General features: G+C 58.2%; 49 protein-coding genes. 8 read left to right on the forward strand and 41 right to left on the reverse strand.

The window, feature by feature from the left end; translation table 11 throughout:
• The 5 genes from RWM61_RS09980 to RWM61_RS10000 all read right to left on the reverse strand — a co-directional run.
• On the reverse strand, window positions 1-592 hold a 592-nt coding region (locus tag RWM61_RS09980), incomplete at its 3' end, for a thiamine-phosphate kinase (RefSeq protein ID WP_314000181.1).
• 181 nt (window positions 593-773) lie between these two features.
• A complete protein-coding gene (locus RWM61_RS09985; RefSeq protein ID WP_314000183.1) occupies window positions 774-1,643 on the reverse strand; it encodes a YitT family protein in 870 nt (289 codons plus the stop codon).
• A gap of 197 nt (window positions 1,644-1,840) precedes the next feature.
• Complete coding sequence (locus RWM61_RS09990; RefSeq protein WP_314000186.1) at window positions 1,841-2,407, reverse strand: FAD-dependent oxidoreductase; 567 nt, start codon at window positions 2,405-2,407, stop codon at window positions 1,841-1,843.
• 188 nt (window positions 2,408-2,595) lie between these two features.
• On the reverse strand, window positions 2,596-2,796 hold the full coding sequence (locus tag RWM61_RS09995) for an H-type small acid-soluble spore protein (RefSeq protein ID WP_314000188.1): 201 nt from the start codon (window positions 2,794-2,796) through the stop codon (window positions 2,596-2,598).
• Window positions 2,797-2,837: 41 nt separating this feature from the next.
• On the reverse strand, window positions 2,838-3,026 hold the full coding sequence (locus tag RWM61_RS10000) for a hypothetical protein (RefSeq protein WP_314000192.1): 189 nt from the start codon (window positions 3,024-3,026) through the stop codon (window positions 2,838-2,840).
• A 131-nt stretch (window positions 3,027-3,157) separates the two neighbouring features.
• On the opposite strand from RWM61_RS10000, the gene RWM61_RS10005 reads away from it, so the two are divergent.
• Genes RWM61_RS10005 through ligD form a run of 3 tightly spaced genes read left to right on the forward strand, consistent with a single transcriptional unit; the run spans window position 3,158 to window position 6,047 of the window.
• Window positions 3,158-4,030 (forward strand): Ku protein, encoded by an 873-nt coding sequence (locus tag RWM61_RS10005; RefSeq protein ID WP_314000194.1) that lies wholly within the window; start codon window positions 3,158-3,160, stop codon window positions 4,028-4,030.
• Between the two features lie 30 nt (window positions 4,031-4,060).
• A complete protein-coding gene (locus RWM61_RS10010; RefSeq protein ID WP_314000196.1) occupies window positions 4,061-5,164 on the forward strand; it encodes a DNA ligase in 1,104 nt (367 codons plus the stop codon).
• Complete coding sequence (ligD, locus tag RWM61_RS10015) at window positions 5,154-6,047, forward strand: non-homologous end-joining DNA ligase (protein ID WP_314000199.1); 894 nt, start codon at window positions 5,154-5,156, stop codon at window positions 6,045-6,047. Before RWM61_RS10010 ends, ligD begins: the two co-directional genes overlap by 11 nt.
• 521 nt (window positions 6,048-6,568) lie before the next feature.
• Here ligD and cls read toward each other — a convergent pair.
• Window positions 6,569-7,996 (reverse strand): cardiolipin synthase, encoded by a 1,428-nt coding sequence (gene cls / locus RWM61_RS10020; RefSeq protein WP_314000202.1) that lies wholly within the window; start codon window positions 7,994-7,996, stop codon window positions 6,569-6,571.
• Between the two features lie 201 nt (window positions 7,997-8,197).
• On the opposite strand from cls, the gene RWM61_RS10025 reads away from it, so the two are divergent.
• Window positions 8,198-9,208, forward strand: coding sequence for a M23 family metallopeptidase (locus RWM61_RS10025; protein WP_314000204.1), 1,011 nt, complete (start codon window positions 8,198-8,200; stop codon window positions 9,206-9,208).
• A 5-nt stretch (window positions 9,209-9,213) separates the two neighbouring features.
• Window positions 9,214-9,669, forward strand: a complete 456-nt coding sequence (locus RWM61_RS10030; RefSeq protein ID WP_314000207.1) for a polymer-forming cytoskeletal protein — start codon at window positions 9,214-9,216, stop codon at window positions 9,667-9,669.
• 57 nt (window positions 9,670-9,726) lie between these two features.
• Here the strand turns inward: RWM61_RS10030 and ptsP are convergent, their stop codons facing one another.
• The 13 genes from ptsP to RWM61_RS10095 form a co-directional block, all read right to left on the reverse strand.
• Window positions 9,727-11,469 carry a phosphoenolpyruvate--protein phosphotransferase gene (ptsP, locus tag RWM61_RS10035; protein WP_314000209.1) on the reverse strand — a complete coding sequence of 581 codons (1,743 nt, stop codon included), beginning with the start codon at window positions 11,467-11,469 and terminating at the stop codon, window positions 9,727-9,729.
• A 20-nt stretch (window positions 11,470-11,489) separates the two neighbouring features.
• Window positions 11,490-11,762 (reverse strand): HPr family phosphocarrier protein, encoded by a 273-nt coding sequence (locus tag RWM61_RS10040; protein ID WP_314000211.1) that lies wholly within the window; start codon window positions 11,760-11,762, stop codon window positions 11,490-11,492.
• A 30-nt stretch (window positions 11,763-11,792) separates the two neighbouring features.
• On the reverse strand, window positions 11,793-12,245 hold the full coding sequence (locus RWM61_RS10045; RefSeq protein ID WP_314000213.1) for a fructose PTS transporter subunit IIA: 453 nt from the start codon (window positions 12,243-12,245) through the stop codon (window positions 11,793-11,795).
• Between the two features lie 38 nt (window positions 12,246-12,283).
• A complete protein-coding gene (locus RWM61_RS10050) occupies window positions 12,284-13,663 on the reverse strand; it encodes a fructose-specific PTS transporter subunit EIIC (RefSeq protein ID WP_314000215.1) in 1,380 nt (459 codons plus the stop codon).
• Between the two features lie 14 nt (window positions 13,664-13,677).
• The gene (gene pfkB, locus RWM61_RS10055) at window positions 13,678-14,640 is read right to left on the reverse strand and encodes a 1-phosphofructokinase (protein WP_314000217.1); all 963 of its coding nucleotides are present in this window, start codon (window positions 14,638-14,640) and stop codon (window positions 13,678-13,680) included.
• Window positions 14,637-15,422, reverse strand: coding sequence for a DeoR/GlpR family DNA-binding transcription regulator (locus tag RWM61_RS10060; RefSeq protein ID WP_314000220.1), 786 nt, complete (start codon window positions 15,420-15,422; stop codon window positions 14,637-14,639). Before RWM61_RS10060 ends, pfkB begins: the two co-directional genes overlap by 4 nt.
• A gap of 509 nt (window positions 15,423-15,931) precedes the next feature.
• Window positions 15,932-16,279 (reverse strand): hypothetical protein, encoded by a 348-nt coding sequence (locus RWM61_RS10065; protein WP_314000223.1) that lies wholly within the window; start codon window positions 16,277-16,279, stop codon window positions 15,932-15,934.
• Window positions 16,280-16,356: 77 nt separating this feature from the next.
• Window positions 16,357-17,250, reverse strand: coding sequence for an inositol monophosphatase family protein (locus RWM61_RS10070; RefSeq protein WP_314000225.1), 894 nt, complete (start codon window positions 17,248-17,250; stop codon window positions 16,357-16,359).
• Between the two features lie 102 nt (window positions 17,251-17,352).
• Window positions 17,353-18,174 carry a sulfite exporter TauE/SafE family protein gene (locus RWM61_RS10075; RefSeq protein ID WP_314000227.1) on the reverse strand — a complete coding sequence of 274 codons (822 nt, stop codon included), beginning with the start codon at window positions 18,172-18,174 and terminating at the stop codon, window positions 17,353-17,355.
• A 100-nt stretch (window positions 18,175-18,274) separates the two neighbouring features.
• Complete coding sequence (gene fabI, locus RWM61_RS10080; RefSeq protein ID WP_314000229.1) at window positions 18,275-19,045, reverse strand: enoyl-ACP reductase FabI; 771 nt, start codon at window positions 19,043-19,045, stop codon at window positions 18,275-18,277.
• Between the two features lie 163 nt (window positions 19,046-19,208).
• Window positions 19,209-19,526, reverse strand: coding sequence for a hypothetical protein (locus RWM61_RS10085; RefSeq protein ID WP_314000231.1), 318 nt, complete (start codon window positions 19,524-19,526; stop codon window positions 19,209-19,211).
• Window positions 19,527-19,680: 154 nt separating this feature from the next.
• Entirely contained in the window at window positions 19,681-20,796 is a 1,116-nt protein-coding gene (locus RWM61_RS10090; protein WP_314000233.1) for a D-alanine--D-alanine ligase, read from the reverse strand.
• Between the two features lie 86 nt (window positions 20,797-20,882).
• Window positions 20,883-21,956 carry an amidase domain-containing protein gene (locus RWM61_RS10095; protein ID WP_314000235.1) on the reverse strand — a complete coding sequence of 358 codons (1,074 nt, stop codon included), beginning with the start codon at window positions 21,954-21,956 and terminating at the stop codon, window positions 20,883-20,885.
• Window positions 21,957-22,228: 272 nt separating this feature from the next.
• Between RWM61_RS10095 and acnA the strand changes: the two genes are divergently transcribed.
• Window positions 22,229-24,940, forward strand: coding sequence for an aconitate hydratase AcnA (gene acnA / locus RWM61_RS10100; RefSeq protein ID WP_314000237.1), 2,712 nt, complete (start codon window positions 22,229-22,231; stop codon window positions 24,938-24,940).
• A gap of 125 nt (window positions 24,941-25,065) precedes the next feature.
• Here the strand turns inward: acnA and RWM61_RS10105 are convergent, their stop codons facing one another.
• The gene (locus RWM61_RS10105) at window positions 25,066-25,812 is read right to left on the reverse strand and encodes an IclR family transcriptional regulator (protein ID WP_314000283.1); all 747 of its coding nucleotides are present in this window, start codon (window positions 25,810-25,812) and stop codon (window positions 25,066-25,068) included.
• Between the two features lie 219 nt (window positions 25,813-26,031).
• Between RWM61_RS10105 and RWM61_RS10110 the strand changes: the two genes are divergently transcribed.
• Together RWM61_RS10110 and RWM61_RS10115 are read left to right on the forward strand one after the other, a co-directional pair.
• Complete coding sequence (locus RWM61_RS10110; RefSeq protein WP_314000239.1) at window positions 26,032-27,075, forward strand: alpha/beta fold hydrolase; 1,044 nt, start codon at window positions 26,032-26,034, stop codon at window positions 27,073-27,075.
• 124 nt (window positions 27,076-27,199) lie between these two features.
• The gene (locus tag RWM61_RS10115) at window positions 27,200-28,294 is read left to right on the forward strand and encodes a Fe-Mn family superoxide dismutase (RefSeq protein WP_314000241.1); all 1,095 of its coding nucleotides are present in this window, start codon (window positions 27,200-27,202) and stop codon (window positions 28,292-28,294) included.
• On the opposite strand, the gene RWM61_RS10120 is transcribed toward RWM61_RS10115, so the two are convergent.
• The 21 genes from RWM61_RS10120 to RWM61_RS10220 form a co-directional block, all read right to left on the reverse strand.
• The gene (locus RWM61_RS10120) at window positions 28,240-29,499 is read right to left on the reverse strand and encodes a type III PLP-dependent enzyme (RefSeq protein WP_314000244.1); all 1,260 of its coding nucleotides are present in this window, start codon (window positions 29,497-29,499) and stop codon (window positions 28,240-28,242) included. The genes RWM61_RS10115 and RWM61_RS10120 overlap by 55 nt on opposite strands.
• Window positions 29,496-30,314 (reverse strand): aldolase/citrate lyase family protein, encoded by an 819-nt coding sequence (locus RWM61_RS10125; RefSeq protein ID WP_314000246.1) that lies wholly within the window; start codon window positions 30,312-30,314, stop codon window positions 29,496-29,498. The genes RWM61_RS10120 and RWM61_RS10125 overlap by 4 nt, the downstream gene beginning before the upstream one ends.
• A gap of 1 nt (window position 30,315) precedes the next feature.
• Window positions 30,316-32,157, reverse strand: a complete 1,842-nt coding sequence (locus RWM61_RS10130) for an IucA/IucC family protein (RefSeq protein WP_314000248.1) — start codon at window positions 32,155-32,157, stop codon at window positions 30,316-30,318.
• Window positions 32,154-33,821: an IucA/IucC family protein gene (locus tag RWM61_RS10135; RefSeq protein ID WP_314000250.1), complete on the reverse strand. Its 1,668-nt coding sequence runs from the start codon at window positions 33,819-33,821 to the stop codon at window positions 32,154-32,156. Before RWM61_RS10135 ends, RWM61_RS10130 begins: the two co-directional genes overlap by 4 nt.
• 219 nt (window positions 33,822-34,040) lie before the next feature.
• Complete coding sequence (locus tag RWM61_RS10140) at window positions 34,041-34,751, reverse strand: SDR family NAD(P)-dependent oxidoreductase (protein ID WP_314000252.1); 711 nt, start codon at window positions 34,749-34,751, stop codon at window positions 34,041-34,043.
• A 26-nt stretch (window positions 34,752-34,777) separates the two neighbouring features.
• On the reverse strand, window positions 34,778-35,986 hold the full coding sequence (locus RWM61_RS10145) for an aspartate aminotransferase family protein (protein WP_314000254.1): 1,209 nt from the start codon (window positions 35,984-35,986) through the stop codon (window positions 34,778-34,780).
• 21 nt (window positions 35,987-36,007) lie between these two features.
• Window positions 36,008-37,909, reverse strand: coding sequence for an IucA/IucC family protein (locus RWM61_RS10150; protein ID WP_314000256.1), 1,902 nt, complete (start codon window positions 37,907-37,909; stop codon window positions 36,008-36,010).
• Window positions 37,910-37,965: 56 nt separating this feature from the next.
• Complete coding sequence (gene sbnB, locus RWM61_RS10155) at window positions 37,966-38,982, reverse strand: 2,3-diaminopropionate biosynthesis protein SbnB (RefSeq protein WP_314000258.1); 1,017 nt, start codon at window positions 38,980-38,982, stop codon at window positions 37,966-37,968.
• 2 nt (window positions 38,983-38,984) lie between these two features.
• Window positions 38,985-39,968 carry a 2,3-diaminopropionate biosynthesis protein SbnA gene (sbnA, locus tag RWM61_RS10160; protein WP_314000285.1) on the reverse strand — a complete coding sequence of 328 codons (984 nt, stop codon included), beginning with the start codon at window positions 39,966-39,968 and terminating at the stop codon, window positions 38,985-38,987.
• A 202-nt stretch (window positions 39,969-40,170) separates the two neighbouring features.
• Entirely contained in the window at window positions 40,171-40,746 is a 576-nt protein-coding gene (locus RWM61_RS10165) for a DUF4352 domain-containing protein (protein WP_314000260.1), read from the reverse strand.
• A 39-nt stretch (window positions 40,747-40,785) separates the two neighbouring features.
• Window positions 40,786-41,802, reverse strand: a complete 1,017-nt coding sequence (locus RWM61_RS10170; protein ID WP_314000261.1) for an iron ABC transporter permease — start codon at window positions 41,800-41,802, stop codon at window positions 40,786-40,788.
• Window positions 41,799-42,848, reverse strand: coding sequence for an iron ABC transporter permease (locus RWM61_RS10175; protein ID WP_314000263.1), 1,050 nt, complete (start codon window positions 42,846-42,848; stop codon window positions 41,799-41,801). The genes RWM61_RS10170 and RWM61_RS10175 overlap by 4 nt, the downstream gene beginning before the upstream one ends.
• A gap of 82 nt (window positions 42,849-42,930) precedes the next feature.
• Window positions 42,931-44,301 carry a stalk domain-containing protein gene (locus RWM61_RS10180; protein WP_314000287.1) on the reverse strand — a complete coding sequence of 457 codons (1,371 nt, stop codon included), beginning with the start codon at window positions 44,299-44,301 and terminating at the stop codon, window positions 42,931-42,933.
• A 183-nt stretch (window positions 44,302-44,484) separates the two neighbouring features.
• Window positions 44,485-45,078: a GTP cyclohydrolase I FolE gene (gene folE, locus RWM61_RS10185; protein ID WP_314000267.1), complete on the reverse strand. Its 594-nt coding sequence runs from the start codon at window positions 45,076-45,078 to the stop codon at window positions 44,485-44,487.
• 33 nt (window positions 45,079-45,111) lie between these two features.
• The gene (locus tag RWM61_RS10190; protein ID WP_314000269.1) at window positions 45,112-45,333 is read right to left on the reverse strand and encodes a YneF family protein; all 222 of its coding nucleotides are present in this window, start codon (window positions 45,331-45,333) and stop codon (window positions 45,112-45,114) included.
• A 120-nt stretch (window positions 45,334-45,453) separates the two neighbouring features.
• Complete coding sequence (locus RWM61_RS10195) at window positions 45,454-46,011, reverse strand: methylated-DNA--[protein]-cysteine S-methyltransferase (RefSeq protein WP_314000271.1); 558 nt, start codon at window positions 46,009-46,011, stop codon at window positions 45,454-45,456.
• On the reverse strand, window positions 46,008-47,207 hold the full coding sequence (gene queG / locus RWM61_RS10200; RefSeq protein WP_314000273.1) for a tRNA epoxyqueuosine(34) reductase QueG: 1,200 nt from the start codon (window positions 47,205-47,207) through the stop codon (window positions 46,008-46,010). The genes RWM61_RS10195 and queG overlap by 4 nt, the downstream gene beginning before the upstream one ends.
• A gap of 23 nt (window positions 47,208-47,230) precedes the next feature.
• Window positions 47,231-47,668 carry a ribonuclease HI gene (gene rnhA, locus RWM61_RS10205; protein ID WP_314000275.1) on the reverse strand — a complete coding sequence of 146 codons (438 nt, stop codon included), beginning with the start codon at window positions 47,666-47,668 and terminating at the stop codon, window positions 47,231-47,233.
• Between the two features lie 13 nt (window positions 47,669-47,681).
• The gene (lepB, locus tag RWM61_RS10210) at window positions 47,682-48,299 is read right to left on the reverse strand and encodes a signal peptidase I (RefSeq protein WP_314000277.1); all 618 of its coding nucleotides are present in this window, start codon (window positions 48,297-48,299) and stop codon (window positions 47,682-47,684) included.
• Window positions 48,300-48,306: 7 nt separating this feature from the next.
• The gene (locus RWM61_RS10215; protein WP_314000279.1) at window positions 48,307-48,861 is read right to left on the reverse strand and encodes a DUF402 domain-containing protein; all 555 of its coding nucleotides are present in this window, start codon (window positions 48,859-48,861) and stop codon (window positions 48,307-48,309) included.
• Between the two features lie 119 nt (window positions 48,862-48,980).
• On the reverse strand, window positions 48,981-49,191 hold a 211-nt coding region (locus tag RWM61_RS10220; protein ID WP_314000281.1), incomplete at its 5' end, for a GNAT family N-acetyltransferase.

The raw sequence follows: 49,191 nt of genomic DNA on the forward strand, positions 1-49,191 counted from the left end.
CCTCCGCGCTGAGCGGCGCCGCGGTCCGGCCGGCGCCGTCGACGCGAGCCTCAGCCTCCGCATCGTCACGACGGCCCCCGCCCGCCTCGGCGTCGCCTCGCGCCAGGCCGCCTGCGGCGCTCAGCCAATGCAGACCGGCCGCGGACAAGCCGACCGGGCCGGTCACAAACACGGCGTCGCCCGGCCGCGCGCCCGAGCGGCGCAAGTCCCGGCCGGCTTCGACGGTGCCGGCAACCGTCACCGCCACGACCAGATGCGCCGGCGACGACGTCGTATCGCCGCCGATCACCGCGACGCCGTACCGTTCCGCGCACGCGTACAGCCCGTCGTAGAGCCGGCGCATCCGCTCCGGCCCGAACGACGCCGGCACGCTCACCGACACGAGCGCGTGCCGGGGCACGCCGCCCATCGCGGCGATGTCGCTGACGTTCGCCGCCAGCGCCTTGTAGCCGATGTCCTCGTCGTCCATCGTCACGGCGTTGAAATGGACGGTCTCCACCATCGTGTCGACCGCCATCACCCACCGCAGAGCCTCGCCGTCTTCCGCGGCCGGCGTCTCCACCACCGCCGCATCGTCGCCGATGCCGAGCACGACGCCGCGCGAGCGCAGCCATTCGGCGCTTTGCCGGCCCGCCGTCCAGTGGCGGATTCTCGCGAATTCGTCCAGCTTCCGTCGCCTCCCGCACCTGCCGTTGTTCGTCCTTTATTATATCGGTACGGCCCCACGCAAGCAACAAAGCAAAGGCCGGTCCACCCGGGACCGGCCAGCCTGCCTAGTGAATATCCCTTTTCTTGAACCGTCCGCCCTTGACGTCGTGAATGTTGCCGACCGCGAGGAAAGCGGCAGGATCGATCTCCTGCACGATCGATTTCATCTTGGCTTCCTCCAGCCGCGTGATCACGCAGAAAATAACCCGTTTGCTGTCCCCGGTGAACGCCCCTTCGCCGTTCAGGTACGTCACGCCCCGGCCGAGACGGTCCATAATCGCCGCGCCGACCTCCTGCCATTCGTCGCTGATGATCCACACCGACTTCGACTCGTCCAGGCCTTCGATCGTCACGTCGATCGCCTTGAAGGCGATGAAATAGGCGATGATCGAATACATCGCATTGTCCCACCCGAACACGAACCCCGCGGCAAGCAAAATAAAGAAGTTGAAAAACATCACGATCTCGCCGACCGAGAACGGCGTGTTCTTGTTGATCAGAATCGCCACGATTTCCGTACCGTCGAGCGATCCGCCGAACCGAATGACCATCCCCACGCCGACTCCGAGAACGCCGCCGCCGAAAACCGCCGCCAGTATCGGAGACACGGTCAGCGGGTCGACCGGATGCAGCAGAAACGTGCCGACCGACATGACGGCAACGCCGTACAGCGTCGAGATCGCGAACGTTTTGCCGATTTGCTTGTAGCCGAGAATCAGAAACGGAAGATTCAGAATAAAGAGAAAGATACCGAGCCTTACCCCCGTCAGTTCGGACAGCATAATCGAAATGCCGGTAATGCCTCCGTCCACAATCCGGTTCGGAACAAGGAAGATTTCAAGTCCCACGGCCATGAGCACCGCGCCGACCGTTAAGAACACGATCCTCCGCGCGATTTCAAACGCCGATATTTTCTGGTGATGCTGACGCGCCATCGGCCTCTCCCCCCAGGCAAAGCATTTTCTTCTATACTGTAATTTTACCTTAAATTTAACGAAAAATAAATAAAACAGTCCGAATTTTGCCTAAAATCAAGCGCTATCATCGAATATCTCCCGATAGCTTTCCTAAACAAAAAACCGCGGAGCCGCCCCCGGGCAATCCGGAAGCCTCCGCGGTTCGTCAACCGACATTACGACTTCAGCACATCGTGGTCGACATACCGCTCGCCGTTCAGTTCGCTGATCACATTAATCGCAACCTTCGCGCCGTCGCCGGCCGTCACGATCGTGTGGACGCTTACGCCGGCCGCCGTCCCAGCCGCCCAAACGCGGTCAAGGCTCGTCCGTCCCTCGGCGTCGACATCGACGACCGTCTTGATTCTCGGCTCGGCGCCCGCCTTGACGTCGATTCCGCTTGCCTGGGCCAAGTCCGCGAACACACCGGTCGCCACGATGACATGCTGCGCTTCATAGCTGCCGCCGTCCTCCGTCTCGATCCGCACGCCGCCGCCCGTCGATTCCAGCTTCACGGCCTTGCCCTGCTTGAGCTCGGCGCCGAACTTGGCCGCCTGCTTCTTGCCGGTTTCGACCAGCTCGGGTCCGGCGATTTCCGCCACGCCGTAATGGTTCTCGATCCATGCCCGCTTCGTCATGCTCTGATCGCTGTCCAGCAGCAGCGTCTTTTTCCCCGCCTTCGCCGTGAACAGCGCCGCGCTCGCGCCCGCAGGGCCCGCTCCGATTATCGCCACCTCATACATCGTCCGTCACTCCTCGTTCTGGGATGGGATCGTTGCCGATCCTCCCCATTTTAACACGAAAACATAGCGGCTTTCAAAAAGTAAGAATAAAGTCCCGCCGGGAGGCACCCGCCTGAACGAGGCAACCCTACACAAACCCATTGCGCGTGCGGCGCCTCCCGCTGTCCCCTGTAGTCCTTTCAACCCGTTTATCCCCGACGCTCCCGGTGTTCCGGCTCGCTGAGCCGCTCCACCGACACCGTGTGCGTGTTCAGCGGGTCCGATCCGATTTGCACCGTCGCCATTCCGTTGTCCTCGTCGACATTCTCGATCCATACCGACCGTCCCTCCAGATGAACCGGATAGGTGTCTTTCGAGCTGTAAATTTGCATGGCGCGTTCCACGTTCATTTATGTGCGCTCCTTTCTTTTTCCGGCTGACCGGGCGTCCTCTACTGCCGTTCCTTCCGCATCGTTTCCGTCGTCGTATCGTCGATCAATCCGTTCTGCAGCATGACCTGCCCGCCGCCAAGCCCTTCGTTGACCATCCGGTCGATATCCATGTCGAAATCGTCGCGTCCCTCGTGCCGCGCATCCTGCGCCGACGCGCCGGACGACGGGGAATTGCTCGCTTCCGCCATTTCCTAACGCCCCCTTTCATTGTCCGCTCGCTGAAAAATATGCCCTGCCCGGTTGGATTTCATGCATTCGGGGAACGCTGGAGAACAGCACGCATTTATCCGTTAACCCGATCAAAGGAGGCTTCATTCGCATGCATACGGTATGGAAAGGCGCCATCAGCTTCGGCCTCGTCCACGTGCCCGTGAAAATGTTCACCGCCACGGAGGACAAGGACATTTCGATGCGGCTTATCCACAAAACGTGCGGCGGTCCGATCTCGTATGTCCGCCGATGCGCGAACTGCGCGGTCGACGTCTCGTCGGAGGAGATCGCCAAAGGCTACGAATACGACAAAGGCCGGTTCGTGCTGTTTGAGAAAGACGAACTCGAGGCGCTCTCCACCGACGCCACGAAAACGATCTCGATCCTCGATTTCGTGGACCTGCATGAAATCGACCCGATCTACTTCCAAAAGACCTACTATCTGTCACCGGACCAGGCCGGCGGCAACGCCTACAGCCTGCTGCTGGAAGCGATGCGTCAATCCGGCAGGATCGGCATCGCGAAGATTTCCATACGGTCGAAAAGCAGCCTTGCCGCCATCCGCGTCATCGACAACTGCCTGGCGATGGAAACGATTTTCTATCCCGACGAGGTGCGGCCGATCTCGAAAGTGCCGGGGCTGCCCGAGGCCGTCGAGGTCAACGAGCGGGAGCTGGCCATGGCCACGATGCTGATCCGGCAGCTGTCGGCGCCGTTCGATCCTGCCAAATACGAGGACGATTACCGCAAGCGGCTGATGGAGCTGATCCAGGCGAAAATCGCGGGCGAGGACGTGCGGATCGCGCCGGAGCAGCCGCGCACGAACGTCGTCGACCTGATGGCCGCGCTGCAAGCCAGCCTGGAAGCCGTCGGAACGCCGGCCGCGGCCCCGGCGGCGATGACCGAAGGCGACAAGCCGGCCGCGGCGGCCAAGCCGCGCAAAACCGGCGGCAAAAAGAAGGCAAAGGAAACCGTTTCCTGATGCGAATGCTGCGTTTAGGAGGCCGGCACAGTGGCAGGGCTTAAGCGTACGGATGAGGACGGCACAGCGTCGCAGGCATTCCGGACAAACGCGAATGCCGGGTTCGGCAACGAATTGCCCGCCGCCGGCGGCAGCCTTCCGGGGCGGCTCCCGCTGCCTGCCGAGCCGATGTCCCCGATGTTCGACGAACGGCTGCCGGAGGGCGAGGATTGGGTGTACCAGCTGAAATGGGACGGCATCCGGATGCTCGCAAGGCTGGACGGTGCCGGCCGTGCCGAGCTTTATTCCAGACGTATGCTTGACAAGAACGGCACTTACCCCGAGCTTGCCGCCGTGCTGGCGGCGCGATCGGCCGAGCTGGGGCCGTGCGTGCTGGACGGCGAGCTTGTGTACTGGGACGGGGTTCGTCCGAGCTTTCATAAGGTGCTGCGGCGGGAGCGGATGCGCGGTTCCGGAAGGAGCGGCGGGAGCGGTGGGGACGGTACGGGCGGCGAGGGCTTGTTGTACGTGCTTTTCGATCTGCTCCATGACGAGGGCGAGGACCTTCGCGCGATGCCCTACAGCGAGCGGTATGCCCGGCTGCGGCGCAAACTGCCGGAGCCCGGTTTCATGCTGCTCGTGACCGACACGTTCGGAGACGGCGCCGCATTATGGACCTGGGTGAAGGCGAACGGATGGGAAGGCATCGTCAGCAAGCGCAGCGGCTCGCCCTACCGTGAGGGCAAGAAGCACCGGGATTGGCTGAAAAAGAAAACGAAGCTGCTGCTCGATGTGGACATCGTCGGCATCAAGCTGAGGGAAGGCCGGGTGGCAAGCCTTGTGATGGCGATCGAAGGCGAGTACGCCGGAAGCGTCTCGCTCGGCCTGGACGAAGCGATGAGAGAGCTTCTGATGGAGCGGATCGTATCCGAGCGGAGCGATGCCGCCGCGGAGGGAGAAGACGATGCGCCGGGCGGCACGCGAGCCGGCATGCCGTTCCGCTCTCTTCCCGCCGAGCTGAAGAGCGAGAACGTGTATTGGCTCGAGAAACCGTTCGATTGCCGCGTAACCGGCCTCGAAATGACGCCGGCCGGCTTGCTGCGGCATCCGAAGCTGGCCGGATTCGGAAAGGAGTCGGAGACGAATGGCGGTTAAAACGCAAGGTGCGATCACGGTCGCCGGTTCGGAAGTGACGATCAGCAATCCCGACAAGCTGCTGTGGCCGGAAATGGGCATTACCAAGCTGATGTTTCTCGAGCGGTTGATCGAGCTGTCGCCCTATCTGATCAAATATTGCGCCGGCCGCTACCTGACGGTCATCCGTTATCCGAACGGCATCCACGGCAAGTCGTTTTACCAGAAAAATTGTCCGGAGCCGATCCCCGAATTCGTCCGTACCGCCGAGCAGAACGGCATCCGTTATGTCGTGCTCGACTCGCTGCCGACCCTGCTGTGGCTCGGCAATTTGGCGTGCCTGGAATACCATGCCTCCTTCGACCGGATCGGCGAACCGGACAAGCCGACGGAATGGGTGATCGACATCGACCCGTCGCTCGAGGAAGAACCGCGCATTATGGAAGCCGCCTGGCTCGCCGGCGAGCTGCTCCGCTCGCTCGGCATCTCGTCCGTGCCGAAGACGTCGGGCGCGACGGGCGTGCAGATCATCGTGCCGGTACGGCCCGACCTGACGTTCGACGAGCTGCGCGCGATCGGCCGGTTCGTCGGCGAATACCTGTCCCGCACCCATCCGAAGCTGTTCACCGTCGAACGGATGAAGCGGAACCGCGGCGACCTTATCTATTTCGATTACCTGCAGCACTATCAGGGCAAAACGCTGTCCGCGCCCTACACGCCCCGCGCCCGCGCCGCCGCGTCCGTATCGGCGCCGCTCACGTGGGACGAGGTTCGCGCCGACGTCCGCGCGGCCGATTACCACCTGCTCAACATCGGCGAACGGCTGCTGCGTCGCGGCGACCTGCTCGAGCGGGCGCCGGTGCAGAACCTGCGCCCGATCCTGGAGTTTATCCGGAAGAAATAGGTTGCCCCACCGTTCGTTCGACTCGCCGCCGACGCCGACAGCCCCTCAATGATCCGGGCACCGCTGTCTTTCGTGCGGCTTCCATCCTACCTGCCTTCCGTCACCTATCCACCCTCCGCCCGCCGTCCCCCTGCCTGCATGCCGTCGCTTATTCCCCCGCCATCCTCCGGTCGTCGTCCCCCAGCCTGCATGCCGTCGCTTATTCACCGTCACCCTCCGCCCGCCGTCCCCCAGCCTGCGTTCTGCCACTTATCCTCCGGCAACCCGGCGATGAGGTGCATTTTATACACCTTGTTGCTTCGATATCGTGTTATCGCCAACCACGACGTGCAAAATGTGCACCTTAAATCGGCATCTTCAACCGAAAACGCCCGTTTCGTTGAAACGAAGTGCAGGTTTTGCACCTCATATCACGGAAACGGGCTTTTTACACGATCAAGGTGCAGGTTTTGCACTTCGCGGCCAAAGATAGCCTCGCAATAGCATCGCGGCGGCGGCAGCCGCGCACTACAGAGCGGGTACTACAGCAACGGCGCCAGCATCCTCGCCAGCACCTGCCCCGCTTTGCGCCGGAACGGCCGCTTCCGGAACTCCGACAGCGTGATCTCGCGGGAGTTGTCCAGATCGCACATGAAATCGGCCTCCAGCCGCTCCATCGGCTTCCTGTCGAACAGCAGCGCGTTGAGCTCGAAGTTGCTGTAGAAGCTGCGCAGATCCATGTTCGCCGTGCCGACGGAAGCAAGCAGATGGTCGACGAGCACGACTTTCGAGTGAATGAACCCTTTTTGATACCGGAAAATGCGGACCCCCGCCGTCAGCAGCTCCTCCACGAAGGACAGCGACGCGGCCAGCACCACATTCGTATCCGCCACCTGGGGGATGATGATGCGCACATCCACCCCCGACAGCGCGGCGATCCGGAGCGCCATCAGCAGGCTGTCGTCCGGGATGAAATACGGCGTGGCGATGTAAATCCTCGTCTTCGCGACGGACAGCGCGGCAAAAATGCACTCCAGTATTTCCTCCGCCGCGCTGTTCGGTCCGCTGGACACAATCTGCACCTGCTCGTCGCTCCGGCAGTTGTGCTCGGGCAAATAAGCCGGGTCCGACAGCTTTTCCTTCGCCGTAAACCACCAATCCTTCATGAACACCTCCTGCAGAAAATAAACCGCGTCCCCCTCCACCTTCAGATGCGTATCCCTCCAAAAGCCGAGCTTTTTGTGCCTGCCCAAATACTCGTCGCCGATGTTGATGCCGCCCACGAAGCCGACGGTGCCGTCGACGACGACGATTTTCCGGTGATTCCGGTAATTCATCCGCTTCTCGAAAAAGGCAAGACGCGGCGTAAGGAAGCATTCCGTCCGGATTCCCGCCCGTTGAAGCTCTTTTATGTATTGCGAGCTAAGCTCATAGCTGCCCAACCCGTCGTAGATGAGCCGGACCTCGACGCCCTCCTTGGCCTTGCGGATCATCAGTTCCTTGAATTTCTGTCCGATTTCGTCATGACGGATCGTGTAATACTCCAGATGGATATGGTGCTTGGCCCCCTCCATCGCTTCGAGGATGGCGTCGAACGTCGCCTTGCCGTCGGTGAGAATTTCCGTTTTGTTGCAGCCGGTAATCGGGGAGAACGTAAAATTTTGCAGCAGCCGGAACAGCCGCTCCTGATGGGCGAATTCGCCGTTGTGCATGTCCGAAGGCCGGTGGACGAGCTTGCAGCGGCGGAGCGCCGTGAGGCGCATCTCCTCCGGAACGATGCCGCGTTTGCGGATTTTCCGGCGGGTGCTGTATTCCTTCGCGAGGAAATAGTACATCACAAAGCCGATGACCGGAAGCACGAACAAAATGAATAACCATGCGACCGCCTTCGACGGCTGGCGGAATTCCAGCAACAGAATGGTGGCGATTTGAAAAATGAATATGAGCAGTGCGATCGTGGCCCAGATCATCCGGCTCCCCCTCTCCGCTCCCTTTCTATATTAGTTTTACCCAAAAATACTAACCGCATAGGCCTGTCGATTCGTTTTGCTTCATAATGCCCGCGGACGGACTGCCGCAGACGATTCGGCTTTTGTTGTCATCTTTTTCGCGGGACGAGAATAAATAGCTATAGAACGCGTTCAATAAACCCGGCCGGAAGGAGAAGCATGTTGAGCAGAAAGCGAAGTAACCGGTGGTCGCTTATGGTCATCCGCGGCGCCGACAAGCACGTCAAGCAATTCCAGGTGTCGAAGCGCTCCCTTGTGGCCGCTCCGGCCGCGGCCCTGCTTGCCGTATCCGGTTGTTTTGCCGGGCTGCAGCTGCGCTCCGCCTATCGGATCGCCGCGCTCGAGCAGCGGTTGGCCGAGCAGTCGGCCGTCCTCCATTCGACGGTGCAAAGCAAGGACGGCGAGATTCAATCGCTTGAAGAGGAAGTGGCCCGGTTATCCGGCCAATCCGAGGCGATGAAGGCCAAGCTGCGGGACTTAAACGCGCTGGAGGCGAAGCTGAAACGGTTTATCGACACGTACGGCGGGCCGGAAGGGGAAGGATCGGCGGAACCGACGCAACGGGCGGAACCGGAGAATGTCTCCTTGCGCCGCTCGTCCGGACCGGATATGCCTCCTCCGCCTGCATCGGCGACGGCCGGCGCCATGCTCCGCCTGATCGACCGCGGCCAGCCCGATTTCCGCGAGCTGTCCGCCATGCTCGATGCCATGGAGCAGTCCATGGCCTATTCCCTCCGGCAGGCGCGGCTGCGGAAAGCGGAGGCGGACGCCGTGCCGTCCCGCTGGCCGACGAAGTCCCGCAAGCTCACGTCCGGCTTCGGCTATCGCACAGACCCGTTCACCGGACGCTCGGCGTTCCATGCCGGCATCGACATTGCCGGACTCAGCGGCGATCCGGTTTTCGCCGCGGCGGACGGGTTCGTCGAGGAAGCCGGCTATGCGAGAGACAAAGGGAACTATGTCGTGCTGTCCCACCGGAACGGCCTCAAGACGATGTACATGCACCTGAAGCAGGCGGAGGCTGTGAAGGGCGACCGGGTTGTGCGGGGCGAGAAAATCGGCCTGGTCGGCTCAACCGGCCGGAGCACCGGTCCCCATCTGCATTTCGAGATCCTTCAGCAGGATGAGCCGGTCAATCCTTATCGATATTTGCGTTTGGTGAAGGAGGACTAATCACAATGTTCAAGGACAATACGGGCAAGCGGGCAGCCGTTACCGACACGTTGATCGGACAAGGAACGGCCGCGGAGGGCAAGATCGAGTGTGACGCGGGTCTTCGTATCGAAGGGGAATACCGGGGAAAGATCCTCTGCAAGGGGGATGTCGTTATCGGCGAATGCGGCATCGCCCGGGCCGATATCGAGGCGCGCGACGTAACGGTAGCCGGCAAAGTATACGGCGACATCCAGACGAGCGGCCGGCTGACGGTCACTTCCTCGGGCGAGCTGCACGGCAATGTTTCGGCGAAATCGCTCATCATGCAGGATGGCGCCGTGCTGAACGGGCAATGCCATATGGAAAAAGCGTCCGCTCTCCGCCCCGCGGGCGCGCGCGGCGCTTCCGACGACCCGTCTTCCGCCTCGGCAAGCGCCGGCGAGGAACAGACGGAAACGAAGGCGAAGCAAGCCGGTTGAGCCCGTACATATACGTAAAAGCCCCCGTTCCATTCGGGGGCTTTTACGTATTGGAATTTATGCGTTGGCCGCAAACGCGTCAAGCGCCTGGCGAACTTCCTCCGGCGTATCCATGTCGAGCACCCGCTCCACCAACGCTTCGCATGCGGATTTGTCCAAGCCGGCAACCTTCTGCTTGATCGAGGGAATCGCGGACGGCGACATGCTCCACTCATGCAGGCCGAAACCGATGAGCAGCGGAGCGGCCGCGGGGTCTCCCGCCATGCTGCCGCACATCCCCGTCCACTTGCCGTGCTTGACGGAGGCGTCGATGACGTTCTTGATCAAGCGCAGGACGGCCGGATGGAAGTAATCGTACAGGTAGGACACTTTTTCGTTCATCCGGTCGACGGCGACGGTATATTGGACCAGATCGTTCGTGCCGATGCTGAAAAAGTCGGCCTCGCGCGCAAACCGGTCGGCCAACAGCGCCGCGGACGGGATCTCGATCATAATGCCGACCTGCGTCCCTTCGCCTGCAGCCGCGCCTTCCGATACAAGCTGCGCTCTGACCTCTTCATACAGCGCTTTCGCCTCGCGCCACTCTCCCATGCCCGAGATCATCGGGAACATGATATGGACCGGACCGTGCGCGCTTGCCCTGATGATGGCCCTAAGCTGCGTGACGAACAAGTCCTTCCTGTCGAGGCACAGCCGGACGGCCCGATAACCCAGGAACGGATTGAGCTCGTGCGGCAAGCTTAAGTACGGCAGCTCCTTGTCTCCGCCGATATCAAGCGTCCGGATGACGACCGGCCGGCCTTCCATCGCGAGAACGGCAGCCTTGTAGGCTTCGTACTGCGTATTTTCATCCGGCATTTCGCTCCGGCTCATATACAGAAATTCCGTGCGGTACAGGCCGACCCCTTCGGCGCCTTTGCCCGGCAGGCCTTGCGCTTCCTCCGGCGTGCCGATATTGGCCGCCACCTCGATCCGGAAGCCGTCCTTCGTGACCGCCGGCTTGCCCGCGTATTGCTGCAGCGCGCGGTTTTCCTCTTCTTCCTGCCGCTGTTGCCGCTCATACCGGTTGACCGTGGCGGGTTCCGGATACAAAATACAGGTGCCCGTCGAACCGTCAAGTATCAAGCGGTCCCCATGCCCGATTCGGTCCACGCTATTCCCAAGTCCGAGCACCGCTGCGATGCCGAGCGAATTGGCCAGAATGGCCGTGTGGGACGTTTTGCCGCCGACGCGGGTAACGAAACCGAGCACGAACCGCTTGTCGAGCTGCACGGTATCCGACGGGGACAGATCGTCCGCCACGATAATGACCGGCTTGTCGATATCCTCCAGACGGCTGCCGTTATTGCCCGACAGGTGACGGAGCAGCCGGTTCCCGACGTCCCGCACGTCGGCCGCCCGCTCCTGCATATAGGCGTTCGCCATGCCTTCAAAAATACCGGCGACCTGCTTGACGGTGCGGTGCACCGCCGTTTCCGCGTTCCATCTGCCGTCGCGGATCAGCTTTTCCATCGGGGGGTAGAAAGCGGGATCGTTCAGGAAGCCGACCTGCCCCTTCAGAATGCCGGCCTTTTCTTCCCCGAGCGTTTCCGCCGCGCGCTCGATCAGGCCGTTCAGCTCTTCGACGCAGCTCGCTTTCGCCGTTTGAAGCCGATTCAGCTCGCTGTTCGGGTCATCGGTGCTCCGCTCCGCGCTTTCGTCGAACCGGAACGGTTTATAGACGAACGCTTCCCCGATCCGGACGCCCTTGGATACGCCCAAGCCTTGCAGCGGAAGCTCCGCCATTGCCGTCTCTCCCATCTTGCTTCGCCTCCTTCGTCTCAGGCTTCGCCGAAGCCGCTCTCAACCAGCGCCGACAGCTCCTCAATCGCCTGATCCTCATCCGGACCGTCCGCGGAGAGCGTGACAACGGACCCTTTTTCCAGACCGAGCGTCATCAGGTTCAGGATGCTTTTGCCGTCGGCCACATTGTCCGTTCCCTCTGGCTGAAGCGTAATCTTCGATTCGAAGCGGCCCGCCTTCTCGGTAAAAAGCTGCGCCGGCCGGATATGGAAGCCCGCGTCGTTGCGTATCGTCACTTGAATGCTTTTCATCTTGGTTGCCCCTTCCTTGTTCACCCCGGATCAGATCGATCCCAACAGGTCCTTCAGTTCATCCGCGCTCGAAACCTCCATCAAGCGGTTGCGGAACGTCTCGTCGATCAGCTTGCGCGAAATGGCGATCAGGATTTGCAGATGCTCGTTGCTCGCCGCCGCTTCCGGCACCGCGATCAGCAGCACCACCTTGACCGGCTCGCCGTCGAGCGACTGCCACTCGAGCGGCTGCGACAGCTTGGCGAACGCAAGTCCGGCCTTCGTCACGCCCGGCGATTTGCCGTGCGGAATGGCGACGCCGAAGCCGATGCCCGTCGAGCCGTTCGACTCGCGCGTCAGGACGGCGTCGGTGTAAGCCGCTTTGTCGGACAGGCAGCCCGCTTCCTCCAGCCCGTCCGCCAAAGCCTTGATAGCAGCGGTCTTGTCGGCTGCGGACAGCGGGATTTTGATCGATTTTTCGTCAAGCAAGGCAGTAATATTCATTAGGGTTTCCTCCTGTTCGGTCATGCATGATACATGGATTAATCGGCTTGCGGCAATTTTTTCTTCAGAACCATCAGCATAAGCGCCGTTACAATGGTGCCGATCACAATGGCCAGGGCGTACATGCCCACTTGGCCGACGGCGTTCGGAATCAGAAGGACGAATGCGCCGCCGTGAGGTGCCCGAAGCGTTGCGTCAAACAGCATAGATAAGGCGCCCGTTACAGCCGATCCTGCCATGATGGACGGAATAACCCGGAAAGGATCTCCCGCCGCGAACGGAATGGCGCCTTCCGTGATGAACGACAATCCAAGCACGGAAGCCGCTTTGCCGGCATTGCGCTCTTCCTTGGTAAATTTCTTCGGACCGATCAGAGTGGCAAGCCACAGTCCGAGCGGAGGCGTCATGCCGGCCGCCATCACCGCCGCCATCGGACCGTACACCTCGTTCGCAATCAAACCTACCGCAAAGGTGTATGCGGCTTTGTTCAAAGGACCGCCCATATCGAACGCCATCATCGCGCCAAGCAGCAGGCCAAGCAACACCGCGTTGGCGGAACCGATGGATGTCAGCCAGTTCGTCAACCCGTCCATAATGGCTTTAACCGGTTCGCCGACGACATAAATCATCAGCAAGCCGACAACCGCGGAAGCGAGCAGCGGAATAAGAAGGATAGGCTTCAAGCCCTCAAGGTTTCTCGGCATTTTGATGTAATCCCGCAGCCATCTCGCCGCATAACCCGCGATGAAACCGGAGATGATGCCGCCGATAAAGCCGGCGCCCGTCTGGGAAGCGAGCATGCCGCCGATCAAACCGGGCGCAAGACCGGGCTTCTCGGCGATCGAGAACGCGATGAAGCCGGACAGGATCGGCACCATCAGGGCGAAAGCGGCCCCGCCTCCGATGCTCATCAGAGCGGCGGCCAGCGTACCCTCTTCTTCGAACGCCTTGATGCCGAATACGAACGACAGCGCGATGAGAAGACCGCCGGCGACGACCAGAGGAAGCATGTGCGACACGCCTGTCATCAAATGCTTGTAAGGACCCGAGCGCGCCGCGCTGCGGTTAGCTTTGCTCTGCTCCACTTGTTTCATGTATGCATCCGCGGAAGCGGGTTCCAGCGCAAGCGCTTGCTCGAGCAGGCCGTTCGGATTTTTGATCGCTTGCGCGACCGGCACCTTCACGACCGGCTTTCCTTCGAATCGTCCTTCCAGCACATCCGTATCCGCGGCTACGATGATCGCATGCGCTTCGGCAATCTCCGCGTCGGTGAATTCATTCTCTACCCCGACCGCGCCGCGCGTTTCCACCTTGATCGGGATGTCTTTGTCTTTCGCCGCTTTCAGGAGCGACTCCGCAGCCATGTACGTATGGGCCACGCCGGTCGGGCAAGCGGTTACCGCAAGAATCTTCTTCATGGACTTTTTCCTCCTTATAGACGGTTTAAGGCCGGCTCTGTAATGGTGACCGCGTTCAACATCGCTCTTACTTCTTCCAATCCGCATACCTCGGTTCCCGGCTTGGAAGCCGTCACCGTTCCCGCCGCCGAGGACCAGCGGGCTGTTTCCTCCAAGGTCTTGCCGTGCAGCATACCGTACACGATTGCGGCAACCATCGAATCGCCCGCGCCGACCGTGCTGAGCGGCGTAATCGGAGCCGGATAGGCGCGAAACGCTTCTTCCGCGCTCACGACCAGCGAGCCTTTGCCGCCCATGGATACCGCTACCAGCTTGATCCCTTTGGCGATCAGGCTCCGCGCTGCCCGGACAATCGCCTCGTCGCTGTCAAGCGTCCGGCCGAGCAACGCTTCCAGCTCATGAATGTTCGGCTTGACGGCGTAGGGCGCAGCCTCGATGCCGATTCGGAACGCCTCGCCGTCCGCGTCCAGCACCGCCCGCACACCGTGCTCGTTCGCGATTGCGATTAATGTCCGGTAAAAATCCGGCGGCGCGCCCTGGGGCAGACTGCCGGCCAGCACGACGGCGGAGGCGGAAGCGGCCTCTTCGCGGAAGCGGGCGCAGAACCGGTCAAGCAACGCGCCGTCCACCGTAAAGCCTTTTTCATTGAGCTCGGTCGTCTGTTGGGTGGACCGGTCGACGACCTTCAGATTGGTCCTCGTCTCGCCGTCCGTTTGCACGAACCCGTTCCGGATGCCGAGCGATTTCAGCTTTTCGGCGATGATGCCGCCTTGATGACCTGCCAGAATGCCGCAGGCCGTCACCTCCGTCTCGAATCGTTTAAGCACCTTGGCGACGTTGATGCCTTTGCCGCCCGCATCGGTACGCATCTCTTGAATCCGGTTCAACCCGCCGTACTCGAACTGTTCGATCGTGACGGTTTTGTCGAGCGCCGGGTTAAGCGTAACCGTAATGACTGGCGATGCTGAATCCGTCATGCTTCATCACTTCCCGCTCTAGTTAGTGTGACGTCGATCCCCGCTTCCTCCAGCTGCCGGGCGGCGCCGGACGACAAGCCGTCGTCGACGATGACTTGGTCGATTTCCGACAGATCGGCTACCTTCGCGAACGAGACGGTGCCGAACTTGCTGTGATCGGCCAAGAGCGTGACATGGGCGGCGGACAAGATCATCTGCTTCTTGACGGCGGCCTCCACCATGTTCGGTGTGGTCAGGCCCGCGTTGATGTCCAGGCCGTTGGTGGCCATGAACGCTTTGTTGACGCGTATGGCGGCAATCGCCTTTTCCGCCAGCGGACCGACCATAGCCAACGTCTCTTGCCTTAGTATGCCCCCGGTCAGAATTAACTCGATTTCCTTGCGGCCCGCCAGTTCCTCCGCCGCCATCAACGAGTTCGTGACGACCGTCAGTCGGCTGAAGCCCTTCAGCAGCTTGGCCACATAGAAAGTGGTCGTTCCCGAATCGAGCAGCAGGCTGTCTCCGTCCCTAACGGTCGCAACTGCCGCTTTGGCGACGGCCTCCTTCTGGGCGCGGTACCGGTCTTCCTTCTCGGAGAAAGGCGGTTCCGCGTTATCGTCCCGAAACGCTACCGCTCCGCCGTGCGTCCGCCGCAGCTCGCCCGCTTCCTCCAGCCCTTTCAAATCTCTTCTGACGGTCGATTCCGACACGCCGAAGCTCTGGGCCAGCTCTTGAACGGAAGCACGTTTATGCGTTTGGATATAGTCGACAATTTTCTGCTTGCGCTCTTCTTCGAACAGCATATCCGGCCACCTTTCAGTAAACGCTTTCCATCTCCCGCTCATATTTGATTGATAACTGTTCAATAACCGTGGGATGCGCCCAACTTTTTTGCTCGTTTGTGATTATATATGATTGTTTATAAACTGTAAAGCGTTTTACGCACAACCTATGAGCTTATATGCGCACAAATAAGCATGCAATATCGGTTTTCAGCTGAAGCGCGGAATCCGCCGCGGCCGGGCGACCGCGTCTCTGCCGGATATCTTTCGACGTCCCGCCGCTCGATGGTGCGCCGGGACACTTGCAGCTGCCCGCGAGCCATCCGCCCACCCCTCTAAGGTGCGCGCCGGTAGATGGCGGGGAGGGGTCGCGCCGTTAGCGGCATGCCGTTCCGCTTTCCGTACGAAAATGGGTGAGGGGGCTTGGCCCCTCTCTCGTCCGCCCCGCCCGGACTCGCATAGTGAGACAATGCGAGCTTCTGGACACGCCGCCACGCAAAAAGGCGGCTTTCGCCGCCTGCCGCCTTTCGCTATTCTTCTTCCGCTTTGTTTAATCCTGCATCCGCCCGTGGATCCGCCTCCGCTGCCGCCCCGTGGGCCGGACCCGCCGCGCCGCCGCGCCGCCCGGCCGACGCGTACTTGTCGTAACGCCCGTCCAACTCCTTGGCTATGGAACGGTACAGCTTCGTTTCCTCCACAATCGGATCGCTGGCCGTCTGAATCCGGATCTCGTATTTCGGCGACAGCCGCGCCCTGACGATCCGTTCCTTGTCCCCGGCCTCCAAAGGCCCGTCCGTCAACCGGTCCGCCAATTCCTTCTCCAATTCATCCGCCGGTTTGCGGCGATCGCCATCGTCATTGCCGCCGTTTAGGTCCACGCGACTCACTTCCTTCCCGTCGTCTCACGTTCCGGTTGTAGTATCCGAGTGTCCGATCCACGTTATGCGTTCACATGTCATTCGCCGTGCTTGAACGGCGTCCCCGTTCCCGGCTCTCCCTCCGACTCCGCGCTTTGAAGCACCTGCAGCAGCTCGTCGTGAATATGGCCGTTGGTCGCCACGACATTGCGCACGCCGAGATGATACGGCTCCCCCTTCATATCCGTGACGCGGCCGCCCGATTCCTGGATGAGCAAATACCCGGCCGCCATATCCCACGCATTCAGCCCGACTTCCCAGAACGCGCTGAGGCGCCCCGCCGCGACATAGGCCAGGTGCAGCGCCGCCGAGCCGTTCGACCGCACATTCCGCACCTTCGGCACGACTGCCAGCAGCTGGCGCATGTTGAGCGGCAGCGCGGCGCCGCCATACGGCGGAAAGCCGGTGGCGACGAGGCTTTCGCGCAGAACGGCATCCGGCGAAACCCGCATCCGTTTGCCGTGTACATACGCGCCTTTGCCCTTCTCCGCGATGAACAGCTCGTCACGCGAGGGGTCGTAGACGACGCCGAGAATGACTTCGCCTTTGCAGGCCAACGCGATCGAGACGCAGAAAAACGGAAAACCGTGCACGAAATTGGTCGTGCCGTCGATCGGATCGACAATCCATAAATATTCCGCATCCATCACGTCCCGCAGCGCCGCCGACGACGCTTCCGGCCCCGGCTCCACGCCTTCCTCGCCGAGGAAGGAATGATCCGGGAAATGGGTCATGATCAAATTCCGGATCATGGTTTCGGCGCCTTTATCGACCTCAGTTACAAGATCGCCGGGCGAGCTTTTTATGTTCAGGCTCGTAAAGCCCCCTAATTTCGTCTTGATCCACTCGCCCGCTTTGGACGCGCTGTTGATCGCCACCGCGGCGAAGCTTTTCCGGCCGACGATCGGCTCGATTCTTGAATCGCTCACCATTATCACACTACTTTCCTTTCGCGATATCCAAGCCCTTCCAATCCTTGCTAATATACGCTTCCGTCAGGAGGAAAGTTTCGCTTTTTGCCTACCCGCCCGCGCCTAAATGTCTGCCAAGCCCTCGACAACCAGACGCGCCGCCAACAGGATGAGCGTCACACGCAGCAGCCAGAGCAGCGCCTTGCCGGACATTCGGCCCGCGATCGCGGCGCCGACTGTGCCGCCGATCCAGGCTCCCGGCGCAAGCGCCAGCACGAGCAGCCAGTCCGTTTCGCCCATCGCGGCGTGAACCCCGGTGCCGAGTATCGACGACAGGAAAATGACGAACATCGAGGTCGCCGTCGCCACATGGGGCGGGAAGCGGAACAGCAGCACCATAACCGGAACGAAAAGCGAGCCGCCGCCGATGCCGAACAGCCCCGAGACGAGCCCGACCGCAAAACCGATCAACAGCCCCGGCAGCATCGAAAAGCCGTACTCATGCTCCACGCCCTGCGCGTCGACAAACGTTCGGCTGATCGGCCACCTGCGCGCAGAAGGGCGCATATAATCCCGGGCGACAAGCAGCCCCGCCATCAGCAGCATGAAGCCGCCGAACACCAGCGAGAAAATGCCGCCCTGGAACTTGCTCGTGAGCGCCGATCCGGCCATCGCGGCCGGCCCGCTTGTCATGAAGAGCAGCCAGCCGATTCTGAAATCGACCCGCTTCCGCTTCATGTACGACAAGGTGGACGAGAGCGCCGTGACGATCAATACCGCAAGCGAGGTGCCCACGGCCGTCGCAGGATCGATCGCACCGCCGGTAAGCTCGGGCCCGAGCAAGATGAGCATGGGCACAATAATGATACCGCCGCCAAGCCCCACCATGCTGCCGAACACCGCGGCGATCAAGCCGAGCGCCGCAAGTCCGATGATTTCCCACATGCTGCAATGCCTTCCTTCCGGCCGCCACTTCCGTTAGCATGACCTCATGTTGTGAAAAACACCGCCTGGTTCCCCGGGCGGTGTGCGAACGATCGCGGCTCTATACGCCGATGATATGATAGCCGTTATCCACGTAGATCACTTCGCCGGTAATGCCGCGCGACAGCCGGCTCATGAGGAACATCGCCGTATCGCCCACTTCCGCGGCTTCCGTCGTGCGGCGCAGCGGCGCTTTTTCTTCCACCTGGCGGAGAATCGAGTTGAAGTCCTTGATGCCTTTGGCCGCAAGCGTACGGATCGGCCCGGCGGAAATCGCGTTGACCCGCACGTTGAACTGGCCGAGGTCCGCCGCCAGATAACGGACGGAAGCCTCCAGCGCCGCCTTCGCCACGCCCATGACGTTGTAATTGCGAAGCGCGCGCTCCGCGCCGAGGTAGGTCATCGTCATGATGCTGCCGCCTTCGGTCATCAGCGGATACAGGCGCTGAGCCACCGCGGTAAGGGAATAGGCGCTGATGTCGTGCGCCAGCGCGAACCCCGCGCGGGACGTGTCGACGAACATCCCTTCCAGCTCCTCGGTTTTGGCGAATGCGATGCTGTGAACGATGCCGTGCAGGACGCCGAAGCTGTCCTTCAGCTTGCCGGCCAGCGCATCGATATCTTCATCCACCGTGACGTTGCACGGCAGCACGATCGAGCCGGGAATCGTATCCGCCAGCTTGGCCACCCGTTCTTCCACCCGTTCGCTTTCGTATGTAAAGGCCAATTTTGCGCCTTGGGCCGCCAGCGATTGGGCGATGGCCCAAGCGATGCTGCGGTCGTTCGCCACACCCATGACGACGATATTATTGCCGTTCAACAATCCGCTCATTTCGGTTATCTCCTCCTTGGAAATCCTGCAATGGTTCTCCTCATTCCGGCGGTGCGCCCATGGAAACGAATGCTTCCTTTGTCCAAGGTAATCCATTTCCGGTCCGAATTCAAGAGTATTCTTGCGCCAGGGTTGTCCAATATGAAAAGTGCGCAACGGACGATCACGCCCGTTCACCGAAAAACATCTCGTGCGCCAGCGCCGACTGCACGCGCGCTTCCTCCTCGGACAGCCTGCGGACCAGCTCCATCTCCACCTGCGTGATTTCCTCGCCCTGGAAGTTGATCTCCGCAATGGAAGCAACAATTTTGACAATGGCGATCGCTTCATTATTCGGCGTATAGGCGATGACCTTCTGCCCGGTTGGAAAAACGCGGAAGCCGCTCTTCACCATTTTGCCGCGCCCGTACTCCAGCAGCTCGTACAGCTCCTGCTGCGATTTGAATTTGCAAACGGAATTGAATTCGGTCGCAAAGCCCATTTTCCACAAGCCTCCTTCTCATTTTCCGCAACTTTACTCAAGCATCCAGCTTGCTTCGCTTGCATCCCCGGGAATCGGGCCCCGCCGCATTGGGATGTAAAAACCGGATGCAGCGTGAGCGCTAATCATCCGGTTCATGAGCGGCCGGCTGTCCTTACTCCGAACCGCCGCCGGTATAGTCGATGCGCTGCTTCTCGGCATGCCGCTCAAGGGCCAGTTGGATCAATTTATCGAGCAGCTCGCGGTATGGCAAGCCGGTTTCCTTCCACATCAAGGGGTACATGCTGAACGGCGTAAAGCCCGGCATTGTATTCACTTCATTGATCAGAAGCTGTCCGTCGGACCGCCGCATGAAAAAGTCGACGCGCGACAAGCCCGACCCGTCGATCGCCAGGAAAGCGCGGACCGCCATCTCGCGGACCGCTTCGGCCGTCTCGGCCGGGATGTCTGCGGGAATCTGCATGCGCGACTTCCCGTCGGTATATTTCGCTTTGTAATCATAAAAGTCGTTGGAGGACACGACCTCCCCCGGCACGGAAGCGCGGGGCTCGTCGTTGCCGAGCACGCTGACCTCGATCTCGCGGGCGTCGACGAATTCCTCCACGATCACCTTGCGGTCATAGCGGAACGCGAGCGCCACGGCCGCTTCCAGTTCCTCGCGGTTGCGGGCTTTGGAAATGCCGACGCTCGATCCGAGGTTGGCCGGCTTCACGAAGCACGGATACCCGAGCGCGACTTCAATCTCCATAATGAAAAAGTGCGGATCCTTCTCCCACTGGGTGCGGTTAAAATGGCGGTATATGCACTGGGGCAGCCCTTCCTGGGCAAATACCTTTTTCATCAACACTTTGTCCATGCCGACGGCGGAGGCGAGCACGCCCGCTCCCACATACGGGACGTTCGCCATCTCGAACAGTCCCTGGATCGTGCCGTCTTCCCCGAACGTGCCGTGCAGCAGCGGGAACATGACGTCGATTTGCCGGTCGGCCTCATCCACGGCGGCGGGGGCCGCCATCCCTTGGAACACGGGCATCAGCGCGCTGCCGGTATCGCCTTCCGCGCCGCCGAATTGCAGCTGGGCCACTTCCGCGGGAGCGGCGAGCAGCGTTTGCCCGGCATGCCACCCGCCCTGCTTCGTTATGTAGAACGGCTTGATTTCGTATTTATCGTAATCGAAGGCTTTCATGACCGCCAGCGCGGTCTGGAGCGACACCTCATGCTCGCCCGATTTGCCTCCGTACAGCAGCCCAACCCGAATCTTCTCACCCATGAATGTTAGCCTCCGGTTACTAAATTATCCATTCTCTTCGTTAGTTATCCTTGCGCGGGCCTGCCTTGCCCTTTGCGGCAAGCAAGCTAGAACAAGTCCGCAATGTGGAAAAAGCGGTAGCGCGTCCGCGGCGTCCAGGCGTACGAGTCCCGGTAATCCCAATACCGGTGCCGGCTCGACACCGTATTGGCGTTCACGAGCGGCATGCCTTCGCGGTCGAAGGCGGTTACGATCGTATTGTGGCCGTACCGGCCGTCGCCTTCCCAATCATAGCAAATGACGTCTCCGAGCTTGAGCTGCCACGGCGCGTCGACCGGGGTTGCCCGCAATCCGCCCGCCCGCGCCGCGCTTAAATAGCGCTGCAGCGCGTCGGCGACCGCCCAGCTGTAGCTCCACAACTCCTGGCCGCCGCTGCGGCCCTTGTACCACCAGCCCGAAGCTCTTTTACCAGTATAGTTCATCGGGGCATGGCCTGCAAAGAGGCACTGCGAGACGTAATTCGTGCAGTTGACTTGCATGTTTTCGTAAGCCGGATTGGGCTGTTGCCACCAGCGGTCCGCATAGGCTGCGGCCAGATCGCGCCGATATGGAATGCTCGGTCGATGCTGGTTGAAATAGGGTAAAAGGTCATCATTCAGATAAGGCACCGAAACGGATTTAACCGCTTGCGGCGGCTGAAACCGTCCGTTCTCCTGCGGGACGTCTTCCGTCTCCGGATCGCCGCTCGCCCCGCTTCGCCGCTCCGCGATCTCCGGCTCGATGCGCGCGATTTGCCAGCGTCCGTTCGCTTCGGCGAGCCAAAGCCGTTCGGTTTCCAGCCGTTCCTCGGCGTAACCCGCCCCGCGCTGCGCAAGCGTGCGCTTGAAATGAAGCTCAAGACGCACCGGGACCTCCCCGTCCCGTTCCGTTGCCCCGATATGGAGCAGGCGGGCCCTCGACTCGTGCCGCTCCGGGTATGCGCCGCGAAGACGGTCGCGCTCCTCCAGGCGGGACAAGCGCCGGCCGGTGCGGGCCAGATAGTCGCAATCCGAGACGATTCCGGTTAAACCGTCGGCTTTCAGTTCGATTTCCGCTTGGTTGACGTGTTTCACGTAGTCATGGACGGCTGCCCTCAAGCCCTCCGCCATGCCGCCCAAATCGGCGCTTTTCCTTCCGGACATGCAGTCACTCTCCTTCATTCGGCCCTGCCGGCAGCGGTAAAGCCGAACGCTTTTTTGCGGGCAAGCACCTAACTTCTCTATGTATATGAAGCGTCCGCCGCTCTAATGAAAGAACGCAGTATTTTTTCCGTACCTGTGATGAAAATCGCCCTTTACGGAACGCTATAAAAAGCGATATACTATAGGTAGTCAGCGATTTTGAAATAGAGTTTCATTGCATGAAACAACGAATCGCATCCATCGATTATTTTATGAAGGAGGAGTTTCATCCCATGGCACCATCCGATCAATACTCCGTCCGGACCAAACTCGAAGTAGGCGGTAAATCTTACGCATACTACAGCCTGCAAGGGCTTGAGAAGCAAGGTCACGGCAAAATCAGCCAGCTTCCTTTCTCCATTAAGGTGCTTCTGGAGGCGGCGGTCCGCCAGTTCGACGGACGCGCAATCACGAAGGAGCACGTCAAGCAGCTCACGAACTGGGCCGAGGTCCGCGAGGACAAGGAAATCCCGTTCATTCCGGCGCGGATCGTCCTGCAGGACTTCACCGGCGTGCCGGTCGTCGTCGACCTTGCGGCCATGCGCGACACCGTCAAGAGAGCCGGCGGCGATCCGCAGCGGATCAATCCGCTCGTGCCGGTCGATCTCGTTATCGACCACTCGGTCATGGTCGATGCTTTCGGCTCCCCGGACGCGCTCGAATTCAATGAGAACATTGAATTCCAACGCAACGGCGAGCGCTACCGTTTCCTTCGCTGGGCGCAAACGGCGTTCGACAACTTCCGCGCCGTCCCTCCCGCAACCGGTATCGTGCACCAGGTCAACCTGGAATATCTCGCGTCCGTTGCTGCGACCAGAACGATGGACGGCGAAACCGTCGTTTTTCCGGACTCGCTGGTCGGCACGGACTCGCATACGACGATGATCAACGGCCTCGGCGTCGTCGGCTGGGGCGTCGGCGGCATCGAGGCGGAAGCCGGCATGCTCGGCCAACCGCTGTACTTCGTTACGCCCGAGGTTATCGGCTTCAAGCTGACGGGCAAGCTGGCGGAAGGCTCAACGGCCACCGACCTTGCGCTCACCGTCACGGAAATTCTCCGCAAGAAAGGCGTCGTCGGCAAATTCGTCGAGTTTTTCGGACCGGGCCTCTCCAACATCTCGCTGCCCGACCGCGCGACGGTCGCCAACATGGCGCCGGAGTACGGGGCAACGATCGGCTTTTTCCCTGTGGACACGACCGCGCTCGAATTCCTGCGTCAAACCGGCCGCTCCGACGAGCAGATCGCGCTGGTTGAAGCGTACTACAAGGCGCAAGGCATGTTCCGCTCCGACAGCACCCCTGATCCGGTATTCTCGGATGTGCTCGAGCTTGACCTGTCGACGATCGTACCGAGCCTTGCGGGCCCGAAACGGCCTCAGGACCGGATCGAGCTTACGGCCATGAAGGACGCTTGGCATGCCGCGATCCGCACGCCGATCGAGAAGGGCGGTTACGGCCTTTCCGACGCGAAGATCGAGGAAGTCGTGGAAGTGAAGCACCCTAACGGCACAACGAGCCGGATGGGAACAGGCGCGGTCGTCATCGCGGCGATCACCAGCTGCACGAACACATCCAACCCGACGGTTATGCTCGGCGCGGGCCTCGTCGCGAAGAAAGCGGTCGAACGCGGCCTCGTGAAGCCGGAATACGTCAAGAGTTCGCTGACGCCTGGCTCGCTCGTCGTGACCGACTACCTGAAGAAAGCCGGCCTGATGGAGCCGCTCGAGAAGCTCGGCTTCCACGTTGCGGGCTACGGCTGCGCAACCTGCATCGGCAACTCCGGCCCGCTGCCCGACGAAGTCAGCGAAGCGATCGCCGACAATGATATGACGGTTGCTGCCGTTCTGTCCGGCAACCGGAACTTCGAGGGCCGCGTGCATGCGCAGGTGAAAGCGAACTACCTCGCTTCCCCTCCGCTCGTCGTCGCCTACGCGCTGGCCGGCACGGTCGACATCGACTTGGCCAACGATCCGATCGGCCACGACCCGAGCGGACAGCCCGTTTACTTGCGCGACATCTGGCCGACGTCGGAAGAAATCGCGAAAGCGACGGACGCTTCCCTGACGCCGGAAATGTTCCGCTCGAAATACGAGCATGTGTTCATCCAGAACAAGCGCTGGAACGAAATCCCGGTGCCGGAAGGCGTATCGTATGAATGGGACGACAAGTCGACCTACATCGCGAACCCGCCGTTCTTCGAGAATCTGGCGGACGGCATCGCCGATGTGGCCGACATCAAAGGCGCCAAGGCGCTGGCCGTGCTCGGCGACAACGTCACGACCGACCACATCTCGCCGGCCGGCAACATCAAGGCCGACAGCCCTGCCGGCAAGTTCCTGCAGGAGCACGGCGTGCAGAAGGCGGACTTCAACTCGTACGGCTCCCGCCGCGGGCACCACGAAGTGATGATGCGCGGCACGTTCGCCAACATCCGCATCCGCAACCAGGTGGCGCCGGGCACGGAAGGCGGCGTAACGAAGTATCTCCCGACCGACGAAGTGATGTCGATCTACGACGCTTCGATGAAGTACCAGGCGCAGGGCACGAACCTTGTGGTCATCGCGGGCAAGGAATACGGCATGGGCAGCTCGCGCGACTGGGCGGCCAAAGGCACGTTCCTGCTCGGCGTGAAAGCCGTCATCGCCGAAAGCTACGAGCGGATTCACCGCTCCAACCTTGTCGGCATGGGCGTTCTGCCCTTGCAGTTCCAGGAAGGCCAAGGCTGGTCCACACTGGGCATCACCGGCCGGGAGACGTTCGACATCATCGGTCTCTCGAACGACGTGCAGCCGGGCGACAAGGTGAAGGTCGTCGCGACCCGTGAAGACGGCAGCGAATTCGAGTTCACCGTCACCGTCCGACTGGACTCGATGGTCGACGTGGATTACTACCGGAACGGCGGCATCCTGCAGACGGTTCTCCGTCAGATGATCGCGAACGCCTGATCCGAACAAGCGCCTCGGCGCAAAAGAACCGCCGAACGTCTGCGTGACGTTCGGCGGTTCTTTTTTGTCCCGGCATACTGCCATCCATCTTAGCCGGTTTTCAACTGATATTTAAAGCTCCCGCATTATTTCACGATCATCATGCCCATCCGTCTCGCCGCTTCGATAATCGCAGGCGCATGCTCGCGCATCGACTCCAGCGTCAGACGGCCCGACGGCCCGGAGACGGACAAGGCCGCCGCAAGCTTCCCGGCGCGGTTCAGGATCGGCGCGGCCACCGCGGCCGCACCGGGCTCGCGCTCCTCGATACTGGTGGCATAACCCGTACGGCGTATGTGCTCCAACTGTTCCGCGTATTGGGCCCTATCGATCGATGCCGGCCAGCTCGGGTCTTCCATGACAAGCCGCTGTGTCTCCTCGTCGGCAAACGCCACGAGCACCTTGCTGGAGGCGCCTACGTAGAGGGGCAGGCGAACCCCGACGTTGGCCACGCGCCGTACCGCCTGGCTGCTCTGTACCGCTTGGATCCGAATCCGCTCGTTGCCGTCCCGGATATAGAGACTGACGGTTTCGCCTACCAAATCGCGCAGCCTCTCCATTTCGGGAAGCAGCCGAACCGCCGGGTCGTCGCTGCTGGACAGATGGGCCGAAAGCTCCCATACCCGCATTCCGAGCCGGTAGCGCTCGCTCGCTTGATGCCTCGCGACGAATCCTTTATCTTCCAGCGTGGCGAGCATCCGGTGCACGGTGCTCTTGTGCAAACCGACCTTCTCGGCGATTTCCGTCATCGCCCACTCCGACCGTTCCGTAAAGCACAGGAGAATGTCCATAGCGCGTTCGACCGCGCGGACCGTCGATTTGCCCTCTTCCATGACGCTCACCCCGCTCTCCCATTTGTTTCACACAATGAAACTCAATTACAAACAGTATAACTCATTCCCTTTCTTTATTCCATCTATAAAAGTCTTATTTTACAGCCGGATTACAGCCGGTTAACAAGTTGCCGACAACAATTGACACCTTGAGCCTTTGGGCATAAGATGATACTACTACCTAGCATTAAAGCGCTTTCATAGTGGGAGGGATTCTTATTGAACAACGTTGTCCTGACACCGGTTCCGCTTGAAGGCGGCTTCTCCCCCGATTATCGTCCCGGCCCGTTCGAACAACTGCCGCGGTCCCCCATGCCGCAAACGCACGGCCGGTCCCGGCGGAGACACGCCGCTGTCGCACTCATCGCCTCGTTATCCGCCTTCGTCCTGCTTTCCTTTCTCGCTTTTCACGGCTATATCGCATGGACGCTGGCCCACCCTTATGTCCCGCCGCTCACCTCAAACCCGATGCTGGCCAAGGGTCTCGATTATATCGACGTCTCCTTTCCAAGCGCCGGCGGCAAAACGACCGTGAACGGCTGGTACATACCCGCCAAGTCGAAGTCGGGCAGAACCGTCGTGTTCAGCCACGGCTACGGCGCCAACCGAGAGGAAACCTGGGTTCCGATGTACGAGCTGGCCAATCTGCTGCACGGCTTGAAATATAACGTCCTGATGTTCGACTACGGCTACGCTTCCTCCAAAAATCACGCGCCGGCTACGGGCGGCGTGGAAGAAAGCCGGCAGCTGCTTGCGGCCGTTTCCTATGCCAAGTCGCAGGGCGCGGGCGAGATCGTCGTGTGGGGCTTCTCGATGGGCGCCGGCACAGCGCTTCAAGCGGCCCTGCAAACGAAGGACATCAGCGCCATGATACTGGACAGCATGTTCATTACCGACGCCGAAACGCTTTATTACAATCTCACGCAATATGTGCCGCTTCCGCGCTATCCTTCGCTGCCGCTGATCGAATGGATGCTTCCGCTCTGGACGGGGATCAACCTTTCGCAGATCCCTTCCGGGGAAGTGAGAACCAGAAGCTACGATATGCCTATTTATATGATTCACGGCACCAAAGATGCGAAGGCGCCGGTCGGCATCGCCGAGGCGATCGCCGCCAACCAGACCAATCCGCTGTCGAGCGCCTGGATTGTGCCGAACGGCAAGCACGAGCTGCTGTTTCAAGTGTATCCGAAGGAATATATGCGCCGCGCCGTTGTCTTTTTAAGCCAGGTCAATCAATCGCTCGACCTGAGCGCGACATAGGATAACCCCGAAGCCGAATACATCTCTAAGGAGCGCTCTTGCCGCTTGCCGGCATCTGCCGGCGGCCGCCTTCATGCGGTGTCGGCAAGAGCGAACGAGATGGCAGGCAAAGGAGGTTCCCGTCGTGCTTTTTGTTTACGGATCGTACATGCCGCTCCGGCTGCTGGAGGAAATCCGGTCATGGAAAAAGCGGGAGCAGGCGCACACGGTCGTCCTTCGCGCAATCGTGCCCGGTTGGGATCCTGGCTTCATGCGCACGCTCGAGGAATGGAAACAGGCCTTCGCCGACACGGAAAAGTGCGCTGATTGGTGGCTGCAAGCGCGGCTGGAGCAGCCCGGTCGGCTCCCTGACAACTCAGATGCGCAGATCGGCGCGCTGCTTCACGCCTCGCGTGCGCAATCCGAGGCTTTCATTCGACAGCTTCAGTTTTATCGCACGCATAGCGCGGATGATCGGACCGATCCCGTGAGCCCGGTTGTGATCGATCACCTGATGCGGGAATCGCAATATTATCTCGACACGTTCGCGGGCCTGGACGCTCTCCCCGGCGAACGGGACGCAACGCGGGCCGGCGCGCCGGCCTCCGTGCCCGTCGGCGGCCACACGCTTCCGCCTCTTCCTTATGCCTATAACGGGCTTGAGCCTTACATCGACGAAGCGACGATGCGGGTTCATCACGGCAAGCATCATCAGTCCTACGTAGACGGGCTGAACCGGGCGGAAACCGCGCTCGCGGAAGCCCGCAGAACGAATGACTTCAAGCTGGTGAAGCATTGGGAGCGCGAGCTCGCATTCAACGGCGCCGGCCATTACCTGCACACGATTTTCTGGGATGCGATGAAGCCGCCCGCTTCCGGCGGAGGCGGTGAGCCGTCAGGCGCGATAGCCGCGGCGATCCAAACCGATTTCGGCGGGTTCCAGGCGTTTAAGCGTCATTTTTCACAGGCGGCCGAGCAGGCGGAGGGCGGCGGTTGGTCGATTCTCGTCTGGAGCCCGCGCAGCGGGCGGTTGGAAATTTTGCAGGCCGAGAAGCATCAAGACCTGTCGCAGTGGGACGCCGTTCCCCTGCTGCCGCTCGATGTATGGGAGCACGCCTATTACCTGAAGCACCAGAACAGACGCGCCGATTACATCAAAAACTGGTGGAACGTCGTCAACTGGCCTTACGTGAACGAGCGGTATGCCGCGGCATCCAGGCTGCGTTGGGAGCCGTCATAATTGTTCTTGCCCGGAGCATGTTCCAAAAAGATGTGCTCCGGGTGCGGATGGCTCAGAAAGTCATGGTGGGAGATGGCCCATCCGTAGGCTCCGGCATATTGGAAAAGAACCACGTCTCCGATCCGGATCCGGGCGACGAAAGCGTCTTTCGCAAGCACATCCTTCGGTGTGCACAGCTGCCCGACGACCGTTATTTCACAGTCATTCGCCTCCTTGCGCGCGAACGGGTAGTCCCAGCGTCCGACAGGTATGACCTGAAACGGATGACTGTGCTGCCAGGAGGCCGGCAGCCGAAATTGATGGGTGCCGCCGCGGACAATCGCATAATGTTTATCGTGATTCCGTTTCAGGTCCAGCACCTCGGCGGCATAATATCCGCATGATGCGGTAAGATAGCGTCCGCATTCAAAAAGCACGGTCACGCCCGCCGGGCATTTGCGCTCCAGCATGGGGCCCAGCTTTTCTATAAACAAGTCCCAGTCGAATTGCCGCTGCAGCTCGGCATAGTTGACGCCTATTCCGCCGCCGGCATTCAGCCATGAGAGGTCTAATCCGAACTCCTTGGCCCACCCCGCTGCCCGTTCGCAATAATACCCGATCAATTGAACGTGCTTCTCCGCGTTGAGATTATTTGAAAGGGAATGAAAATGAAATCCTTCCACCTTGACGGATTCCAGATTTTGGGCCAGCCGAATGACGTCCGGTATTTGCCTTTCGTCAATTCCGAATTGCGTCGGCCGTCCCGCCATGGCCAGGGTAGCGTCGGGCAGCGGCCCCCGCAAGTTTACGCGGAGCAAAATCGGCACGGTCATCCCTTTCCGCGCCGCTATATGGGCAACTCGCCGCACTTCGTGCTCGCTCTCCGCATGAATAAGGCTGACGCGCAGCGCGATCGCCCCTTCGATTTCCTCATCCGTTTTCCCCGGACCTCCGAAGATGACGGGAATTTCCGGCGCAGCCGCGCGAATCTTTCTGATTTCGCCGAGCGAGGCCGCTTCAAACCCGTTCACAATCGGAGCCAGTTCTTTAACGATCCGTTCCTCCGAATTCGCCTTCACGGCATAATACAGCCGGCAAGAAGCCGGCAAGGTTCGAACCCTTCGCGAAACGTGTTCCCTTAAATGCTCCAGGTCGTAGATGTAAGCGCACAACGGCTGCCGGGCATGTTCTTTGCGTGACAGAATCCAGTCGACAATTCGGTTCATCCGCTTTCCCTTCCCTCGGCCGAATGCGCCTGAGGCGCGACGGATTCGGCCAAATTTTCAAATTTGCTCCGATGGGCGCACAAGGCCCGAAACGCTATGCCCCGTTCATCGCCGAGCACGAATGCGCGTACGCCTCTGCCGCGCCAATCCGCCAGGTCTTCGTCGGCACGGGGAATCGCACAGTAAGGTACACCGCGGTTTTTCGCACTTTCCTGAACCCGGCGGAGCGCATCCTTAACCACCGGGGCCCTCGTTTGCCAGGGAACCCCGTAAGACTGCGAAAGGTCCGCCGCTCCCTCCAGCACCATATCGATGCCGGGCACCGACAAAATGTCATCGATCCGCTCAACGCCTTCCCGGTCTTCAATCAACGGCACCGCCATGATTTCCTCGTTCGCGTCGCGGATGTAAGCTTGAAGGTCGAGCTTGCCGAAAGCGGCGGGACGCCCCCCGTTCAGGCTCCGGTTTCCCTGCGGATGGTAGCGGCTCGCTTGAACGATCGCTTCCGCCTCTTCTTTCGTCTTCACATGCGGGGCGACGATGCCCTGCGCCCCCGCGTCAAGGGCACGCAGTATGGGACCGGACGAGCAATCGGGCACGCGGACCAGCACCGTCAAATGTACGGCTTCAGCCGCACGTATCATATTTTCCAGCGTCTCCGGATTGATCGACACATGCTCTGTATCGACGATCACGAAATCGAATCCCGCGCAGCCGATCATCTCCACTGCCACGGGAGACGGGATGGAGGAAAACAGCCCAAAGACGGTTTCCCCTGCCTGCAATTTTCGCTTCAACATGTTCTTGCGCAGCATCCTACTCCCCCGCTCGCGCCGCAATCGTTTCCGCGCATCGGTTGAGCGGATTGCCGACCCGGTGAGTCCGAAGCTCCGTATCCGGAAACAAGCGGCGCTTCGTCAATTGTTCGACTTCAATGGACGGAGCGAACAAATCGAACAATTGATAACGATGCCGCAGCTCCGGGAAGCGCCGCTGGTAGCCTTCGATCGCCTGACGAACGAGCGACCAGAATTCCCGTTCTTCATAAAGGAAATGATCGGCCATGAACAGCGCGAGCTCTCCCAGATTGATAAAGAACAATGCGTCATGCACGAAATCCCTCACGAGCGCCGGATCATCCGCTTCAATAAACGAGTTGCGGTTCACTCGGGCATGGTATTCCGGAGTGGCGAGCAGGTCCGGGCATTTTTCGGGTGCGAACAGGTGCTCTTTCGAGAAACGGACGCCATCGTGAAAATCTTTCAGCGCCACGCGGCAAGGCACCCCTTCCTTGTGAATCAGCACCATATTTTGCGCGTGCGACTCCAAGGCGATTCCATGGGCGTACAGTAGGTGAACGATCGGCAGAACAGCCGCCTCCAGCAGCCTTTTCAACCAATGTTCAATCCCCGCTGCACGGACCCAAGGCTCGATAAACGGCCGGCCATCCAGATCCGTCGCACAGAGCGCGTTGAAGGGAACGGCCTCTTCCCCCTCCTCCAGATAGGAATGAAGACTCTCCCGCCAAATGCATCCGAGCGTACCGTAGACCGATGACTGTACCAAATCGGAGAGTGCCGGACGATCATAGGAAATTCCCAACACTTCGCCCAGCAGAATCAAGCGGGATTCTTCATGCAGAAAAGGATCCCCGGCCGCGAGCTCCTTCAGCCAATCCGACACGGCCGGCGCGTTCTCCACCGTATGGGGCGCCAGAACGCGTCCGGTGGACGTGTTGAGGATGCTCATCGACAATTTGAGATATGCCTTCCCGGGCGATGTCCGATTCGCCAATGTTCGAATCGATTGCTGCGGGCGATAAGCGTCTGTGCCCGTGCCCAGCACAATCAGGCGCTTCTCGCGTAAATCCTGCAGGTGTGATGCTGCAATTTGCTTCTGCCACTGCCACGGATGAACCGGCAAAAAAACATAATCGTCAGGATCAACCTCTTGACTGCGAACTTTTTCCGTAAACAAGCTCAATTGCCGGGCTCCGAGTTCGGCCTTCATAAACCCGTCATACTCCAACCGGCGGGAAACGGCGGCTCGTGTCCATTCTTTGTATGCGGCCAGCCACAGCGGGTGAATCTCTTGCTTGAATTCGGGACCGTACGCATAATGATCCGCGTAATCGAATCCGATCCGCGATTTGTAGCTGGGATGATAGGGATGGCCGTCCATCACATTTCCTTCCAGAATGTCATAGCTGCACCCCTCCAGCCGCATGCCCTGTTCAAAGCGGTCGTATTGTGCCAGCGCATCTTTAAACAGCGTCTGTTCCAGTTCATGAATAAACGTAACCAGGCGCCCTTCATCCGCGCCCAGCGAGCCGCGAATCTCAAGCAGGAACCGGCTGAGAGAATCAGCTTCCCTCGTCATCCCGTCCGCCGTACGGTCAATTGGCATGCCGCTCAACCGGATCCGCCCGAACGTAAATCTTCTCTGTCCCCGGAACGTGTAGACAACGGGAAGTCCCGCTTCGTCCCTGCCGTTAATGGTGAAGCGCGCCTCTCCTCCCGAGCCCTCCGTCTCCGGAGAAACCATCCCTTCATAAATCAGCGATTCGATCAACTGGCGAAAAATCCGTCTGCGCACCGCGACAAACCGGTCGGATTGAATCGCCTGCTGTACGGTCAATGGCTGCCATTTTTGTTTCATACCGTCACCTCACACCGGATCAGCGGATTTGGAATTTCTACATAAAGAGGGGTTTCTCCCCGATTCTGAAAACCGCTCGCCAAATTTGCCTTTGCAGGCAAGCCTTCGCTTTCAAGCAAATCGCGCAAATACGGCTTTCGTTCCTCGCCCTCAAACAGGCCGGATGTTTGCAACACTTCACTTACAACCTGCCAGAGCGCCAATTCGTCAACTTCCCCGTACAAAGCCAGCGTATGGATCAAATGGCCCAAATGATTCACGAAGAAATAATATTTCAGCCGGTTCCATGCTTCTTCATCCGGATAGAACGCCGGACTGTCTTCCGGCAGTCCGAACAGGCCGTCGTTCAAAGCTCGTTCCCGGCTGATGCTGACGCCTTCGAGATCCCTTATCCAGAAACGGATCGGCCAACCGTTCTGCAGCGTCACCATTGAATTTTGGACATGCGCCTCCACACTGATCCCACGTTCAAGGAACAGCCACAAAACAGGCGATAGCGCGATTTCCAAATATCGTTCAAGCCACTTTCCCAGAAAAGCGCGATCCGACATCGTCCGCTTTGCCGCTGCCGCCATGCGCACCGCTTCCCAGACGGGCGCCTCGTTGGCGCGGGGAGGCTGTTCCAGCAGAGCGGCCACCACGGTCGGAGCGTCCCCGCCCTCGAGTTGTTTCTTATTAACCGAATCGCGAACCGGGTTTTCACGAAAGATCACCCCGAAGCTTTCAGCCAAACTTCCCCCCTGTTCTTCTGATCCAGCCGGGACTGTCAAAGTTCGATACCCGGCCTCCAGCAGCACGCCGAACTCCGAATAAGGAATTTCATCCCTCAGGCGGGCCAGCACCCGGCCGGCATCGACCGTCCGCTTTAATTGTTCGGTGGGATTTACCCGTACGAAATTGGTTATCCGTACGTTGAGCGGCAGCTTGAACATATAAGCATGCTCCGGATCCCACACCGTTCGGATCGACGAAGTCGGATAAACCGGATTGCCGAGCGGACCCAAATCTATTAATTGTCCGGCCTCGATCAACTCTGTTACTTCAGCGACGTTCTTCAGATACTGCGCCTGCCAAGGATGACAAGGCATCAGCCGGTAGTGCCGCCGGAGAGAACCGAGCTGCTGCCGTGCCGCCTCAAGCACCTTGGCCGGCATCATCTCCTCCCCGGTTGTCTCCGGCAAACATTCCGCCACAAGTTCAGGTGAAGCGGCAAAATAATGCAGGACAAAGGAGGCCCCCAATTCCGGAGCGTAACGTTCAAGGTCGTCGGGAGAGAATCCTTCCGAGCTCTTGGGGGTAGGATGGAACGGATGCCCGTAAATCAGCGACTGCTCCGCGGCGCAAAAACGTTGTCCCCCCGTCTGTTCCCATAAAGAAACGCCTGGCCGCAAACTACGCTGAATATATTTACTCGTCTTTTCAATGGAGTTCTCAATCCGCGAAAGCATGGCGTTTACTCTATCGTTCCTGTCAGATTCGTCAGGTTCCGAGCAGGCAAGCTCCTGCAGCAAAGCTGCTGCAAGCTCCCGGCATTCTTCGAGCTCGTTGACATTCCCTTTATCGATTTTGTACCAGGAAGTTCCGTAGCGATGATGCCCGAAAGCGGAGAAATAACGCAATGATCCGAAGATTACCGTTCCTGTATCGGACAACTCCACCTTCATGGGAATACCTTGTTTCTCCATTTCCTCAACTATTTCAATGGGAAGCATCTTCAGGGATTGATCATCGGGCCCCAGCCCCGGATTCCAAATTCCTTTCTCACGCAAATAGGCGTTTAACAATCTTTCTCTCGTTGCTTGCTCTGCCCACCGAACATTTCTGTTATCCTCTTTACTTTTTGAATGGTTTACCATTTTTGACTTCCCACCTCCATCCATGTTTCACCACGGCAATTCCCCGACACCCGGCTGTATGAATCGTTCGGAACGATTAATCTCCATTCCGTCAATCCAGCGGAAAATATGCCCGGCCGCTTCATGAACTTCGAGATCGCCATCCAGTGAGCTTGGGCCGGATATAAATACTCCCGGGTGGATCGCGCGGATGCAAATCCCTTTTTTGCTAAATTCCTGATCCATGCAGATGGTCAGCATATTCTGTGCCGCTTTAGCCACTCGATAGGAATAGGTAAATTTTCTGTTCCTGAATTCAGCGGAAGCCATTTTCGACAAGGAACCCAATCGGGATGAGACGTTGATGATCCTGGGATTGTCGCCGTTTTGCAAAAATGCCATGGCAGCCTGAACGACCCTTAAGACTCCTAGACAATGAACGTTCAGCAATTCACTTATTTCTTCAGGTTCGACTTTTTCCAGTTCCCGGCTTCTGCCTGGAATACCTGCGTTATTAATCACGATATCTATCTTGTCTGTAAAATTTCGGATGGTCGATTGGATGCTCTCTTTGCAATCGTCCAATCTTACATCGGCAACAATCGGATAGCACCTATCATTGTATTCCGCCAATAAATCAATTGCGGCTTCCTCGCTTCGAACCAGGGGAAACACTTGATAGTGGTTGGAGTGAAAACACTTGACCAACTCATATCCAAGACCTCTGTTTGCTCCGGTAATCAATACGTTTCCTTTCACCGTTCTCCACCTTTCATAACGGATCTTTAATAGGTTGAAACGGCCATCTTGCGAAGCGAGTAATCCAGAATGGATACGGCTTCATCAACGTCTTCTTTTGTGATGATTAACGGCGGCAGAATGCGTACCACCTGGTTGAGGCTGGGTGCGACTAAAAGTCCGTGCTTATTCGCTTCGGCGACAACCGGTACACTGCTCACAGAAAGCTGAAGCCCGACCAGAAGCCCTTTTCCGCGGACTTCCTTAATCATTGAATGCCTTTCCTTTAGAGCCTCTAATTGAGATTTAAGATAAGCGCCTGCTTGTTTGACATGATCCAGCAGATTTTCATTTAATATCGTTTGGACGGTAGCTACTCCCGCCGCGCATACTACCGGGTTTGCGCCGAACGTGGCTCCGTGGTCTCCGGGTTGGAATGCCGAAGCTGCTTCGCCGAAAGCCGCAATAGCCGCATTGGGGAGTCCGCCCGACAGCCCCTTTCCAATGGTTAGAATATCCGGCTTGACTCCATACTCCTGATACGCAAAAAACGATCCCGTTCGTCCCATGCCGGTTTGAATTTCATCAAATATAAGAAGGGAGCCATAACGGTCGCAAAGCTCTCTCGCTCCCCTCAAAAAGGCGTCCGAACCCACATAAGCGCCTGCTTCACCCTGGATGGGCTCAAGAATGACGGCACATACCTTGTGATCCATCGCTTGCTCCAAAGCTTCCAGATCGTTAAAGGGGACATGGGTAAATCCTGCAAGAGCGGGCCCGAATCCTTCCCTCATATCCGGTTTGCCGCTGGCGGCCAATGCCCCGTAAGTGCGTCCATGATAAGAGCGTATCGCGCCGATCACACGCGTTTTCTCCGCATTGCCTTTACGGCAGGCATATTTCCGCGCCAGCTTGATTGCTCCTTCTATGGCTTCCGCACCGCTGGGACTGAAAAACACGCGATCGCCGGCACCGTTCTCCACCAGCAGCCTCGCCAAATGAACGGAAGGCTCATTGTAGAACCAATTCGATACATGCAATAATTTTCCGGATTGTTCTGCGATGGCTTGAACGACGCGAGGATGGGAGTGTCCCAAAACATTAACGGCATATCCGGCAAGAAAATCGAGATATTCATTGCCGTCCAGATCCCATACCCGAACCCCTTTTCCGTGTGACAATACAATCGGGTTCCTGCGGGACGTGTGCATCAGGGACCGATCCCCCAGCTCCCTTATGTACTCAGATGTAACCATAGAGATTCTCCTCTCACCCGCTCATAAATTCCGCAAAGGGTTATCCGTCACGCCCGATCCGGCCGGCATACTGCCTCCACCGGAACCGCTTCTCTGCAGGAGCGGCTTGATCAGTGTGCGGGTCGGCCAAACCGGGCTGTCGAGCAGCTGCTGCGCAAGGATATCGCGTACCTCTTTAGGCAAATCCATATCCGTCAGACATGACCGGATAGTCGCCCGGACGGTTTTCCACAACTCGGCTTCATCCATCGAATAGGCTTGTGAAATGGCGTCGATGATCGCATAAAGATTGACCTGCAGCCCTAACGTTTGAAAATAGGATAAAAGATGTTCGGGCGACGGATTGATCAAGCTGTTGGGAGTCCCGGGTTTGACCGTATAGTTCGGATTCGCGAGACCTTCCCGCTCAAGCCAGGGAAGATGCAAACGGATGGTGTCATGATCGCGCAGCAAGAGACCGGTGATATGGCCGTCTCGTATGACAAGCATGACGTTCTGACCGTGAATTTCCGGCATCATGCCGCAGCGAAAACAGATGAGCGCCGTCTCGATAAACGGTCGGCAAATCTCACGAAACAGGCTGATTACTTCCGTCTGCCCGTTTTGTGAACCGTACCGAGACCTTAGCAGCGCGGAAAATGCGGGAACCTGCCCGGTCGGGTCCATAACGGCCAATGCGGACATCGCAATCAAATCTACCTCTTTGTCCTCCGTCAGCTGAGCGGGATATTCTCTGACCAGACAAGCAAGATGTCCCGGTTTGTCTTCGTATGGATCGCCCTCAAGGTCGTGGAATCCCCACCACAGCTTCTCGCTGCAGAGGTGAAGCCTGTTCCGCAGCAGCGGTTGTTCGTCAATAACCCGTTGCAGCAGCTCCTGTCCTTTCTCCCCGTTAAGCAGATAGCGAGGAGGAAGAATACGGAGTGCGGCAAGCGAATAAATGCCGATCGGCACCTTTACGTGATACCGCCCTCCGTGCACTGGAGAAAGCCCGCGGACAGACGATGTCGCAACAAACCTCCCCAACCCTTGAATGATCGGTATACAAATCCCCTTCTCAATCTCGCTTTTGAAGACGGCAGGGATGACATGCCGCATTTGCCAGGGATGAACCGGCAGCGCCAGATAATCCTCTTGGTTAATGCCGGCCGCAGCTATGGCCGATTCAAGCTGCCGGTACTCGGAATCCTCCAGAATGAATCTCCCGACGTCTTCTGCCGACAGCCCTTTAGAAATATGATCACGCCTTACGGCTACCCAATCCAGGCCGAATTGGCAGCCGAATTCAGGACTGAATTTTCGGTAGTCGCCGCTGTCCCAACCGCGCTTCGCCCGGGAAGTCGGATGAAAAGGACGATCCCGAAGCGAAGAGAGGCGTTCGATTCGGAGCAGAGATGACGGAGGGGACGTGTCCCCTCCATCGGCAAATTCGTGTGCCGCTTCCAATGAGAGGGCCGTATGTTCAATCGCGTCTCCCAGTTCCGCCAGAAATTCACTCAGATTCGGAAGCAGAGCCGCGCGTTCTTCCTCTGAAACGGAATCGGCCAATACGCGCATGAACGCAATTGGACTAAGAGATTGCCGCGATATGCCCTCTGAACGGTTCGTCACCAGCAGAACGGGCGGACGGCTTAATTTATACGATTGTATAAAACGCTGTGGGCGTACCCGGAACACTACGGCGTGCTCCATATCCAGTCTCAGTCGAAAATAATATTCTCCTTCCGCCAATTTGAATGGCGAGAGCGAGAACATCTCCGGCAAGTCTGCTGTGACGACACCTCGGTCGGCGATGTCCAGAACATTTTCGTGAAACATGGCATTCACCAAATCGCTCAAGACCGATTCCGACGCCGCCTCACGCAGCTTTTGCAAATCCGGGACCGGAGTATCGGCCTCTGTTCCGATCAATTGATTATCCAAGCTACTACCTCCAACTCAAGCATGAACGATTGGTTGTGCTCACGCGATTCCAATTTTCAATAAAGACTCAATCGTGTTCCCGCGTTGGCGGCAACCGCCTTCAGATAAATTTCTTGTGCGCTTGCAATATCTTCAACGGCCATTCCCATCGGATTAAGGATGATGATTTCATCGTCCGATTCACGGCCGGGCTTGTTCCCGATCACAATATCTCCCAGTTCGGCGTGTAGCTGTTCACGGGAAAATCGCCCTTCCAGCACGAGTTGATTCATTACTTTTTTCTCACGGTTCGATTGGTCCCAATCGTCAACCACCACTTTGTCGGCTTGCAAGAACACCTCTTTATGTACGTCCATGATGGAAATGTTGCTTACAAAAACGCCTTTCTGAAGCCATTCAAACGGAATATAAGGCTGATCCGTTACCGTGCAAGTGACAACCATCTCGCCTTCCCTTACAGCGGACTCAGCGTCCTTGGCCGCAATTGCTTTCACATGCGGATAACGCTCCCGCAGCTCTTGAGCCAGTCGAGCCGCCGCGTCATGGTTCAGGTCAAAAAGGTGAAGGAAAGCAATATCCGGGAACTGTTCAATCAGCGATTGCAATTGCATCTTGGCAATGATGCCGCACCCCATGCAAGCCACGCTTCGGAACCCTTTGCGGGCCAAGTAACGGGCGCCTATCACCGAGACGGCAGCCGTCCGCATGCCGCTGATCAGACTTGCCTCCATAATAGCGATCGGGTAGTTGCTTTCCGGGTCATTCAATATGATCAGGCCGCTTGCGCGTTCCATACCGCGTATGCGAGGGTTATCGTGTTTGCTTCCGATCCACTTCAGTCCGGACACCGGGACTTCGCCGCCTATATAGGCGGGCATCGCAATGATCCGGTCGGCGATATGGCCGTTTTTGCCCTCCACACGCAAGTATGGTTTGAGCGGTTGGACGAAATCCTGCCTTGCATGCAGCTCCAGCGCTCTGCCCACCGCTTTCACATAAAGATCGGAAGACGCGCCGCCCAGCTTGGCAATATCCTCCTTGCTGAGGTATAAAATCGATTGATTGCGATGCATCCTTATGCCCCTCTCATTGTTTCTTCTGTTTTGACTTGCGACAGTTTTTTAACCCATTCGTCGTCATAAACCGTATCAAGGTAACGATCCCCCCGATCGGGCAGAACCGTTACGATTCGGGAAGAGGGCGGTATCGCAGGAATGATTTTCTGAATAGCCGCAATTAGAGAACCGGAGGATCCTCCCGCAAAGATTCCCTCATGCGTCAACAGATCCTGACAGCCTTTAACCGAATCCGAATCATTGACATAGACGACCTCATCAATCTCCGCCGGGTTAAGCAGTTCAGGAACACGGCTTGCTCCGATCCCCGGAAGCTCTCTCGGTCCGGACGGTGCGCCAAAGATAACCGAACCTGCCGCATCGACCGCGATCACTTTGACTTTCGGAAACTCTTCGCGAATCTTGCGGGAGAAACCGAGAATGCTTCCTGTGGTGCTTACCGCGCACACAAGGTAATCGATCGGTCCGTCCACTTGCCGTAGAATTTCGCTTCCTGCACCATGATAATGAGCCTGCCAATTCAAATCATTTGCGTACTGATTGATCCAGTAAGCATTGGGAATCAACTTCACTAGTTCTTTAACCCGTTTGATGCGTGTTTTCAAATAGCCGCCCTGTTCGTCCGGTTCCGTGACCATGTCGATATTCGCGCCGAGTTGCTTGATTATGTTCAAGTTTGTTTTGGTTATTTTCGGATCCACGACGCAGGTAAACTTTAAGCCATAGATCTTGCAAATCATGGCCAGACCAATTCCAAGATTCCCCGATGTACTCTCGATCAGATGTGTGTCGGAGTTAAGCGTGCCGTTGCGCAGCCCCTGCTCAATGATGTAACGTGCCGGCCGGTCTTTCATGCTGCCGCCTGGATTCATCAATTCCAGCTTGGCAAGAACACTTACTGCACGGTTGGAAAAAAGGCGATTCAAACGAACCATCGGTGTTCGACCTATGCAATCAACAATCGAATCGGCTATTCCTGTGATCCTGTCTTGTGTTTGAATAGTACTTTCTACCAAAATCCAGCACCTGCTTTCATTGAAATGATTTTTGATAATGATAATCATTTTCAATGACTATATTGACGGATACCGGAAATATTGTCAAGAGAAAAAAACCGCGCCAGGCGCGGTTTTCTACAAATATATGTTCTTGTTGTCTTGAAGGCAATCCGCATGCGTAGAGTGATTAAGGAAGAGGAAGAGTTATCGTTTCTGCTTGATCACCTTCAAAGCCGATCCCCGATTGAACGACCAACTGCAATTGTTCAGCATCCACGGGCACTTCAAAAACGATGTTTCCCGCCCGTGGAGTACCCGGATAGACATCCTGAAGGAAAAACGGCTCGCTTTGATTGACATACATATCTCCGTCAACCATAGGATCAAATTCATTGCCCTGCCCATCCTTTAGCTTGAAGAGGGATGGATCGATCAATTGCGCCTCCGGTCCGTTGTTTGCAACGGTGAGTTGAAGCACAATGAACTGCTGGTCGGTTTCAACTGCGATACCGCCGTCGCCGATTTTTTGTTCCGATTCCGCTTTATTTATTTGGTAGCTTAGCTCACCCGCGACTACCGTATCTCCAAGCTTATACAGCTTTCCGGAGGTTTGCGCCTGGTCTTCTCCCGTCATGACGGCCGTCTCCTGTTTGGCGGTTTCCGTTGCGGTCTGAGTGCATCCCGCCAAAAATACCGCCAGCAGCGTATACATGACTAACGCCCAGCCCTGTTTTCCAAGTTTAATTTTATTCCGTTTGGTCATCATGGAATCTCCTTGATTCGGGTATGTTTTATTATTAAATCAGCGTCCGCGGTACAACAGCCATAAGAAGTAAGGCGCCCCTAAAAGGGTGGTCAGCAAACCGGCCGGCAGCTCTGCAGGGGCAACTACTACCCTTCCGATCGTATCCGCGGCAACGGTTACGATCGCGCCGATCAACGCCGCGACCGGAAGCATTTTCCTAATATTAGGCCCAACCAAAAACCTTGCCATATGAGGCGCCAGCAGCCCGACAAAGCCGATATTGCCGGCAACGGCAATCGCGCTGCCCGCCAGACCGACACCGATAGCGGAAGCGAACAAGCGAATCCCCTCCACCCTGCCGCCTAAGCCCCGGGCAACGTTATCCCCTAACAACAGAACGGCCAGCGGCCGTGTTACTGCCAATCCGAGAACCAGAAAGGCGGCAAACCAAGGCCAGACGGCCGCCAAGCGCTCGGAGCCCTGCCCCCAGACCGAACCGATTAACCAGAAGAGGGCCGAATCCAAATCGTCGGGGGCCTTGAGCACAACGGCATCCCGTGCCGCCAAACAGAAAGCGGAAATCGCGATCCCCATCATAATCAGCCTTTTGGGTCGGATACCGTCCTGCCACGTCAACAAATAAACGGCGAGCGCCGCGCCGGCGCCGCCGAGAAAAGCGAAAATCGGCAGAACTCCCGGCGGCGCGGCAGGATACAACAGAATAAGAATGACCGCCATCAAGCCGGCTCCGTTGCTTACGCCGATAATATCCGGCGAGGCCAGACTGTTGCGGGTGATCGCCTGAAAAATAGCCCCGGACATCGCCAGAGCCGCCCCTACCAGCACCGCTATGAACACACGCGGCATGCGCATATCCATAATCAGCTGCTCCGTTTGCGCCAATTCTCCGCCGAGCCATGCTCGCATCGTATCCGGCATACTTATTCGAACCGCTCCCAGGGCCGTACTCCCTATAGTGATGGCAAGCAGAAGAACGGTCAGAAGCAACGCGGTCAACCACCATGGGGCCCGCGGCAGCTGCAGGCCGGGCGGCGGTTTCAGTGTCGTTTTCATGTAATCCTCCTGGAGCGTATAAGGTAGATGAAAAAGGCCGCTCCGATGACGGACATCAGAATGGAGACCGAAACCTCTTCAGGATCATAAACAAGCCGAGTGGCGAGATCAGCCGCCACAAGCAGCAGCGCTCCCAGCACGCCGGAACACGGCACCACCCAACGCTCATCGGAACCTACCAGGAATCGGGTAATGTGCGGAACGACCAACCCGATAAAGGCGATCGGCCCGGACACCGCAACGGCGGAACCCGCAAGGCAAACGACCGCAATGGAGGAAATCAAGCGAATCATGCGAACGCGCAATCCCAACCCAGCAGCCACTTCGTCGCCCAACCGCAGCAAGTTAAGCTTGCCGGTCAACAACAGGGAGACGGCAATCCCCGCCGCAATCCATGGATATAAAAAACGGATGTCCCGCCATTCCACACCGGCTACACTGCCTTTCAGCAAATAGGAAAGAGCATATGCATTTTGTGCATTGACGAGTATGATGCCTTCAATAGCCGTACTGATCAGCGCCGAAACCGCGACACCCGCCAAAGCCAATTTAAGGGGAGAAGACATTTTGGAACCGATGGAACCGATCCCCCATACCAGCATCATCGTCAATCCGCCGCCGCCAAACGCAATAATGGGAATAAGTTTATCCGGTACCCAAGGCAAATACAGAGTCGCTATCAGAATCGTAAGCGCTACTCCCCAGTTAATGCCGAGCATCTCGGGGGCAGCCAGCGGATTATCCGTTATAGCCTGCAGCATAGCGCCCGATATTGCCATAGCGGCGCCAACCATGACGGCGGCCAATACTCTCGGAAGACGAAGATCCATCACGATCTGGTGCTGCGGCAAATCGCCGTTATAGCGGAACATCGCGTCTAATACCGTTTGATTCGACAGGTCCGCGACCCCGAAACGGATGGAGCTTACTGCAGCGAGCAACAGCAAAAAGATGCCCGCGCATAGAACCAGGCTGTTGGTGAAATGGCGCGCGTAATGATGTATCGGAACGGAAGTTTCACCGCCAAGATTCCGATCTGAACCCATATCCGTTCATCTCCTAACACGGGGAAAGACGTGAGCGGATAATAGGCTCACGTCAATTGTATGTCCTTCAGCGATATGATCATTACTTGGTTACATAATCCACAGCATCGTTCATGATGACTTTTGCGGCTAACGGTCCGCGGTAGAATGTCCAGTTTTCCAGACTTACCTTTTTGACATTGCCCGCTTTGACTGCGCGGAGATCCTTCCAGATGGTGGCTTTGTCGAGATCGACATTATCGGTCCATTTCGGGCTTTCAAGAAGGAAGATGACATCCGCGTCAATTTCAAGCAGCTTCTCTCTCGAGATGTAGGCATCCGGCTTTCCGTCGGCGCTGAAAGAAACCGTCAAGCCGATTTCTTTTAAGACATCCCCCGTAAAAGAATCCGGTGTGAATATGCGCACCTGATTTTTCGCATAGTTGCCTACCGGCAGCACTTTTAATTTCCCTTCCTTGGCGAGGGCCGCTTTGGAGGACGAAACTTGTTTGTAGTAGCCGGAAAGCACCTCTTTGGCTTGATCATCCAAATTGAAAGCATTGCCCAGCTTATTGATGATCGCTTTCCAATCGTCATCGCCCGCCCCTGTGAACAACGCGGTTGGGGCTATACCGGATAGCACATTGTAAGCCTCTTTGTGGCGTTTGACGTCACCGATAATCAGATCCGGTTTCAAGCTGGCGATCACTTCAGTGCTCGGCTGTCTGCGGTCGCCGACCCAAGTAAACGGATAAGTGATGTATTTGTCCAGGTATTTGGGGAGGTCTTTATTGGTGGCATCCTCTTGGGCGATTCCGACAGCCTGCACGCCCAACGATGTCAGAATATCCAGCAGGTACATATCAAGCACAACGACGCGCTGCGGAACTTGATTCAGGGTGACGGTCCCAATCGTCGTTTGCAAGGTCATTTCCGTTCTGATCGCAACCGTCTTGCTGGAGTTGTCCCATTTGATCCACAGTCCGAACGCCTCGGAAATAAACCGCAACGGAACCATCGTGCGTCCGCCAACCGCGACAGGCGCAGCATCAAGTTGAACTTTTGCGCCGTTCTTATACGCGGTTGTCGAACCGATCGTCAGCTTGAGTCTGGTGTCCGCTTTCGTGACGACCACGGTTTTTGCTTTACTGTCCCAGCCCACGGTTGCGCCGAGGCTTTTGGCAATACCCGCGTACGGAACCATTGTCCGGCCTTGCACAACCAAAGGCGCGGTGTCAAAAGACAAAGGCTGCCCGTCCTTGGTCACCTTGATGTTTCCGTCGGCTGCCTGCGCCAAACCCGGCGAGATGGTTGCGGCAATCATAATAAAAGCCATAATTCCGATTAAAGCGTGACGCAAAAATCTTTTCGTCATTTCCCCTTTTTCCACCCTTCGTGATTTTGATTCAAAATGGTCTACAATTGTGAGAATGGTTATCATTATCACCAGATAAATGATAAAACTTCCATGCATGATTGTCAACTATTTTTCCGCGCAATGTTGTTGCGGGAGACGCACATAGCAAAATAACGGTTGAGCCCTCCCTGTAAACCAAACAAACCCGGCACCTGTACTGAGGTTGTCAGTACCCGGACCGGGTTTGTCATATACTTGTACCAGATCTGCGGCGAACCATACCGGGTTGCCTTGGATGGTTTATTGTTTCAGCAATGACAGGAATTCGGAGCGGAGCGCCGCATTCGTTACGAACTCTCCGCGGACAGCCGATGTCACCGTTTTGCTGCCGGACTTTTTGACGCCGCGGGCGCACATGCAGAGATGCTCTCCCTCCACCACCACCATCACGCCGTTCGGATGAAGCGCTTCGTTCATAATGTCCGCGAGCTGCGACGTAATCCGTTCCTGCACCTGAAGCTTGCGCGTAACCGCCTCGACGAGCCGCGCCAGCTTGCTCAGTCCGGCTATTTTCCCGCTCGGAATGTAGCCGATGTGCGCTTTTCCGAAGAAAGGAGCCATGTGGTGCTCACACTGGCTGTAGTACACAATGTCGCGCACGATGACGAGCTCCTCATGCTGCTCGTCGAACGTGACGCCCAGCACCTCGCGGGGGTCGATGTCATACCCGGCGAAAATTTCCTCGTACATGCGCGTTACCCTAGCCGGCGTCTCCAGCAAGCCCTCGCGCTCGACATCCTCGCCGATCAACTTCAAAATTTCTTTAATATGGTATTCGATCTGCTCCCTGTTCGCAGCTACCTTGCCGTTCAGGTAATCCTTCAGACCAGCCATTCCGACTCCTCCTCCAAACCCGCAGCCGCCGGTTTACTTGCGCGGAAACTTGCCCGATTTCATCATTTGCTGCGCGCGCTGCATTTGCTGCTTGTTCATATTGTAACCCATCTGCTTCGCCATCTTCTGCAGCATTTCCGGGTCGCTCTGCATTTTCTCCAACTGCTTGCGCAAATAAAACACGCCCGCGGCAAAACCCGCTATCAATCCGACGATCAATGTGACGATCGGTATAATGATATCCCATGCGCTCATCGTCAGTCACCTGAGCCTTTCATTCATAATGTCCATTATCATAGCATGTCCCCCCGGGAAACTCAATCCGCCCGGTGATGTGTTCCGGCATACGTTCCGGCATACGTTCACGGCATGCGTTCAAGACTGCCGGTACCCTTCGAGCTCCAGCAAAAACGTCTTGATCGGCATCCCGCCGCCATAGCCGACCATCGAGCCGTCGGCGCCGATGACGCGATGGCACGGCACGACGATCGGAACCGGATTCCGGTTGTTTGCTCCCCCCACGGCCCGCACGGCAAGCGGCTTGCCGATCCCGGCCGCCACCTGCTTATAAGAGCGCACCTCGCCGTATGGAATGAGCCGCAGCTCCTGCCACACGCTTCGCTGGAACGCGGTGCCGAGCATATCGAGCGGCAAATCGAAGTCTAATGTTGCTCCGCGAAAATAAGCGTTTAATTGAGCGGCGCTTTCCGCCAGCACCGGATGGGCGGGCGCTTCGATCCACTCGATCGCGCCTTCATGGCCGGCCAATCCCTGTTTGGCGGCCCATATCGAGAGCGGCATCTCGCGATCCCTGAACGTGCCGAAGTCGATGTGGCATAAGCCCCGGTCCGTCGCACACAGCACGAGCGGGCCGATCGGCGATTCCAGCTCCGCCCGGTACAATGTCAACGCCGTTGTCGTTGTCGTCATCATATTTGGCCGTCTCCTCCCTGCAGCTCATCGAGTCGGTGCCCCTCGGAACGGAAGGAAGCCAGCGCCTGCCGGATCATGGCGGACGCTTCCGGATCCCGTTCCCGTTCGCAAGCGTCACGCAGCGCGGCCCCGGCCTCCTCGCCGCCGATCCGGCCGAGCGACCATGCGGCCGTTCCCCTCAGTACCGGACGCGGATCATCCCGCAGCACCTCTGCAAGCGCCGGCACGGCCGACTTGTCCTTGAAGTTGCCGAGCGCGATGACGGCGTTGCGCTGAATCGGCTTCTTGCCTCTCCACGATGCCGCGCTGCTTCCGAACTTCTCCTTGAATTCCCGGTTGCCTATCGACAACAGCGGAACCAACAGCGGCTTCGCCTGCTGCGGATCCGGCTGCAGCTCGGGGTGCTGCGTCCAGTTCAGCCCTTTATTAACCGGGCAAACGATCTGGCATGTGTCGCAGCCGTACAGCCGGTTGCCCATCTTGCGCATCATCTCATCCGAGAGAAATCCTTTCGTCTGCGTGACGAAGGAGACGCAACGCTGGGCGTCCAGCTCGCCCGGACCGACCAAAGCGCCGGTCGGACAGGCGTCTATGCATTTCGTGCACGCGTCGCAGCCTTCCGTCACTGGCGTATCCGGCGGAAACGGCACATTGGTGATCATCTCGCCCAAATACACCCAGGAGCCGAATTCCGGCGTAATGACCGCGCAGTTTTTGCCGCTCCAGCCGATGCCCGCTCGCTCCGCCACCGCCCTGTCGACAAGCGCGCCCGTATCGACCATGCTTTCCGCGCGGAAGCCCGGTACCCGCTCGCTCAGCCACGCCTCGAGCCGCCCCAGCCGGTCGCGCAGCACATGGTGATAATCTTCGCCCCAGGCCGAGCGCGACAGAATGCCGCGGCGGGCGCCGGGCTCCGACTTCGGAGCATCCTTAAGCTTCGACGGGTACGCGACCGCGATCGCAATGATCGATTGCGGATCGTCGAACAGCAGCGCCGGCTCCGTGCGCTTGTCCAAGTCCGGCTCCTCGAAGCCGGACTCGCGGCCCAGCTCCCGGTGGCGAATCAGCGTTTGCTTTAAACCAGTAAAAGGCGCCGCCGAAGCGACGCCGACTTTGTCGATTCCGAGGGCGGGCAGCGCCGCCGTCATCTCGGCTTTCAGCTCCGCCAAGCGGGCCTGCGTCCATTCGCCCGGCATATTCCCGCGCTCCTTTCATTCCGTTACGACAGCCGCCTGATTGCTTCGCGCGCCAGCTCGTCGCACCGATTGTTCCACTCATTATCGCTGTGGCCCTTAACCTTAATGTACGTAACCTGATGCTTCTGCATAAGCTCCCACAGCTTTTTCCATAAATCCTGGTTCTCTACGGGCTGATTCTTGCTGTTCTTCCACCCGTTGCGCATCCACCCGCGAATCCAGTTCTGGTTGAAGCAATTCACGACGTAAGCCGAATCGCTGTATATCGATACCTTGCACGGCTCCTTCAGCAGACTGAGCGCTTGAATGACCGCCGCGATTTCCATGCGGTTATTGGTCGTCATCGGCTCCCCGCCCGAAATCTCTTTCTTGTTCGCTCCATAAAAAAGGACGGCTCCCCAGCCGCCCGGTCCCGGATTGCCGGAACAAGCGCCGTCCGTGTAGATCTGTACGTCCTTCACTGTGCCACCGCTCCTAGAGCTTATTGATTTTTGCAATCGGCCAGAGCACGAATTGCGCCTTGCCTTTGATGAGCGCGCGCGGTACCGGCTTGAATGAACGGCTGTCCTTGCTCGCGCCGGCGCGCCGGTTGTCGCCCATGACGAAATAAAAGCCTTCCGCTATTTTCTCCGGTCCGTAATCCGTATCTTCGATCTCCACGTCCGTATAGGACTCGACGGTTTGCACCCCGTTCACATATAAACCGCCCGCGCGAATTTCAACGGTGTCGCCCGGCAAACCGATGATCCGTTTGACCAAATATTCTTTCCGGTCGATCTGTTCCGACGGATCTTTCAGGATGACCACGTCATACCGCTCCGGTTCTCCGATGAGATAACCGATTTTGTTGACGAGAAGCCATTCATCCTGCACCAGCGTCGGCTCCATCGATTGCCCTTCGACCGTCGACAGGTTGAAAACGAACCGGTTGACGAGCAGCACGATGACAAGCGCGACGCCGAGTGTTTTGGCCCAGTCGAGCAGCTCCTCCAGCCATCTGGCCCGCGGCTTCCCGGATTCGCTCCGTCGCTGCGGACCGACGCCCGCTCGAGCGGGTCGGCCGGTTTGCCGCTCTGGTTGCGATCGGCTCATGTAACGTTTACCCCCCGCTTGCTTCCTTTTTCCACTGCTTGAAATAAGTCCTGACCGCTTGTTCCGAACAAAACGGCTCCTCTGAGCTCCGGATGCGGCTCACCAGCCGCCCGAGACCGGCCGCAATTTTGTTGCGCACGGCGGCGGGGTAATGATAAAGCTGCTTGTTCGCTTCATATTCATCCCGGTCCACCACATGCATGGAGCCGTCGGCAAGCCGGATCACATCCAGATCGTAATCGATATACGTCAACACTCCGCCCGCGATGTGCACGGGAGAAGCGACATTGCAATAATAACGGATACCTGTCGGCTCCAGCAGCGCGACGATATTAAACCATTCCTTCGGAATGAAAAAGGTAACGGCCGGCACCTTGCTCGTCCACCGCTTGCCGCTGCTTTCCTCGACCGGCGTCTCGTCGTTGATCAGCACGATCATCGATTGCGCCTCGTGAGCCGGCAGCAGCCGCTGCCGCGGAACCAGCCAATTCTGGAGCCACATCCGGTGCAATCGTCCGTCATGCTTGAAGCTTTTGATCATGCACCGCTCGTAAAGGTTCATACGCTTTCCCGCCTTGGGTTCTACTAATAGAAAAGCATATCTTGCGGCCAAAAGCAATGGCGCGCAACATATGCTCTCCGAGTGAAAATATGGGAGCCGACCCTGAGGGCGGCCGTTCGTTAACCGTTGACGATGCTTAGCTGGCGGAACGATCTGAAAAAGTCCTGCGCCGCGTAGCCCATCTCTTCATACAAGGAAAGAATCGGTTCATTGTGCTCGTCCGCGGTAATGAGAATCCGCGAGACGTTGCGCTGTTCGAACCGTTGCTTGAGCGACGTGATCAGCGACTTGCCGATGCCTTTGCGCTGATGGTCCGGATGCACGGCAATG

The organism is uncultured Paenibacillus sp. (assembly GCF_963515335.1).
Taxonomy (GTDB): domain Bacteria; phylum Bacillota; class Bacilli; order Paenibacillales; family Paenibacillaceae; genus Paenibacillus_I.

Excerpts from the sequence above, each read along its gene's own strand:
- sbnB (WP_314000258.1), bottom strand. The coding sequence starts at position 38,982 with ATGCATCGCAATCAATCGATTTTATACCTCAGCAAGGAGGATATTGCC.
- folE (WP_314000267.1), bottom strand. The coding sequence starts at position 45,078 with ATGGCTGGTCTGAAGGATTACCTGAACGGCAAGGTAGCTGCGAACAGG.
- RWM61_RS10165 (WP_314000260.1), bottom strand. The coding sequence starts at position 40,746 with ATGACCAAACGGAATAAAATTAAACTTGGAAAACAGGGCTGGGCGTTA.
- RWM61_RS10060 (WP_314000220.1), bottom strand. The coding sequence starts at position 15,422 with ATGCTGTTCGAAGAAGAGCGCAAGCAGAAAATTGTCGACTATATCCAA.
- RWM61_RS10075 (WP_314000227.1), bottom strand. The coding sequence starts at position 18,174 with ATGTGGGAAATCATCGGACTTGCGGCGCTCGGCTTGATCGCCGCGGTG.
- RWM61_RS10215 (WP_314000279.1), bottom strand. The coding sequence starts at position 48,861 with ATGAACCTTTACGAGCGGTGCATGATCAAAAGCTTCAAGCATGACGGA.
- RWM61_RS10170 (WP_314000261.1), bottom strand. The coding sequence starts at position 41,802 with ATGAAAACGACACTGAAACCGCCGCCCGGCCTGCAGCTGCCGCGGGCC.
- RWM61_RS10000 (WP_314000192.1), bottom strand. The coding sequence starts at position 3,026 with ATGGCGGAAGCGAGCAATTCCCCGTCGTCCGGCGCGTCGGCGCAGGAT.
- RWM61_RS09995 (WP_314000188.1), bottom strand. The coding sequence starts at position 2,796 with ATGAACGTGGAACGCGCCATGCAAATTTACAGCTCGAAAGACACCTAT.
- RWM61_RS10180 (WP_314000287.1), bottom strand. The coding sequence starts at position 44,301 with ATGCATGGAAGTTTTATCATTTATCTGGTGATAATGATAACCATTCTC.
- RWM61_RS10040 (WP_314000211.1), bottom strand. The coding sequence starts at position 11,762 with ATGAAAAGCATTCAAGTGACGATACGCAACGACGCGGGCTTCCATATC.
- RWM61_RS10175 (WP_314000263.1), bottom strand. The coding sequence starts at position 42,848 with ATGGGTTCAGATCGGAATCTTGGCGGTGAAACTTCCGTTCCGATACAT.
- RWM61_RS10070 (WP_314000225.1), bottom strand. The coding sequence starts at position 17,250 with ATGGTGAGCGATTCAAGAATCGAGCCGATCGTCGGCCGGAAAAGCTTC.
- ligD (WP_314000199.1), top strand. The coding sequence starts at position 5,154 with ATGGCGGTTAAAACGCAAGGTGCGATCACGGTCGCCGGTTCGGAAGTG.
- pfkB (WP_314000217.1), bottom strand. The coding sequence starts at position 14,640 with ATGACGGATTCAGCATCGCCAGTCATTACGGTTACGCTTAACCCGGCG.
- RWM61_RS10125 (WP_314000246.1), bottom strand. The coding sequence starts at position 30,314 with ATGCTGCGCAAGAACATGTTGAAGCGAAAATTGCAGGCAGGGGAAACC.
- RWM61_RS10105 (WP_314000283.1), bottom strand. The coding sequence starts at position 25,812 with ATGGAAGAGGGCAAATCGACGGTCCGCGCGGTCGAACGCGCTATGGAC.
- RWM61_RS10135 (WP_314000250.1), bottom strand. The coding sequence starts at position 33,821 with ATGAAGGTGGAGTTGTCCGATACAGGAACGGTAATCTTCGGATCATTG.
- ptsP (WP_314000209.1), bottom strand. The coding sequence starts at position 11,469 with ATGGGAGAGACGGCAATGGCGGAGCTTCCGCTGCAAGGCTTGGGCGTA.
- RWM61_RS09985 (WP_314000183.1), bottom strand. The coding sequence starts at position 1,643 with ATGGCGCGTCAGCATCACCAGAAAATATCGGCGTTTGAAATCGCGCGG.
- fabI (WP_314000229.1), bottom strand. The coding sequence starts at position 19,045 with ATGAGCGGATTGTTGAACGGCAATAATATCGTCGTCATGGGTGTGGCG.
- acnA (WP_314000237.1), top strand. The coding sequence starts at position 22,229 with ATGGCACCATCCGATCAATACTCCGTCCGGACCAAACTCGAAGTAGGC.
- lepB (WP_314000277.1), bottom strand. The coding sequence starts at position 48,299 with ATGAGCCGATCGCAACCAGAGCGGCAAACCGGCCGACCCGCTCGAGCG.
- queG (WP_314000273.1), bottom strand. The coding sequence starts at position 47,207 with ATGCCGGGCGAATGGACGCAGGCCCGCTTGGCGGAGCTGAAAGCCGAG.
- RWM61_RS10120 (WP_314000244.1), bottom strand. The coding sequence starts at position 29,499 with ATGAACCGAATTGTCGACTGGATTCTGTCACGCAAAGAACATGCCCGG.
- RWM61_RS10085 (WP_314000231.1), bottom strand. The coding sequence starts at position 19,526 with ATGGGCTTTGCGACCGAATTCAATTCCGTTTGCAAATTCAAATCGCAG.
- RWM61_RS10195 (WP_314000271.1), bottom strand. The coding sequence starts at position 46,011 with ATGATGACGACAACGACAACGGCGTTGACATTGTACCGGGCGGAGCTG.
- RWM61_RS10145 (WP_314000254.1), bottom strand. The coding sequence starts at position 35,986 with ATGGTTACATCTGAGTACATAAGGGAGCTGGGGGATCGGTCCCTGATG.
- RWM61_RS10030 (WP_314000207.1), top strand. The coding sequence starts at position 9,214 with ATGTTCAAGGACAATACGGGCAAGCGGGCAGCCGTTACCGACACGTTG.
- cls (WP_314000202.1), bottom strand. The coding sequence starts at position 7,996 with ATGATCTGGGCCACGATCGCACTGCTCATATTCATTTTTCAAATCGCC.
- RWM61_RS10130 (WP_314000248.1), bottom strand. The coding sequence starts at position 32,157 with ATGAAACAAAAATGGCAGCCATTGACCGTACAGCAGGCGATTCAATCC.
- RWM61_RS10090 (WP_314000233.1), bottom strand. The coding sequence starts at position 20,796 with ATGGGTGAGAAGATTCGGGTTGGGCTGCTGTACGGAGGCAAATCGGGC.
- RWM61_RS10050 (WP_314000215.1), bottom strand. The coding sequence starts at position 13,663 with ATGAAGAAGATTCTTGCGGTAACCGCTTGCCCGACCGGCGTGGCCCAT.
- RWM61_RS10045 (WP_314000213.1), bottom strand. The coding sequence starts at position 12,245 with ATGAATATTACTGCCTTGCTTGACGAAAAATCGATCAAAATCCCGCTG.
- RWM61_RS10095 (WP_314000235.1), bottom strand. The coding sequence starts at position 21,956 with ATGTCCGGAAGGAAAAGCGCCGATTTGGGCGGCATGGCGGAGGGCTTG.
- RWM61_RS10005 (WP_314000194.1), top strand. The coding sequence starts at position 3,158 with ATGCATACGGTATGGAAAGGCGCCATCAGCTTCGGCCTCGTCCACGTG.
- RWM61_RS10190 (WP_314000269.1), bottom strand. The coding sequence starts at position 45,333 with ATGAGCGCATGGGATATCATTATACCGATCGTCACATTGATCGTCGGA.
- RWM61_RS09990 (WP_314000186.1), bottom strand. The coding sequence starts at position 2,407 with ATGTATGAGGTGGCGATAATCGGAGCGGGCCCTGCGGGCGCGAGCGCG.